Raw genomic sequence first — 57,671 nt, 5'->3', positions numbered from 1 at the left:
TACAACTATCCGACGGCGATCGTGCACCGGTCGTTCAAGCCGCCGTTCTCCGACAACCCGATCGGCACCGGGCCGTTCACGCTGAGCGAACTGCGGGTCGGCGAACGCTGCATTCTCAAGCGGGTGAAGGAGGCCGGCGGCAAGCCGTTCACCTACTGGGGCGGCAAGGTCTATCTCGACGAGATCCACTACTACAATTTCGACGAGGACAACCAGCTCACCGAGTTCGCCTCCGGCAATCTCGACACGATCTACGAGTTCGGCATCGAGCAGTATCCGCTTGCCGAGGCGCTGGACGGCAACATCATCGAGGCCCGCACGGCGCAGACGGTCTGCGCCCGGATGCGGGTCACCGAGAAGCCTTTCGACGACATCCGGGTCCGCAAGGCCGTGGTGATGGCCTGCGACAACTCGGTGTACAAGGACCTGGTGTTCCAGGGCCGCGGCGATATCGGCGAGAACCATCACGTCTCGCCAATCCATCCCGAGTACTACCGCCTTCCCGAGCTGAAGCGGGACGTCGAGGGCGCCAAGGCACTGCTGGCCGAGGCCGGCTATCCTGACGGCATCGAGCTCACCATCGACTGCGGCAACACCGACGGGCCGTGGCATCAGACGGTGTGCGAGATCATGCGCGACCAGCTCAAGGATGCCGGCATCCGGCTGAACATCAACGTGATTCCCGCCTCCCGGTACTGGGAGATCTGGGATACGACGCCGTTCGGGATCACCGCCTGGACCCACCGGCCGCTCGGCACGATGGTGCTGTCGCTCGGCTATCGCTCGAACGTGCCGTGGAACGAGAGCGCGTTCTCCGATCCCGAATTCGACAAGGCGCTCGACGAGGCGGAGGCGACGCTCGACGTCGAGGAACGGCGCGAGAAGATGGCAAAGGTGGAGAAGATCCTGCAGGATGCCGCCGTCATGATCCAGCCGATCTGGCGGCCGGTCTTCACCATCACCACCAAGCGCGTGCACGGTTTTCCGGCACATCCGACCCAGTACCACCAGTTCAACAAGGTGTGGCTGGACAGCTGATCGGTTGCGCGCCTGCGGCCGCGCCCGCCGGGCGCGGCCGGACTGCCGTAGACCTTGCTCGGGCACGGGTGTTCCTCACGGGACATCGGCTGCGGGCAGGCTATTGGAGGGGACGGCAGCGAATGCTGAAACTCCTGGTCCGCCGGCTCGGGCAGATGCTGCTCATCATGGCAGTGGTCTCGCTCGTGCTGTTCGTGGTGTTCGACAGCCCCGAATTCAAGAAGCAGATCGCGGTCAACGAACTGGGCGGCTTCGGCGTGCGAGCGCTGACCGAAGAAGCCTACAACAACTGGCTCGAGCAAAAGGGTCTCAACGTCCCTTTCCATGAGCGCTACATCGACTGGCTCGGCAACATACTCCGCGGCGACTTCGGCTTCTCCTTCGAGAAGAACACCGCTGTCGGCCCGCTGCTCGCCGAGCGGCTGATCAACACCGGCATCCTCGCCTTCTGGGTGTTCGCGCTGATGATCCCGCTCGCGCTGGGCACCGGCGTGCTGGCGGGCATGAAGGAAGGTTCGCTTCAGGATCGCGCCTTCTCGTTCATCTCGGTGTTCACGACCTCGATCCCCGAGATCGCCACCGCCATCTTCCTGACCGTCATCTTCGCGCTGGGGCTCGGCTGGCTTCCCACCAAGTCGGCGATGACGCAGGGCTTCGACTGGCGCCAGCTGGTGCTGCCGGTGGCGACCCTGGTCATCTACGACTTCGGCTACGTCGCCAGGATGACGCGCGCCTCGATGGCCGAGGTGATGACCTCGCAATACATCCGCACCGCGATCCTGAAGGGCATCCCCTATTCGCGGGTGATCCTCCGGCACGCCTTGCGCAACGCGCTGATCGCGCCGTTCACCGTGATCGTGCTGCAGCTCAACTGGCTCTTGTCCGGCGTGGTCGTCGTCGAGGTGTTCTTCCAGTACAACGGTTTCGGCAAGCTGTTGCTCGATGCGGCGCTGTTCGGCGACATCTACGTGATCCAGGCAGCGACGCTCGCCGCCGTGTTCGTCGCGGTCGCCTCGCAGATCATCTCGGACGTCGGCTACACGCTGCTCAATCCGCGCATCCGCTTCGGCTAGGCAGACGCACCATGACCCTGTCCGCCTCCGCCTCACCCGAATCGCCCTCCCTGCTCGGCCGACTGTCGCGGCCGCGCCCGCTGATCGCGCTGGCGCTGGTGATGTGGGTGCCGCTGATGACCTACGTCCTGTTCGACCGGTACATGGGCGATCTCGGCGAAGTGCTGCTGATGCCGGCAATCCCGGCGACGCTGTTGCTCTATGTTCTCGCGGTCAGGGCCTGGTCAGAGTCGCGGATCGCGGTGATCGGCGCGTCGCTGGTGTTCTTCTGGCTGCTCATGGCAGTCTCGGCACCCTTCCTGCCGCTGCTCGATCCGAACCAGCCGGTCGCGCCGTTCACCCTGCCCTTCACCGAGCGCAACGGCGTCTTCTACTGGCTCGGCACCGACTTCAAGGGGCGCGACATGCTGTCCCGGGCGATCTGGGGCTGCCAGCGGGTCCTCGTATGGGGCATCACCGCCACCTTCGTGGCCTATGTCATCGGGACTGCCTTCGGGCTGATCGCCGGCTATCTCGGCGGCTGGTGGGACGAGGTGATCTCGTTCATCTCCAACATCATCCTGTCGTTCCCGGTGATGGTCCTGTTCATCCTGATCCTGAACTATCTGGGCCAGTCGGGCTTCAACATCGTCATCGCCGTCACCTTCGCCTCGGCGCCGGCGATCATGCGCATCGTCAGGGGGCTCGCCCTCGACATCAAGTCGCGCGACTACGTCTACGCCGCCCAGACCCGCGGCGAACATCCGATCTGGATCATGGTCGTGGAGATGCTGCCCAACGTGCGCGGGCCGATCATCGTCGATGCCTGCCTGAGGCTCGGCTACACGACGGTGGCGATCACCACGCTGACCTTCCTCGGGCTCGGCCTGCAGCCACCCGATCCCGACTGGGGTCTGATGATCCGCGAGGCCGCCAACACGGCACTGATCTTCAAGTTTTCCTACATGCTGGTCATTCCGGCGGCGTCGGTCTCAACGCTGATCCTCGGCTTCAACCTGATGGCCGACGGACTGCGCGAGATGAGCCTGCAGGATTGAGGGGAGGCATGGATCGCTCGACGCGCCACGCACCGGCAGTCGCCCCCCCGTCATCCCGGACGGCCGCCGGCCGATCCGGGTTCCGACGGGCACCATGCGTGCCGCGTCCTGATCGAGGCTCTCGACTTCGCCGCGGTCGGGATGACGCAGACGCGCTTGCACCATCCGTGCAATGCCCCCGCACGACAGGCAGGCGGAGACACCTGACATGCCCGACCAGACCCCCGTTCTCGAATGCCGCAACCTCTCGATCTCGTACTTCACCCGGGCGGGCGAGATTCCGGCCGTCATCGACTTCAACCTGAAACTGATGCCGGGCGAGGCGCACGGCATCGTCGGCGAGTCCGGCTGCGGCAAGTCGACCGTGGCGCTCGCGATCATGCAGTATCTCGGTCGCAACGGCCGCATCGTCGGCGGCGAGCTCATGTTCGAGGGCCGCGACATGCGGACCATGAGCGCGGAGGAACTGCGCGCCCTGCGCGGCGCGAAGATCGCGATGGTCTATCAGGAGCCGATGGCCTCGCTGAACCCGTCGATGCGCATCCGCGACCAGCTCGCCGAGGTGCCGATCTACCATGACGGGGCGAGCCGGGAGGAAGCCTATGCGCGCGCCGAGGCGATGCTGGCGAGCGTCAATCTGCCGGATCCCGGACGGATCATGGAGTCCTACCCCCACCAGATCTCCGGCGGCCAGCAACAGCGCGTCGTCATCGCCATGGCGCTGTTGTCCAATCCGAGGCTGCTGCTGCTCGACGAGCCGACGACGGCCCTGGACGTGACGGTCGAAGCCGGCATCGTCGAGCTGATCAAGGAGATCGCGGCGCGGTTCGGCACCTCGATGATCTACATCTCGCACAATCTCGGGCTGATCCTCGAGACCTGCGACCGGATCACGGTGATGTATTCCGGCGAGGCGGTCGAGGTGGGCGACATCCGCACCGTCTTCGACGACATGCGCCACCCCTACACGCGCGGTCTGTTCTCCTCCATCCCGCTGCCGGGAGCCGACAAGAACGCCCATCCGCTGGTTGCCATCCCTGGCCAGCTGCCGCTGCCGAACCAGCGTCCGCCAGGCTGCAACTTCGGTCCGCGCTGCTTCGCCTTCAAGGCCGGCGTCTGCGACAGCGGCGCGATCGCAATGCAGCCCGTCGACATCGGCGCGGAGCATTTCGTGCGCTGCGTGCGCTGGAACGAGGTCGACTGGCGGGCGGCCCGGCCGAAGGCCGACACCCGGCCGCCGGTCGAGCCCGGCGACGTGGTGCTCAAGGTCGAGGATCTGACCAAGCACTACGAGATCGAGCAGTCCGCCCTGTTCGTGCTGGGCGGCAAGACGAGGACGATCAAGGCCAACGAGGAACTGACCTTCGAGGCCCGCGAGGCCGAGACGGTGGCCATTGTCGGCGAATCCGGCTGCGGCAAGTCGACCTTCGCCAAGGTGCTGATGGGACTCGAGGAGGCGACCGAGGGCGGCATCTATCTGGGCGATCTCGATCTCGCCAAGCTGCCGGTCGAGAAGCGCGACTCGAAGACGATCGCCCGCCTGCAGATGGTCTTCCAGAACCCGTTCGACACGCTCAACCCGAGCCACACCGTCGGCAGCCAGATCGCCCGCGTGATCCGCAAGTTCGGCGTCGAGACCGAGAGGGAAAGGATCGAGGAGCGGGTCTACCAGTTGCTCGACATCGTCAAGCTGCCGCGCGACTTCGCCAGGCGCCGGCCGCGCCAGCTGTCCGGTGGCCAGAAGCAGCGCGTCGGCATCGCCCGCGCCTTTGCCGGCAATCCCGATGTGGTGATCGCCGACGAGCCGGTTTCGGCACTCGACGTGTCGGTGCAGGCAGCTGTCACCGAACTGCTGATGGACATCCAGCGCGACCATCGCACGACGCTGCTGTTCATCAGCCACGATCTGTCGGTGGTGCGCTACCTCGCCGACCGGGTGGTGGTGATGTATCTCGGTCAGATCATGGAACAGGGCTCGACCGAACAGATCTTCTCGCCGCCCTACCATCCCTACACCGAGGCGCTGCTGTCGGCCGTACCGATCGCCGACACCAGCGTCGAGAAGCGCAAGGTGCTGCTGACCGGCGATCTGCCGTCGCCGGCCAACCCGCCGAAGGGCTGTCCGTTCTGCACGCGCTGCCCCTATGTGATCGAGGGGCTGTGCGAGACCCGGGTGCCACCGAACCGCCGCATGGCCGACGGCCACTACATCTTCTGCCATCTCGACGAGACGACGCTGAACGACATGAAGCCGGTCATCGCGGTGAAGCCTGAGCGCGATCAAACCCTCGCCTAAGGCGGCATGGTTCTCGCTGCTGCCGGTGTACGAGGCCGGACGCAGTCCGTTGGACAGTCAAGTCCGTGGGGCAAGTCCGTGGGGCAAGTCCGTGGGCCAAGTCCGTCGGGCAGTTGGGCGGCAGGCCAGGCGCGCCCGACGCGCCCCTATACCCTCTCGATCACCATGGCGATGCCCTGGCCGACGCCGATGCACATGGTGCACAGAGCGCGCCGGGCGCCGCGTTCCTTCAGCTCCAGCGCCGCGGTGAGCGCCAGCCGGGCGCCCGACATGCCGAGCGGGTGGCCGAGCGCGATGGCGCCGCCATTGGGGTTCACATGGGCGGCGTCGTCCGGCAGGCCGAGTTCGCGCAGCACGGCCAGGGCCTGCGCGGCAAAGGCCTCGTTCAGCTCGATCACGTCGATGTCGGCGATCCTCAGACCCAACCGGTCGAGCAGCTTCCGGGACGCCGGGGCCGGTCCGATGCCCATGATGCGCGGCGGGACGCCGGCAGTTGCCATGCCCAGCACCCGGGCAAGCGGCGTCAGGCCGTTCGCCTCCGCGGCGGCGGGGGATGCGACGAACAGTGCCGCGGCGCCGTCGTTGACGCCGGAGGCGTTGCCGGCCGTCACCGTGCCGCCCTTGCGGAACGGGGCGGCCAGCCCGGAAAGCTTCTCCAGCGTCGTCTCGCGCGGATGCTCGTCCTGCGACACCACGACCGGATCGCCCCGCCGTTGCGGTATCGACAGCGGCGCGATCTCCTTCGCGAACCTGCCATGCGCCTGCGCCGCGAGCGCCCGCTGCTGGCTCCTGAGCGCGAAGGCATCCTGATCGGCGCGGGAAATCGCGAACTCCTCGGCAACGTTCTCCGCCGTCTCGGGCATGGAGTCGATGCCGTACTGCGCCTTCATCAGCGGATTGACGAAGCGCCAGCCGATGGTCGTGTCGAAGATCTCGGCGGTTCGGGAAAACGCCTGATCCGCCTTGGCCATGACGAAGGGCGCGCGGGTCATCGACTCGACCCCGCCTGCGATCATCAGCGCGGCCTCGCCGGCCTTGATGGCGCGGGCCGCGGTGCCGACCGCATCCAGCCCTGAGCCGCACAGCCGGTTGATCGTCGCTCCCGGCACGCTGTCGGGGAGGCCCGCCAGCAGGGCAGCCATGCGCGCGACATTGCGATTGTCCTCGCCCGCCTGGTTGGCGCAGCCCAGGACGATGTCGTCGATCGCCCTTGGATCGAGATCCGGCGCGCGGGCGAGCAGCTCGCGGACCGCGTGGGCGGCGAGATCGTCGGTGCGCACCTGCGCCAGCGCGCCGCCATAGCGGCCGATCGGCGTCCTGACGCCCTCGCAGATCAGTGCCTCGGTCATCAGACAGTCTCCGCGTTGCCGACGATGCGCGGGGCCCGGTCGGGCGGCAGCCCGCGGGACCAGCCGCGCAGCTCGGCGACGATCCGTCCGCCGGCGGTCCTGACGGTAACGTCATATATTCCGTTGCGGCCCTCGCGATAGCGCTCTTCGGCCGTGGCGAACAGTTGTTCGCCTACCGAACCGGGCGACAGGAAGCTGACGTGACAGTGATTGGCGACCGTCTCTTCGCCGCGCGACACCGAGGCGCAGCCGAAGGCGCTGTCGGCAAGCGTGAAGATCGCGCCGCCATGCACGATGCCGTACCAGTTCGCGGTCTGCGGCGTCGGTGTCATCGACAGAACGACACGGCCGGGCTCCGCCTCCTCGACCACGATGCCGAGGCTGCGCATCATCGGGTCGCCGTACACGGTGTCCTCGACGCGGCGGCGCGCCTTTGCCGCTTCGTCCTCGCCGCCGCCCGTCGTCGCCATCGTCCGCCTTTCCCTGTCGCCGTCGTCTGCTAGTTTCTCCGGCAGGCCCGGTCAAGACGGAGGCGGCCATGACGCTCACCACCACGCCCGCCGGCGCGCTCGGCAGCACCGCCGCCGATTTCCGGCTGCGCGGCATTGACGGCCGCGACTGGTCGCTCGCCGACGTGCGCGGCGAGCGGGGCACGGTCGTCGCATTCATCTGCAACCACTGCCCCTACGTCAAGGCGGTGATCGACCGGCTGGTCGAGGATGCGGCCGCCCTCGAGGCGCACGGTGTCCGGACGGTGGCGATCATGCCCAACGACTGGACCGCCTATCCGGAAGACGCCCCCGACCGGATGCAGGCCTTCGCCATGGCGCATGGCTTCCGCTTTCCCTATCTGATCGACGGGAGCCAGGACGTCGCACGGGCCTATGGCGCAGTCTGCACCCCGGACATCTTCGGCTTCGATGCGGCACTGGTGCTGCGGTACCGCGGCCGTGTCGATTCCGCCGGCAACCGGCCGGCGGGCCCGGACACGCGGCGCGAACTGCGCGAGGCGATGATCGCGGTGGCGGAGGGACGCGAGCCAGCAGGCCCGCAGCACCCCTCGATCGGCTGCTCGATCAAGTGGCGATGAGCCGCGCCGGGTCGTTCTGCCGACAGACGATGTCGCGACCGCGCCATATGACGCCGATCGACGCGTCGCGTCGCCGGGCAGCTGCCGGGCTGCTCCGCTAACATACTGCTACTCATTATCTTTCTTCGAGCACGCGGGATTCCGCAGGCAGGTCGCAAAACAGACGGATGCTGTCGTGCGAAAGCCAGCTTCGGGCACGCGGCGCGGACAGTATGCTCGGCAAGACGCTGTTGGCCGCGACCCGCTGGGACCGCAACGTCCGGATACCACGGCGCCCAGCATCGACTTCCCGAACTGGTCGAAGCAACGAACGTCGCGGCCGTGCGCCGCGCGAGGGTGTGAGCATGTCGCATAATTCCGTCCTGCCGAAAGCCCGGTGCCGGATGGCCGCGTCGATCGAGGCAACGCCAAGGCAGGTGCTCGAGACCGATCATCTCGAGGGACTGTTTCCGCCGCAGACCCGTGTCTACCTGACGGATGTCGGCACGACGACGCCGGCCGACCTCATCGCGGCGGCGCGCCGGCTGCGGCTGGCCGGCTATACGCCGGTGCCGCATGTGGCCGCCCGCCGGATCATGAGCCACGCCGAACTCGCCGACCGACTGTCGCGGCTGACCGGCGAGGCCGGTGTCGATGACCTCCTGGTGATCGCCGGCAGCGTCGAGACGCCGGCCGGTCCGTTCGCCTCGTCGATGGACCTGCTGCGCACCGGCATCCTCGCCCGGCATGGCATCACGCGGATCGGCGTCGCCGGGCACCCCGAGGGCAGTCCCGACATTCCGACCGATGAGGTTGCGGCAGCGCTAGCCTGGAAGGCCGCCCATGCCGCGCAGCATGGCATCGAGATGCGGATCGTCACCCAGTTCGGCTTCGACGCCGAGCGCTATGTCGCCTGGGCAGACGGACTGCGCGCCGCCGGGATCACGCTGCCGGTTCATGTCGGCGTTTCGGGGCCGGCCAGGATCACCACGCTCCTGAAATATGCCGCGCTGTGCGGCGTCGGCCCCTCGCTCGACTTCCTCAAGAAGCGGGCCGGCTCGGTGATGGCGCTGGCGGCCGGCTACAGCCCGGAGGGCCTGGTTCAGTCGATAGAGGCGCATGTTTCCGCGCATCCCGACTGCGCAATCACGCAGATCCACGTCTTTCCGTTCGGCGGCCTGCGCAAGAGCGCGGAGTGGCTGGCCGAGCGCGGCTCGTGGTTTTCGGAAGCGGTAGCCATCGACGATACCGGCCACTGGCTGGAGGCCTGAGATGACTCGGACCATTGTCGCCTCCGCCACCCGTACCGTCGTCATCGGCTTCGACCAGCCGTTCTGCGTGATCGGCGAGCGGATCAACCCGACTGGCCGGAAGAAGCTTGCCGCCGAGATGATCGAGGGCAATTTCGACACCGTGCGCGCCGATGCGCTCGCCCAGGTCGCGGCCGGTGCAACGATGCTCGACGTCAATGCCGGCGTCACAGCCGTCAACCCCAACGAGACCGAGCCGCCGTTGCTGGTGAAGACGCTGCAGATCGTCCAGGAGCTGGTGGACGTGCCGCTGTCGATCGATTCCTCGGTGACGGCCGCGATCGAGGCGGGGCTGAAGGTCACGAAGGGCCGGCCGCTGGTCAATTCGGTCACCGGCGAGGAGGAGAAGCTGGAAGCGATCCTGCCGCTGGTGAAGAAGTACGATGTACCGGTGGTGGCGATCTCCAACGACGAGAGCGGCATTTCCGAGGATCCGGACGTGCGCTTCGAGGTCGCCCGCAAGATCGTCCAGCGCGCCGCCGACCACGGCATTCCGGCGCACGACGTCGTGGTCGATCCGCTGGTGATGCCGATCGGTGCGATGGGCACTGCCGGCCAGCAGGTGTTCCGCCTGGTGCGGCGGCTGCGCGAGGAGCTCAAGGTCAACACCACCTGCGGACTGTCGAACATCTCGTTCGGTCTGCCGCACCGGCACGGGATCAACGCCGCGTTCATCCCGATGGTGATCGCCGCGGGCATGACCTCCGCGATCATGAACCCGTGCCGTCCGCAGGAGATGGAGGCGGTGCGCGCGGCGAACGTGCTGACCGGCACCGACCCCAATTGTGGAACCTGGATCAGGACCTACCGCGACCACGCCCCGGCGCAGGCCACAACCGGCGCGCCAGGCGGCCCCGCCGCGGGTCCGTCCGCCGGAGGCGAGGGACGCCGGCGCGGCGGCCGCGAGGCTCGCCGGGCGAGCATGGGGTAGCGTCGGTACATGAGGTGGCGAACAGGCACTGCCCCTTCGTCCTCCCGGCATGCGAGCCATGCGCGCGCGCCCCGGGATGATGTGGCCGGGGCGACGAGGGGCGCAACGGCGCGCACGGTCGGGCATGGCGGGGCTGGGGCCGCGACCGGGCAGCTGGTATAAGGCGGCAGACAGCGAGATCAGCGTGCGCAACAGCCCGACGAAGCCCAGAATTCCCCGCAGCCCGATGGCATTCGCCGCGATGGCGGGCGTCGCACCGTTCGTGATCGGCGCGCGGATGGCCGCACTGATGCTCGACGCCGAGTCGGTCCGCACCCGCGCGGAGGCGCGGCGGATGGTCGGCGAGAAGATCGCCGCGAGCAGCCAGGCCGCGACGGAGGCCGCCTTCCAGATGGCGCGCGAGGGCCTCAGCATGTGGCGGGCATTCGCGCTCGGTCGGATGCCCGACATGGTCGGCGCCGCCGACCGCACGGCCAGCAGGGTCACCGCGCCCCATGCCAGGCGCGTGCACGCCAACGCAAGGCGGCTGTCCTCCCGCAGAACCGGCTAGCCGTCCATGGACACAAAAGCCGACGCCCTCGTGCTGTTCATGCCCTCGGGCCGGCGCGGCCGCTTTCCGATCGGCACGCCGGTGCTGGACGCCGCCCGCCAGCTCGGCGTCTATGTCGAGTCGGTCTGCGGCGGACGCGGCATCTGCGGCCGCTGCCAGGTCTCGGTCGCCGAAGGCGTGTTCGCCAAGCACCAGATCACCAGCTCGGCCGACCATCTGACCGCGCGGTCGCAGACCGAAGAGCGCTACGCCCGGCTGCGCGGGCTGGCCGCCGACCGGCGGCTGTCCTGCTCGGCGCTGATCACCGGCGATCTCGTCATCGACGTTCCCGTCGAGGCGCAGACCAACCGGGCGCTGGTCCGCAAGCGCGCCGAGGCCCGCCCCATCGAGCGCGATCCGGCGATGCGGCTGTGCTATGTAGAAGTGGACGAGCCCGACATGGAGCAGCCTCTCGGCGATGCCGACCGGCTCGTCCGGGCGCTCGAGGCGCAATGGGGGTTTGCCGGGGCGAGCATCGACTTCCCGCTGCTGGCCAGGGTGCAGGACTGTCTGCGCAGGGGCGGATGGAAGGTGACGGTCGCGGTCCACACGCACACCCGCCCGACAGTGGTGGCGATCTGGCCGGGTTTCCGCGACACCATGTACGGGATCGCCGTCGATATCGGCTCGACCACCATCGCTTGCCATCTGTGCGACATGCTGACCGGCCGTACCGTCGCCTCGGCCGGCACCGCCAATCCGCAGATCCGCTTCGGCGAGGATCTGATGTCGCGGGTCTCCTACCTTATGATGAACCCGGACGGGCTGCCCGCGCTGACGGCTGCGGTGCGCGGCGCGATCGAAGGGCTGATCGACAAGGTCACCGGCGATGTCGGGGCCGACCGTGCCGACGTTCTGGAGGCGGTGTTCGTCGGCAATCCGATCATGCATCACCTGTTCCTCGGCATAGACCCGCGCGAACTGGGCGGCGCGCCCTTCGCGCTTGCGGTGTCGGGGGCGCTGACCTTTCCTGCCCGCGACATCGGCCTCGGCATCAACCCGGGCGGGCGGGTCTACACGCTGCCCTGCATCGCCGGCCATGTCGGCGCCGACGCGGCGGGCGCGACGCTCGCCGAGGGACCGCATCGCGGCGAGGAGATCACGCTCCTGGTCGATGTCGGCACCAACGCCGAGATCGTGCTCGGCAACCGCGACCGTATCCTGGCAGCCAGCTCGCCCACGGGTCCCGCCTTCGAGGGGGCCGAAATTTCCTGCGGCCAGCGCGCCGCGCCGGGCGCCATCGAGCGGGTGCGGATCGACCCGCAGACGCTCGAACCGCGGATCCGGGTGATTGGTATCGACGCATGGTCCGACGAAGCCGAGTTCGCCGAAAGGATCGACCAGGTCGGCGTCACCGGCATCTGCGGCTCCGGGATCATCGAGGCGATCGCCGAGATGTATCTGTCCGGCATCATCACATCGGAGGGGGTGATCGACGGAGCGCTCGCCGCGCGCAGCGAGCGGATCGTGGCCACCGGACGCACCTTCGCCTATGTATTGTGGCGGGGGACGCACGAACTCAAGGTCACCCAGAACGACGTGCGCGCCATCCAGCTCGCCAAGGCGGCGCTCTATGCCGGCGTCAAGCTGCTGATGGACAAGCTCGGCATCGCGGCCGTGGATCGCATCAAGCTTGCCGGCGCCTTCGGCTCGTTCATCGACCCGAAATACGCGATGGTGCTCGGTCTGATCCCCGACTGCGATCTTGCCAGGGTGGTGGCCGTGGGCAATGCGGCGGGGACCGGCGCACGGATGTGCCTCATCAACAAGGGTTACCGGGCCGAGGTCGAGAAGCTGGTGGCCCGCATCGAGAAGATCGAGACGGCGCTCGAACCGCGCTTCCAGGAGCATTTCGTCAATGCCATGGCACTGCCCAACAAGGTGGATGCCTTCCCGCGCCTGTCGGAAGCGGTCAGCCTGCCCGCGCCAAGGCTCGTTACCGACGGCGAGGCCGCCGGTCGCCGGCGCGAGCGGCGGCGCGAGAGAGGGGGTGGGCGCGGGAGCGAGCAAGGGGGCGAACGGAACGACAGTGCGAGCGCGGACTGAAGCCGGATCAGGCCGGATCGAACACGTCCGCCGTATCATCCGCTGATCCCTGCCATGGAGCCCTTCCCGCAGACGTGGAAACCGATTTTCCGGCTGGGATGGCAATGGCACGATACGGGACAGCGAATCGTCGTTGCACCTGCCCGTCGATCCGCAGAGGCGCACGCCGGCCGGGCCGCAGCAAGACCGATCATGCCGATCCTCCGCCGACATCCGCTTCACGGCAGACCTGCGCCGGCCGGCACACGAAGCCGCTCTCGATGTGTCGCTCTCGGTTCCCGACTTTGCCCGTTTCGCCGAGGCCGCGGCGCTTCCCGTCGCAGCAGCAGGTCGGTTTGCCTATACCGGTGCGCTGACGCTCGGTCCGGACAGCGGCGCCATCGACGGACGGCTGACCATCGGCCCGCACGAGATCCTAGCCGACCTGTCGATCGCGGCTGAGGCGCGGCGGCCGGTGATCGGTGGACGGGTCTCCGCACAGGCGCTGGCGCTCGGCGACGTGCGCAGGCTCGCCGGCGTCGCGCGAAGCCTGGCGACGCTGCGCACCCGCATGGCGCCGCACGACGCGCAAGGCGCACCGGCGCCGCACCGGGGCGCGGACGATGTGGCCCGCCATCCGATGCGCCATCCCCGCATCGACGTCGAGGTCGGCGCCGGCCGCATCGACGTCGCCCGGGGCGAGGGTGTCAGCAACGTGTCGGGCCGGCTGACCTATGACGCGGGGATGCTCGGCGCCCAGTCGATGCGGCTCGCGTTCCGGCAGGGTCGGTTCGATTTCAACGGGCAAATGAATCTCGCCGAGGACCGCCGGCCGTTCCGCGTCGACGGCCGGCTCCGCAGCTGGCCGATCCAGGATGCGCTGGAGCAGCTCGCCGTCGATCTGCCGGTCAGCGGGATCCTGAACGCGACCTTCGATGTCACCTCGAGCGGCAGCAGCGTCCAGGCGGCGTTGAGCGAGGCGGACGGCACGGCGACGCTGAGACTCGTCGACGGGGTGATCGGCACCCGGCTGATCGACCTTGCGGGGCTGGTGCTGCCGTCGTGGCTGACCGCCCCATCGGCGGGAACCGGGATGGCGAGGATCGCCTGCATGGATGCCGACCTCGCCTTCGCAGCAGGCGCGACGCAGATCCGGAAGCTCGTGGTGGAGACCGACGACGTCATCGTCACCGCGGCGGGGCGAATCGACTTCCGCTCCGACAGGATCGACATGGTGGCGCATCCCCGGGCCCTGAGACCGAACCTGATCCCGATCGTCTCCCCGTTCGAGATCACCGGCGAGCTGTCCAGTCCCCGCATCGTCCTGGAGGGTGGCGTCGCCGGCCGTGTGGTCGCCGAGGCGCCGCCGTCGGCCTGCTGAGCCCGGAGCACCGATCTGGCGGTCGGCGACCCGGTCTTTCGTTCCCGAACCGGGCCGTGCCGTCCTGACGTTGCCCCCGGCCGACGTGGCCTATCGCTCCAGTTGCCAGGTCTCGCCGGCGAGCGGCGCCTGACGCGGCATCCCCCATTCGCGGCCGGCCTCGGCCAACAGGCACCAGAGATAGTCGGCCGTCGAGCGACGCACGAACAGGCGGAACAGTGGGCCGCCTTCAGCCTCGTCCGCCTCGACCTGCCAGAGCACCGCCTGGGTGCGGCCGAACATCGAGCCGGCGACCTGACCTGCCCCGAACGCGCGCGGATGCAGATCAAGTGTCGTAAGCTTCATCAGCATGTCCCGGGCGCGCGGTCCGGCAAGCTCGATCGCGGTGTAGTAGGAGGAGACGTCGACGAGCTGATGGCGGAGGCCCGCCATCGCCTCGGCAAGCCCGGCGAGGAGCGATGTCTGCGCGTCCGGCGCGGTGATGATCCAGAACTCGTCTGGACCGATCCACAGGATCGCGGTCTCGCCCTGCCGGGTCGAGGTGCAGGCCCTGGTCGGCAGCGACACGCCGATGATCCCGGTCACCGCCGCATCGCCGGCAGCCGGATCGACACGCAGCACCAGCTTGCCAAGGAAGGCCCGTTCGGCCATTGAGGCGGCGCCCTCCATCGCCTTGATCGCGGTACGGTGCGCAAGCGGCGCGCGGCGCCGGGAATCGGAGGTGACGGCAGACAGGGCCTCAGACAAGGCCGTCCTCCCTCAGCTTCAGGAAGTCCGTCTCGGTCACCTTGACCGGGATCGGACGGGCCCCCTTGCGGGCGACCCAGAGCCGCTCGCCGATCCGAGCGCCGCCACCCTTGACCACGGCGAGCGCGATCGAGCGCTGGAGCGTCGGACTCATATAGCTGGAGGTGACATGGCCGAGCATCGGCACCGGCGGCTGCGGCTCGGTGTCGGTGCCGATCACGTGGGCGCCCTCCTCCAGCATCAGCGCCGGGTCTTCGGTGAGAAGCCCGACCAGCTGCTTGCGGTCGGGGCGCACCATATCGGCGCGGCTCAGCGAGCGCTTGCCGATGAAGTCTCCCTTCGTCCTGGAGACGATCCAGTCCATTCTCAGATCCATCGGCGTCATGGTGCCGTCGGTCTCCTGGCCGACGATGATGAAGCCCTTCTCGGCGCGCAACAGATGCATCGCCTCGGTGCCATAGGGCTGGATGCCGTACGCGGCGCCGGCCTCCATGACCCGGTTCCACAGCCACAGGCCATAGTCGGCAGCGATGTTGATCTCATAGGCGAGCGCGCCGGTGAAGGAGATGCGGAAGACCCGCACCGGGATGCCGTCGATGGTGGCGTCCCGGAAGCTCATGAACTCGAAGCGATCCGGATCCGCATCGAGGCCGTCGCAGAGATCGGCGATCACGCCGGCGCTTGCCGGTCCCGACAGGCTCGCCACCGCCCACTGTTCGGTGACGCTGGTCAGATAGACGTCGAGGTCGCGCCATTCGGTCTGGAGATAGTCCTCGAGCCAGTTCAGCACGCGCGCCGCGCCGCCGGTGGTCGTGGTCATGTGGAAATGGTCGTCGGCGATGCAGGCGGTCACGCCGTCGTCCATCACCATGCCGTCCTCGCCGAGCATGAGCCCGTAACGGGCGCGGCCGGGCGCGAGCTTCGACCAGGCATTGGTGTAGACCCGGTTGAGGAAGGTACGCGCATCCTTGCCGCGGATGTCGATCTTGCCCAAGGTCGAAGCGTCGAGCACGGCGACCGCCTCGCGGGCCGCGCGCGATTCCCGGGCGACCGCCTGGGCGAAGCTCTCGCCCGGCTTCGGATAGGCGCGCGCCCGCAGCCAGTCGCCGACCGGTTCGAACACGGCGCCGTTGGCCTTGTGCCAGGCGTGCATGGGTGTCACCCGGCGCGGGTGGAAATGACCGCCGACATGCTGGCCGGCGAGCGCGCCGAAAGTGACCGGCTTGTAGGGCTGGCGGAAGGTCGTGGTGCCGACCTGCCAGACCGGCTTGCCGAGCGTGTCGGCGACGAAGGCGACGGCGTTCATGCCGGCGACCTTGCCCTGATCCGTTCCCATGCCGGTCGTGGTGTAGCGCTTGGCGTGCTCGATCGAGTCGTATCCCTCATCAAGTGCAAGGCGCAGATCCTTGGTCGTCACATCGTCCTGCAGGTCGACGAAGGCACGCACCTTGTGCTTCGGCAGGCCGCTCGGCACCTCCGACAGGATCCGCGGTGATCCCTGCGGCCGCTCGTCGCCCTCGACCCTCGGGAGACGCGGCATGCGGGCGGTGAAGCCCGCCTTCGCAGCCGCCTGGGAACCGGCCTTCGCCCCGTCCCTGAGGCAGCCTTCGATGTCGAAGGTGCCGGCGGCGCTGCCGGCCGATCGCTCCGCCTGCCAGGACTGGCCGGGCCGGAAGGCGCCCATCGCCTCGTCAAAGGCGAGCTTGCCGCGCGACTGGGAGAACAGCGCGACATTGGGCATCCAGCCGCCGGAGACGGCGATCAGGTCGCATTCGACGGCGGTGACCGGCCCCTCGACACCGCCCGACCCGTCGAGCTTGCGGACGGTTGCTCCGGAGACCCGGAACCGGCCCGAAGTGCCGGTGATCGCCGAGCCAGGATGGATCGAGATGCCGCGTTCCGCCGCCATGGCGAGCAGGTCCGGCGCGATGTCGCGGCGGATGTCGATGATCCCGGCAATGCGGGCGCCCACCCTCTGCAGATCGAAAGCGGCCTCCCAGGCGCTGTCATTGTTGGCGAAGACGAGTACACGTCGCCCCGGCAGCACGCCGTAACGATGGACATAGGTGCGCACCGCGCCGGCGAGCATGATGCCCGGCCGGTCGTTCTCGTGGAACACAAGGGGCCGCTCGATGCCGCCGGTGGCGAGCACAACCTCCCTGGCGCGCACACGCCAGACCCTCTGGCGCGGAAGGTTCTCCGGCCGGTCGTTGGGGGCGAGATGATCGCAGACGCGCTCCCACAGGCCGACGAAATTCTGCGCGTAGTAGCCGAACGCCACCGTGCGGGTGAGGATGCGCACCTCAGCCATGCCGGCGAGTTCGGCCGCAACGCCGTGCACCCACTCGGCAGGCGCCTTGCCGCCCAGCCGGGTCGTGTCCGGATCGAGCGCCAGCAGGCGGCCGCCCAGGCGGTCGGTCTCCTCGGCGAGGATGACTCGGGCGCCGGATCGCGCTGCCGACAGCGCCGCCATCAGCCCCGCCGGTCCGCCGCCGACGACCAGCACATCGCAATGGCGGTTGATCGACTCGTAGCGATCGGGGTCGGGTGCGGTCGGCGCGCGGCCCATGCCGGCGGCACGTCGGATGAATGGCTCGAACGTCATCCAGTTGCCGGGCGGTCCCATGAAGGTCTTGTAGTAGAACCCCGCCGGCAGGAACGGCCACAGGAGGTCGTTGAGGGCGCCGATGTCGAAGCCGAGCGAGGGCCACACATTCTGCGCCCGCACCTCGAGGCCGTCATAGACCTCCTGCTCGGTGACGCGGACATTCGGCTCGGTGCGCGCCGGATCGCGACCGATCTGGACGAGTGCCGCCGGATCCTCGGAGCCGGCGCCGAAAATGCCGCGCGGGCGGTGATACTTGAAGCTGCGCGCCACCATGTGCTGGCCCGCCGCGATCAGCGCCGAGGCGAGGGTATCGCCGGGATGGGCGGCGAAGTCGCGCCCCTCGAAGCGGAATCGCACCAACCGCGAGCGGTCGATCAGCCCGCCGGAGGGGCGCCGGTACGGTTGCGCGGTCATGGCCGGGACCTGCGAGCCGGGCGAGCGGTCGTCGCATGCAGCCATCCGGCCGCCGCGACGCCGAGAGACGGGATCCAGGCGCAACGACGGGATCGCCGCATCCTCCCGATCCCGGATCGGCCTGCGGCCGTCCGGGACGAAGGCGTTGCCTCGGCAAGCCGGATCGCCCTCATTCCGTTCCCTCCCCCGGCCGCATCACCTTCACCGCATCGTTGCCCGAGCCGATCGGCGCCTCGCCGGAGGGCGTGACGGGTCCTGCGGTCGTCACCTGCGGCCGCGGCTCGCCGATGCGGTAGACGGCGAGGATCTCGTCGGTGGCCGTGTTGCGCAGCATGTTGAAGAAGCGCCGGCAGCCGGCGGTGTGCACCCAGCGCTCGGCGAACAGCCCCTTCGGGTTGGTGCGCAGGAAGACGAAATCCGCCCACTGCTCGTCGCTCAGTTCCTCGCCGTTGGTCGGCCGGGCGATATGCGCCTCGCCGGCGTTGGAGAACTCCGACTGATCGCGCGGGCCACAATACGGACAGGTGATCAGGAACATGGGGCGACCTTCCGGCAGAGCGGACCGCAGTGGCGCGCGAACCTTCCCCGAACGGGACGGTGGGCGCGGAGCCTGATTGATCCAGCGGCGTTCATTGCCTCCCCCTCAGTGCGCGACCGCTGCGGCACCGTGCTCGGCGACCAGCGCCCCGGTGTAGAAGCGCTCCAGCGCAAAGGGTGCGGCGATGGGATGCGGCTCGTCCTTTGCAACCGTCCAGGCGAAGACGTGACCCGAGCCCGGTGTCGCCTTCCAGCCGCCGGTGCCCCAGCCGCCGTTGATGTAGAAGCCCTTCACCGGCGTCTTGGAGATGATCGGGCTCGCATCCGGGCAGGTATCGACGATGCCGCCCCACTGGCGCATCATCTTCAGGCGCGAGACCACCGGCAACAATTCGCATAGCGACGCCATCTGGTGCTCGATGATGTCGATCGAGCCGCGCTGGGTATAGGAATTGTGGGCGTCGATACCTGCGCCGATCACCAGTTCGCCCTTGTCGGACTGACTGACATAGACGTGCACCGCATTCGACATGATCACGCAGGGCACCAGCGGCTTGATCGGCTCCGACACCAGCGCCTGCAACGGGTGGCTCTGGATCGGCAGCTTGAGCCCGACCATCGCGGCGATCACCGAGGTGTGGCCGGCCGTGACGCAGGCGACCTTCGGGGTCCTGATGAAGCCGCGGGTCGTCTCGACGCCGGTGACGGCACCGGCCTCGACGCGGATGCCGGTGACCTCGCACTGCTGGACGATGTCGACGCCCATCGCATCCGCCGCCCGCGCATAGCCCCAGACCACGGCGTCATGGCGGTTGACGCCGCCGGACCGCTGCAGCGTCGCACCCATCACCGGATAGCGGATCTGCTGGGAGATGTTGATGACCGGGCAGAATTCCTTGACCTGCCGGGCATCCAGCCATTCGGCATCGACGCCGTTCAGCCGGTTGGCCTCGACGCGGCGCTTGAGCTGCCGGCCCTCGTGTTCGTCATGGGCGAGGTTGAGCACGCCGCGGTGGCTCATCATGATGTTGAAGTTGAGCTCACGGCCGAGCCCCTTCCACAGGTTGAGCGCATGGTTGTAGATCGCCGCGCTCTCATCGAAGAGGTAGTTGGAGCGGATGATGGTGGTGTTGCGCCCGGAATTGCCGCCGCCGATCCAGCCCTTTTCGAGCACGGCGATCCGCGTCATGCCGTGCTCCTTGGCCAGATAGTAGGCGGTCGCCAGGCCGTGGCCGCCGCCGCCGATGACCACGGCATCGTAGGCGGGCTTGGGGTCCGGATTGCGCCAGGCACGCGGCCAGCCGGCATGTCCCGTCAGGCCTTCGCGGATCAACGAAAAGACGGAGTAGCGCACCTTACCCCCGCTCCCGGGCGGATTCCATCCGCCCCTTGCTTCCCTCGTCATCCCGCAGGCCGTACGGGCGGCGATCCGGGATCGGGCCTGTTTCAGCGCCGGCGTGAAACCGATCCCGGCTCTCCGCTGCGCTCCGGCCGGGATGACGAGGGAGAGTAGCGAGCGACGCTGCCCGATCCAAGCCTCCCCGCCGGCCGCCAATCCCTGAATGCGGCCGTACAGGAACCGCCGACACCATGGCGCGCTTGCGCCCGGCCCGATTGTCCTCTAGGAGCGAAGACTGGTCTGATTGCGACATCCGACGGCCGGACGCCCGGCCGCACCGTCGCGGTCCCGGAGAGGCCTCACATGGACGCAAGCGTCGCGCGGTCGCGTCGTATCGTGTTCTTCCTCGTACCGAATTTCTCGATGATCGCGTTCGCCACGGCGATCGAACCGCTGCGGCTCGCCAACCGGCAGATCGGTCAATCCTTCTACAAGTGGCGGCTGGTGACGCTCGACGGCGGGCCGGGCCTCGCCTCGAATGGCGTGCAGGTCGCCGTCGACGGCTCGCTTGAGGATGAGAAGCGGCGCTTCCCGACCGACGAGAAGCCGGACATGTTCTTCGTCTGCTCCGGCGTCCACGTCGAGAAATTCGACTCCAAGGCGCTCTATTCCTGGCTCCGGCAGCTCAACCGCAGCGGCGTGACGGTCGGGGCGATGTGCACGGGTGCCTGGGTGCTGGCCAAGGCGGGCCTGCTCGACGGCAAGCGCTGCGCCATCCACTGGGAGAATCTGCCGGGCTTCGCCGAGGCGTTCCCGGAGGCCGACATCTATGCCGACCTCTTCGAGGTCGACAAGAACATCTACACCTGCGCCGGTGGCACCGCCTCGCTCGACATGATGCTCCATCTGATCGACCAGGATCTCGGCGAGACGGTGGTCAACCGGGTGTGCGAACAGGCGCTGACCGACCGGGTCCGCAATCCGCACGACCGCCAGCGGCTGCCGCTCAGGGCCCGGCTCGGCATCCACAATACCAAGGTGCTGACCATCATCGAGCTGATGGAGGCGAACATCGCCGAGCCGCTGACGCTGGTCGAGCTGGCACGGTTCGCGGGGCTGTCGCGGCGCCAGATCGAGCGGCTGTTCCGCCGCACCATGGGGCGCTCGCCGGCCCGCTATTACCTCGAACTTCGGCTGGACCGCGCCCGGCACCTGCTGCTGCAGTCGAACCTGCCGGTGGTCGAGGTGGCGGTCGCCTGCGGCTTCGTCTCGGCCTCGCATTTCTCGAAGTGCTACCGTGAATTCTATGGCCGCTCGCCGCTGATGGAGCGGCGCGAGCGGGAGCTGGCCGAGTGAGACGGGGCGCCGCGACCGGACCGGCAGCAACCGGGGCGGATGGCCGGTGGACGGCCCTGCTGCCATGCTGATGCCGCGCTGGTTCCTCTGGCTGGTGGCCGCGGCCATCGTCATGGCGGCGCTGCATGTCGGGCGATCGTTCCTGATCCCGGTCGCCATCGCACTGCTGATGTTCACGCTGCTGTCGGCGCTGATCGGCCGGATCACCCGGATCAGCATCGCCGGATGGTCGGTGCCCCGACCGGTGGCGACCGTGGTGGGGCTGGCCGTCGTCGCCTACGGGCTGTTCCTCATCGCCTCGATCCTGACCTCCCAGATCGAGGCGGTGGTGGCGGCGAGCCCGCGCTACATCAGCCGTTTCCAGGAGATGCTCAACCAGACCGCGGAGCTGTTCGGCCGCGACGTGGTGGCCGATCTGCAGCGGATGGTCGCCGAAATCAACATCACCGCCCGGCTCGCCGGCCTCGTCGGTTCGGCCGGCGCGATCCTCGCCATCATCTCGCTGATCGTGCTCTACATGGGCTTCATGCTGGTCGAGCGGCCGCGTTTCCACGTCAAGCTCGCCCGGCTGTTCCCCGATCCCGGCCGGGCCGAACGCATCGAGACGGTGATCCTGTCGATCTCCGACAGCATCCAGCGCTACTTCTCGGTGAAGCTGTTCACCAGCGCGCTGACGGCCGGCACCGCCTACCTGGTGATGAGGCCGATGGGGCTCGATTTCGCCGAGACCTGGGCGCTGCTCGCATTCTTCCTCAATTTCATCCCGAACATCGGCTCGGTGATCGCCACCATCCTGCCGGCGCTGGTGGCGCTGGTTCAGTTCGACTCGTTCGGACCGTTCCTGGTGATCGCGCTCGGCGTCAGCGCCTTGCAGTTCACCATCGGCAGCTTCATCGAGCCGGCGCTGATGGGCCGCTCGCTCAACCTCAGCCCACTGGTGATCCTGCTGTCGTTGACCTTCTGGGCCTCGGTCTGGGGCATCGTCGGCATGTTCCTGTCGGTGCCGATCATGGTCATCGTGATGATCGTCTGCTCGCACATTCCGGCCTGGCGCCCCTTGGCGGTGCTCCTGTCGAAGGACGGCAACATCCCGGACAGCGCGCGCCAATAGCCTGGTCCGTCAGCTCCGCAGCCGCTGGTTCGCCGGGTCGAAGGGCGAGTCCTCGATCACGGTCGCGCGGTAGTCCTCGCCGAGGATGCGGATTCGAAGCTCCGTCCCGATCTCGCCGAGATCCGGGCGAACCATGCCGAGCGCCAGCGACTTGCCCAGCCGCCAGCCGTAGCCGCCCGACGTGGCGCGGCCGACCAGCTCGCCATCCTTCAGGATCGGTTCCGAGCCGCGCGCATCGGCATCGGTGATGCCGTGCACCTCCATCGTCACGAAGCGGTTGGAGAATCCCCGCTGCCGCCACGCCAGCAGTGCGTCGCGGCCGATGAAGTCGCCCTTGTCGGGATGAACGAAGCGGTCGAGCCCGGATTCGAAGGCCGAATACTCGATCGACAGTTCGCGCGGGATCAGCCGGTAGGACTTCTCCAGCCTGAGCGAATCCATTGCGCGGATGCCGAACGGGCGGATGCCGTAGTCCTTGCCCGCCTCCATGACGAGATCGAAGATCGTGTTCTGCATCTCGATCGGATGATGCAGCTCCCAGCCGAGCTCGCCGACGAAATTGACCCGGAGCGCATGCGCCGAGGCGCGCCCGACCGACAGCGGCTTGCCGGTCAGCCACGGGAAGGCAGCAGTCGACAGGTCGGTGTCGGTGAGCTTCTGCAGGACGTCCCGGGCGCGCGGACCGGCGATCACCAGCACGCCCAGCGCGGTCGTCGCCGGCGTCATCGTGACGCTGCCGTCGGCGGGCAGCAGCTTGCGCAGGCAGTCGTGGTCATGGCGCTCGAAGGCGCCGGCCGACACCAGATAGAAGCTCTCGGGACCGGTCCGGTAGACGGTGAACTCCGCCCGGACGCCACCATTCGCCGACAGCATGTGGCAGAGGCTGATGCGACCGATGGTCCGCGGGATGCGGTTCGCCAGCAGCCGGTCGAGCCAGGCTTCGGCGCCGGGGCCGGTGATCCAGCACTTGGCGAAGGCCGACATGTCCTGGATGCCGACAGCCTCATGGACGGTGCGACATTCCTCCCCGACGAAGGGGAAGTAGTTGGAGCGGCGGAACGACCACTTCTCGCGGATGCGCCCGGTGTGATCGGGCGGGGGATGGTTGTGCTTGGTCAGCACGTCGTCGACGTCGAGCTCGTCGGCCGGGACCTCGTAGTCCAGGGGGGCGAACCAGTTCGGCCGTTCCCAGCCGTAGACCGAGCCGAAGACTGCGCCCAGCGCGGCCATGCGGCCATAGCACGGCGACGTCTTCAGCGGGCGGCCGGCGGGGCGCTCCTCGTCGGGGAAGTGCGGGGTGAAGACGTTGGCGTAGGCTTCCTCGTTCTTCTCCTTCAGATAGCCGCGGGTGGCGTAGGGGCCGAAGCGGCGCGGATCGACGCCCATCATGTCGATCGAGGGCTCGCCCTCGACGATCCATTCGGCAAGCTGCCAGCCTGCGCCGCCGGCTGCCGTGACGCCGAAGGAATGGCCTTCGTTCAGCCAGAAGTTCTTCAGATCCCAGGCCGGCCCGACGATGGGCGAGCCGTCCGGCGTGTAGGCGATGGCGCCGTTGTAGACCTTCTTGATGCCGACCTCGCCGAACCACGGCACGCGCGCGATCGCCGTCTCGATATGCGGCTCGAGCCGTTCCAGATCCTCCTGGAACAGCTCGTACTCGGACTGATCGTCCGGCCCGTCCAGATAGCAACAGGGCGCGCCCTTCTCGTAGGGACCGAGCAGGAGGCCGCCCGCCTCCTCCCGCATGTACCAGGAGGAATCCGACTCCCGCAGCACGCACAGCTCGAGTCCGCCGTTCCTGCGATGCTCCAGGATGCCCGGATGCGGTTCGGTGACGATATACTGGTGCTCGACGGGAATGACGGGGATGTCGAGGCCGACCATCGCACCGGTCCTGCGCGCGAAGTTCCCGGTCGCCGAGACGACGTGTTCGGCACGGATCTCGCCCCTGTCGGTCGTCACGACCCAGCCGCCGCCCGGATGCGGCGCGATCGCCGTGACGGTGGTGTTGCGGTAGATCTCGGCGCCGCGGTTGCGGGCGCCGCGCGCCAGCGCCTGCGTCAGGTCGGCGGGCTGGATGTAGCCGTCCTCGGGATGCTGGATCGCTCCCAGCAGTCCGTCGACATTGACATACGGCCACAGCCGCCGGATGTCCTCGGGGGTGAGTATGTTCACCTCGACGCCGATCGTGCGGGCGACCCCCGCATAGTACATGTATTCGTCCCAGCGGGTCTTCGTGCGGGCGAGACGGACATTGGTCACCTTGCGGAAGCCGGTGTCCATGCCGGTCTCTTCGGCGAGTTCCTGGTAGAACCGCACCGAGTACTTGTGGATCTGCCCCACCGAGTAGGACAGATTGAACAGTGGCAGGAGGCCGGCCGCATGCCAGGTCGAGCCGGAGGTCAGTTCCCTGCGCTCGACCAGCACCACGTCCGACCAGCCCTTGCGCGCCAGGTGGTAGAGCGTCGAGACACCCACCACGCCGCCGCCGATCACCACCACCCGGGCTTCCGTCCTCATGTCGATCCCCCTCCGGCAGACTGCCTGCCACGCTGCAGGGCGAGTAAATCCGCCACGCGCGCCCGACACTGCCCGCGCGGCGACATCGGCTGTCGCGGAACCGCCACCTGCCCGATCGCGCCGCATGCACGACGCGCAGGACCGCAGACCGTGCCGCCCGGGGCATTGCCGCTGATTGGTTTTTTTGGAATGGTCTGAGGAGCCGTCACGGCAACAGCCGGGCGGCATCCGACCAGAGGGGGGTCATGACGGTACGCGGGACGGATCGGCGCGGACGGGACGATCCGCACGTCCGCTTCAGGGATGTCCAGAAGAGCTACGACGGGCAGAGCCTCGTCGTGAAGAATCTCAATCTCGATATCGAGCGCGGCGAGTTCCTGACCATGCTGGGGCCGTCCGGCTCGGGCAAGACCACCTGCCTGATGATGCTGGCCGGCTTCGAGACGGCGACGCACGGCGAGATCCTGCTCGACGGACGGCCGATCAACAATGTCCCGCCGCACCGGCGCGGCATCGGCATGGTGTTCCAGAACTACGCGCTGTTTCCGCACATGACGGTGGCGGAGAACCTGGCCTTCCCGCTGCAGGTCCGCAAGCTCGGCCGCGCCGAGATCGAGGCCAGGGTGAAGCGGGCCCTGGAGATGGTGGAATTGCCGCAGATGGGCGGCCGCATGCCTGGGCAGCTGTCCGGCGGCCAGCAGCAGCGCGTCGCTGTCGCCCGCGCGCTGGTGTTCGAACCGCAACTGGTGCTGATGGACGAGCCGCTTGGCGCTCTCGACAAGCAGCTGCGCGAGCAGATGCAGTACGAAATCAAGCACATCCACCAGAACATCGGCGTCACGGTCGTCTATGTGACGCATGACCAGTCCGAGGCGCTGACCATGTCGGACCGGATCGCGGTGTTCAACGACGGGGTGATCCAGCAGCTGTCGCGTCCGGATGTGCTCTACGAAGCGCCGGAGAATTCGTTCGTCGCGCAGTTCATCGGCGAGAACAACCGCCTGACCGGCCGGATCGTGCGGCTGGCCGATGGACTGTGCGAGGTCGAGGTCAGCGGTGCCTTCGTCAAGGCGCTTGCGGTGCGGGCCGGGGCGGTCGGCGACGCGGCAATGCTGTCGATCCGGCCCGAGCGGGTCGCCATCGGCGAGGCCGCAGCCGGCCTCGACAATCGCTTCGAGGGCCGCGTCGAAGAGCTGATCTATCTCGGCGACCACATCCGCGCCCGACTTTGCGTGTGCGGCCGCGACGACTTCTTCGTCAAGGTTCCCAACGCGCCGTCGCGGCTGCAGCTGACCGAACAGGCCATCGTGCCGGTCGGCTGGGCGGCGACCGACTGTCGCGCGCTCGATGCTCCGGCGACGGCTTGACGCGGGCCAGGACCGGGATTTCGATGACGGTCGAGGGAACTGCATGCACCGTTGCGGGACGGATGGTCCGTCCCGGCTCACCCTGAGGGAGGATGTCATGAAGTGGATTCAGCCCGTCGTGGCCGCGGCGGCGGTGAGCATCGGCCTGGCCGGCGCCGCCGAGGCCCGCGACCTGACCGTGGTCTCCTGGGGCGGCGCCTATCAGGACGCGCAGAAGAAGATCTACTTCGAGCCGTTCAAGGCGGCGACCGGCAAGCCCCTGCTGGACGAATCCTGGGATGGCGGCATCGGCGTGCTGCGCGCGCAGGTCGAGGGGGGCAACGCCACCTGGGACGTGGTGCAGGTCGAATCCGAGGAACTGGAGCTTGGCTGCGACGAAGGCATCCTCGAGGAGATCGACTGGTCGCGCATCGGCGGCAAGGAACGCTATCTCGACCAGGCCGTGCACGACTGCGGCGTCGGCGCGATCGTGTGGAGCTTCGTCATGGCATACGATCGCGACAGGCTGGCCGAGGCACCGACCGGCTGGGCCGACTTCTTCGACACGGCCAAGATTCCCGGCAAGCGCGGTCTGCGTCAGGGTCCGAAGGGCAATCTCGAATTCGCGCTGATGGCCGACGGCGTGCCGATCGAGCAGGTCTACGACGTGCTGGCCACCGAGGAGGGCATCGACCGCGCCTTCGCCAAGCTCGACACCATCAAGGGCGATATCGTCTGGTGGACGGCCGGTGCCCAGCCGCCGCAGCTGCTCGCTTCCGGCGAGGTGGTGCTGACGTCGGTCTACAACGGCCGCATCGATGCAGCCAATCGCAATGACGGCCGCAATTTCGGCATTGTCTGGCCGGGCAGCCTCTACACCCTCGATTCCTGGGTGATCCTGAAGGATTCCCCGAACATCGACGCCGCCTACGAGCTGATCGAGTTCATGGGCCGACCGGAGAACCAGGCGAAGCTGCCCGAGGCGATCGCCTACGGCGTCACCGCCAGGGACGCGAGCGCGCAGATCCCCGCCGACCGGCTGAAGGATCTGCCGACGGCGCCGGAAAACCTCGCGGTCTCGCTGCAGATCTCAGATGCCTTCTGGCTGGAGAACATCGACCGGCTGACCGAGCGGTTCAACGTCTGGGCCGGCAACTGAAGCCGACGGTCACCATCCTCCCCCGTCATCCCGGGCGCCGTTTCGGTGGGCGTCCGGGATCGGGACGGCACAGCGCATCGGGCTTGCGCGCCCCGATCCCGGCCTGCGCAGGCGTTGCACACCTGGCCGATGCCGGCTTGCCCGATGCCAGTTTGGCGCGAAGGCCATCGGACGGGGCGGCGAGGGTGGTCGCAACCATGCATGGTCGGCACCTCAGGCATCACCGATGAACGGCGCCCCGCCTCAGGACGATCCCCGGATCATCGCCCGCCGGCTGGCGCGCACGCTCAGACGCAGGCGGCTCGGCGCCTTCCTGCTCGTTGCGCCGCTGCTCGCCTTCACGCTCGTCGTCTTCGTGACGCCGATCGCCGACATGCTGCGGCGCAGCGTCGCCGACGACGAGCTGGCGCGGGCCTGGCCGCGGGTTGCGGCTGCGCTGAAGGAACACGGCACCGACGAGAGCGGCGTTCCGGGCGAAGCGGTGTTCGCGGCGCTCGCGGAGGACCTGCGCACCTCATGGGAAAACCGCACGACGGCGGCGGCCGCGCGTCGGCTGAACTACGAGGTGCCGAACGGCCGCTCGCTCGCCATGAACACGGCGCGCTGGGTCGAGGGTCTCGATGAGGCGCCGGAATCCTGGCGTGCGGCCCTGATCGCCCGCGATCCGGCCTGGGGCGAGAAGGCCACCTGGTCGGCGATCCATCACGCCAGCGGCCCGATCTCAGACTACTTCCTGCTCGCCTCGATCGACCGCAGGCGCGACGTGGACGGCACCATCGTCCAGGTTCCCGAAGCCGAACGGCTCTATGTGCAGGTCTATCTGAGGACCTTCGGCATAGCGCTGTCGGTGACGCTGCTCTGCCTGGCACTCGGCTTTCCGGCCGCCTATCTGCTGGCGAGCCTGCCGTCGCGCATCGGCAACGTGATGCTGATCCTGGTGCTGCTGCCGTTCTGGACGCCGCTCCTGGTGCGCACCGGCGCCTGGGTGGTGGTGCTGCAGGAGAACGGCTTCGTCAACCAGGCGATCCTGTGGCTCGGGCTCTCGGATACCCCCCTCCGCCTGATCTACAACCGAACCGGCGTGCTGATTGCCATGACGCATGTGCTGCTGCCGTTCATGATCCTACCCGCCTACAGCGTCATGCGCAGCATCCCGCCCGACTACATGCGCGCCGCCAAGTCGCTCGGCGCGCCGCCAACGACCGCCTTCCTGCGGGTTTACCTGCCACAGGCGCTGCCCGGCATCGCCGCGGGCGCGCTGCTCGTGTTCATCATCGCGCTCGGCTACTACATCACGCCGGCGCTGGTCGGCGGTGCCTCGGACCGCATGATCTCGTCGTTCATCGCCCTCTACACCACCGGCACCGCCAACTGGGGGCTGGCAGCCGCGCTCGGCTCCGGCCTGCTGGTTGCCACGCTGCTGCTCTATCTGGTCTATGCGCGGCTGGTCGGCGGCGTCCGGGCCGGCGCGATCTGAGGGCAGGCGATGGGCGGCTCCCTCACCCTGTCGGAACGGCTCTGGCGGATCGCGCTGTGGGTCGGCGCGATCCTCTGCTTCGCCTTCCTGATCGTGCCGATCGCGGCGATGCTGCCGCTGTCGGTCAATGACGGGCAGTATCTGACCTATCCGCTGCGCGGCTTCACGACGCGCTGGTTCGAGGAGTTCTTCACCAGCGAGCGCTGGGCGATGTCGATCCGCAACAGCCTGGTGATCGGGCTGGCATCGGCGCTGCTCGCCACCGCGCTCGGCACGCTGGCCGCGCTCGGCCTGTCGCGCGGCTACTGTCCCGGCAGCCGGGCAATCATGGCGATATTGCTGTCGCCGCTGATCGTCCCGGTGGTGATCTACGCGGTCGGACTCTACTTCTTCTTTGCTCCGCTCGGGTTGACGGCCTCCTACACCGGCATCATCCTCGCCCATGCCGCGCTCGGCGCGCCGTTCGTCGTCATCACCGTGCTCGCCTCACTCACCGGATTCGACTGGAACCTCGCGCGGGCGGGCGCGAGCCTCGGTGCCGGGCCGGTGCGGGTGGCGTTTCGGGTGATCTTCCCGCTCATCCTGCCGGGCATGATCACCGGCGCGCTGTTCGCCTTCGCCACTTCCTTCGAGGAGGTGGTGGTGATCCTGTTCATCGCCGGTCCCGAACAGCGCACGATCCCGCGCGAGATGTTTTCCGGCCTGCGTGAGAACATCAGCCCGACGATCGCCGCCGCCGCCGCCGTTCTCGTGGCGGTCTCGGTCATCCTGCTCACCGCCGTCGAACTGCTGCGCCGCCGCACCGAGCGGTTGCGCGGCATGACCGCGAGGTAGAGCGTCCGTTCCCGCCGCCCTCGCGCCCTGCCCCTCACCGGCCCGGCCTTCCCTCCCCGCCGCCAAGCCTCTAAATCAGCGCGTGTCGTCCCGCAGGAGAGCTTCACCGTCATGGCCAAGGACCAGGCCCCCGTCATCCGTCTCGAGGACTACCGGCCGCCGGCCTGGCTGGTGGATACGGTCGAGATGGATGTACGTCTCGATCCCGCACGCACCGAGATCCTGACCAGGCTGGCAATCCGGCCCAATCCGGCCGGCGGCGGCGGACCGCTGCGGCTCGACGGGGAGGATCTCGAACTCGTCTGGCTGAAGCTCGACGGGAGGAGGCTGGCGGCGGGCGACTACCGGCTCGACGAGAGCGGACTGTCGATCGCGTCGATGCCCGACACCGCCGCGGTTCTGGAGATCGCCACCGCGGTCGACCCGTCGGCCAACACCCGGCTGATGGGGCTCTATCGCTCGAACGGCATCTACTGCACCCAGTGCGAGGCGGAGGGGTTCCGGCGCATCACCTTCTATCCCGACCGGCCGGACGTGCTGGCGGTGTTCACCGTCCGGCTCGAGGCGGACAAGGTCGCAGCGCCGGTGCTTCTGGCCAACGGCAACCCGGTCGAGTCCGGGGACATCGCCGGCACCGGCCGACACTATGCGGTCTGGCACGACCCGCATCCGAAGCCCTGCTACCTGTTCGCGATGGTGGCGGGCGACCTCGGACGGGTCGGCGACACCTTCGTCACCGCATCGGGCCGCACGGTCGATCTCGGCATCTATGTCGAACGCGGCAAGGAGGACCGCTGCGGCTACGCGATGGACGCGCTGAAGCGCTCGATGCGCTGGGACGAAACGGCGTTCGGCCGCGAATACGACCTCGACGTGTTCAACATCGTCGCTGTGTCCGACTTCAACATGGGGGCGATGGAGAACAAGGGCCTCAACATCTTCAACGACAAGTACGTGCTGGCAAGCCCCGAGACCGCGACGGACGCCGACTATGCCAATATCGAGGCGATCATCGCCCACGAGTACTTCCACAACTGGACGGGCAACCGCATCACTTGCCGCGACTGGTTCCAGCTCTGTCTGAAGGAGGGGCTGACCGTGTTCCGCGACCAGGAGTTCTCGGCCGACATGCGCTCGCGACCGGTCGAGCGCATAGCGGACGTCAGGACGTTGAAGGCGCACCAGTTCGTCGAGGACGCCGGGCCGCTCGCCCATCCGGTGCGGCCGGAGAGCTATCGCGAGATCAACAACTTCTACACGGCGACCGTCTACGAGAAAGGCGCCGAGGTGATCCGCATGCTGAAGGTGCTGATCGGAGACGCGGCGTTCCGGGCAGGCATGGACCTCTACTTCGCCCGCCATGACGGCGAGGCGGCGACGATCGAGGACTTCCTCGCCTGCTTCGCCGAGACGAGCGGCCGCGACCTGACGCAGTTCAAGCTGTGGTACAGCCAGTCCGGCACCCCGGAGGTTACCGCCACCGGCCGCTGGGATGCCAGCACGTCGAGCTACGAACTGACGCTCGAGCAGAGCTGCCCGCCGACGCCGGGCCAGCCGGTCAAGCAGCCGATGGTGATCCCGATCCGCTTCGGTCTGATCGGCAGCGGCGGGGACATGCAGCCGGCCGTTGTCGAAGGCGACGGCGTCACCGGCGATCTGATCGAACTGCGCGCGGCGCGCCAGCGAATCGTGTTCCGCGGTCTCGCCGAGCGGCCGGTGCCCTCACTGCTGCGCGGCTTCTCGGCGCCGGTGAAGCTCACCACCAATCTCGACGACGACGACCTCCTGTTCGCGGCGGCCCGCGACAGCGACCCGTTCAACCGCTGGCAGGCGCTGCAGAGCGTCGCGACACGACTGCTGACGGATGCGCAGGCGGCGATCCGGGCGGGCGGCGCGCCGGCAGCGGACGCGCGGTTCCTCGCCTCGCTGCGGCGGACGGCGGAGTCTGCCGACCTCGATCCGGCGTTCCGGGCCCAGGCGCTGCATCTGCCCACGCAGGCCGACATAGCCCGCGACATCGGCCGCGAGGTCGATCCGGCCGCGATCCACGCGGCCGAGGACTGGCTGCGCGGCCTGATCGGGGCAAGTCTCGCCGATACGCTTCGCGCCCTCTATGGCGGGCTCGCGCTGAACGCCCCCTACACGCCCGACGCCGCAGCGGCCGGACGGCGGGCGCTGCGCAACGCCGCCCTCTCGCTGCTCAGCGCCACCGGCGATGCCGCCGACATCGAGATGGCGGAGCGCCATTTCCGCAATGCCGACAACATGACCGACCGGCTCGCCGGGTTGCAGATCCTGGTGCGGGCCGGTGCCGAGGCGGCCGAAGCGGCGCTCGCGGCCTTCCACGACCGCTACCGCGACGACCCGCTGGTCCTCGACAAGTGGTTCACCATCCAGGCAACGGCGCCCGGCGAGGCAACGCTCGGCCGGGTCATCGAGCTGATGCGCCACCCCGCCTTCGCGCTGTCCAATCCGAACCGGGTGCGGGCGCTGATCGGCGCCTTCGCGTCGGGCAACCCCGCCCAGTTCAACCGGCCGGACGGGGCCGGCTACCGGCTGCTCGGCGAGGTGGCGACGCAGATCGACCGCTCGAACCCGCAGCTTGCCGCACGCCTGCTGTCGGCCTTCCGGAGCTGGCGGGTGCTGGAGCCTGTACGCCGCGCGGCGGCCAGGGCGGAGCTGGAGCGCATCGCCAGCCTCGACGGGCTGTCGCGCGACACCAGCGACATCGTGCGCCGCAGCCTCGAGTGAGGCCGTCCGGATAGCCGCGGGCCTTCGCGGCAGGCCGGCGCCCGGCGCACGCCCCCCCACATTTCGGGGCCGACCCTGACCGAATCTACCAGATGTCGGGAGATCGACAGATATGCCGATCACATCTTGTGCCGTGCCCCGGCAACACGCCGCCGAGTCGCAAGTTGTCGGAAAGACTCACCGTTAAGAAACCGTAACCGGTGAAGCTGTCGCTGCTGGACAAATCGCCCTGTATTTGATTCGAATAGACCGATTCGGGAAGAAATGCGGCGCTTCCGGTGCGGGCACACCGGTGGCTTTCCGAAGGGGGTCGATATGCAGCGGACGGCGTCCGCAAGGCGCGTTTCGCGCCTCGATGAGGTATTGTCCGGCGTTCGAGAAATACTGGGCGATCTGGTCCGGCCGACCTATGAGCGGCTTCAGCGATCCGAGCCGGTGATACGCCGGCTGGTGGCGCCGCTGCTGGTGATCATGGTGCTGGTGACGGTCGCTGCGGCGGTGGTCGTCAACATCCGCGCGCTCGACGACGCCGACACGCAGGTGCGTGGCGAGATGAGCCTGATCGCGGACCTGATCGCCGCGCGAATGGCCAACGCCTATGCCGGCGAGCCCGTCGACACCACCATCGCCTATGCGCAGACCGCGCTCGACGAGGCGGTATCCGGCATCGCCCTGTCGAACGGCCTGCAGGTCCTGCTGGCCGATCCGTCCGGCCAGATCGTCGCCGGCTTGCCGCTCGAATCGGCGAGCCAGCCCGCCGGCCTCGCCGAGCTGCTCGGCGCCGCCCAGCCGCTCAGCACCTTCGGTGCGCGGGCCGGGGTGTTCCGGGTGCAGTCTCAGGCCGGCGACAGCTTTCTGGTGACCGTCCGCCATCTCGCCGCGCCGCTCGGTTCGATCGCAGTGGTTGCGCCGATCGGCACCATTACCGCCGTCTGGCGCAACGCGGCGGCTCTGCCGACCACCGTCTTCGTCACCACCGCCCTGGCACTGCTGCTGGTCGGCCTCGGCTTCCACTGGCAGACGAGCCAGATCCGGCGGCTCGAGCAGACCCACAAGGGCGCTCAGGAGCGGCTGGAGCGGGCGCTTCGCCAGGGCCGCTGCGGACTGTGGGATTGGGACGTGGCGCGCGGGCGGATCTTCTGGTCGGGGTCGATGCTCGAGATGCTCGGACATGAGGGCGGCGACCGGGCGCTGTCGATCGGCGACATGTCGGCGCTGCTGCATCCCGACGACATCGATCTGTACGGGCTGGCCAGAACGCTCGCCGAACAGCCGGCCGGGCATGTCGATCTCACCTTCCGCGCCCGCCACGTCGACGGATCGTGGATCTGGATGCGCGCACGCGCCGAGATCTCGGTCGACCCGCGCACCGGCGAACGCCATCTGGTCGGCATCGCCGTCGATGTCACCGAGCAGAAGGAGCTGGCCGAGCGCAGCGCTACCGCCGACCTCAGGCTGCGCGATGCGATCGAGACGACCTCGGAGGCCTTCGTCCTGTGGGACGCCGACAACCGCCTTGTGATGTGCAATTCCAAGTACCAGGAGCTGCACCGGCTGCCGGATTCGGTGGTGCGTACGGGAACGCCGTACGAGACGGTGATGCAGCACAGCCGCCAGCCGATCGTGCGGATCGACGAGAAGAGCTCCGGCGGCGCCAACGGCGTCGGCCGGCTCTACGAGGCGCAGATCGAGGACGGTCGCTGGCTGCAGATCAGCGAGCGACGCACCAAGGATGGCGGCTTCGTGAGCGTCGGCACCGACATCACCGCCCTGAAGCAGCACGAGGAGAAGCTGCTCGAAAGCGAGCGGGCACTGCTCGGCACCGTCGCCGACCTGCGCCGCTCCCGCCAGACACTGGAACTGCAGGCCCAGCAGCTCGTCGATCTCGCCGAACGCTACGCCAAGGAAAAGACCCGGGCGGAAATGGCCAACAAGGCGAAGTCCGAGTTCCTCGCCAACATGAGCCACGAACTCAGGACGCCGCTCAACGCCGTGATCGGTTTCTCCGAACTGATGGAGACCGGTACCTGCGGCCCGCTCGGTTCGGAGAAATATGTCGAATACTGCCGCGACATCCGGATGAGCGGCCAGTTCCTGCTCGACGTCATCAACGACATCCTCGACATGTCCAAGATCGAGGCCGGCCGCTACAAGCTCGAGGTCGAGGACGTCGATCTTGGCGAGATCGCCAACGACTGCCTCAGGCTGATGTCGCTCAGGGCGCAGGAGAAGAACATCACCACCTCGATCGACATCGGCGAGAATCTCGGCCTGCGCGGCGACAGGCGGGCGCTGAAGCAGATCCTCCTGAACCTGCTTGCCAATGCAGTGAAGTTCACCGAGGCCGATGGCGCCATCAAGGTCCGGGCGCGGGCCGTGTCGGGCGGGATCACCATCTCGATCGAGGACACCGGCATCGGCATTCCCAAGCACGAGCTGCGCAAGCTCGGCCAGCCCTTCGTGCAGGTCGAGAACCTGCTGACCAAATCCCACAAGGGCTCGGGCCTCGGCCTGGCGATCGCCCGCTCGCTGGTCGAGCTGCACGGCGGCGCCCTGCGCATCCGCTCCACCGAAGGCAAGGGCACGATCGTCACGGTGCGGCTGCCGAAGGAGCCGCAGCCCGCACGGATCGCCGCCGCCGACGTCGGAGCCTTCATCGAGGGCCAGCTCGACCCGGCCGCCGACGCAGCGGCGTGAGTCGAAGGCAGGCGGCCGCCAAAGGCGGCTGCCCCTTCCGGGCCGCTGCGACGAGCGCTCGGGCGAACCTACCCCAGCAGCCGCCGGAACACATCCACCACGCGGGACTGCGTGTCCCTGAGATGGGCCTCGACGCGGGCAAGGTCGGGGAGGTCGGCGACCCGGCAGAGCAGATGATCGAGGCCGCGCGGGGCCGCCTGCGGATCAAACGGCCCGTCGAGACAGAGCCTGAGCACCTGCGTCAGGGCGTGATAGAGGCCGCAGGCGGGTTCCAGCACCTCGGCATCGGCCGGCGTCAACAGTCCGGCACGGCGGCAGGCGGCGAGCGCGGCGGCGGTGTTCTGCGACAGGATCTCCGGATTGTCCGCCGCGTGGGCGAGTTGCAGGTACTGGGCAATGAACTCGATATCGATGAGGCCACCGCGCACCAGCTTGATCTCCCAGGGATCGTCGCTGCCCTTCTCGCGCTGGATGCGCTCGCGCATCTCGACGATATCGGCCTTCAACCTGACCGGATCGCGCGGCGCCTTCAGGACGCCGGCCATCACGGCCTCGATCCGGCGGGCGAGCGGCTGCGGACCGCTGATGACCCGCGCCCGCGTCAGCGCCATGTGCTCCCAGGTCCAGGCCTCCTCGGCCTGGTAGGCGGCGAAGCCGTCGAGATGGGTGGCGAGCGGACCGGCACGGCCGGATGGCCTGAGCCGCATGTCCACATCATAGAGCTTGCCTTCGGCGGTCGGCGCCGACAGTGCCGCGACCAGCCGCTGGGTCAGCCGGATGTAGTATTGCGAGGCAGGCAGCGGCCGCCGGCCGTCCGACTGCGGCTCGTCGCCGGCATAATCGTAGAGCAGGATCAGGTCGAGATCGGATCCCGCCGTCATCTCGGCGCCGCCGAGCTTGCCCATCGCCACCAGCGCGGCATCGGAGCCTGCGATCCGGCCGTGGCTCTCGGCGAGGTGGCCGGCGGCCAGTTCGTGCAGGCGGTCGACCAGCACCTCGGCGAGGCGGGTGAACGCGCCGCCGGCATCCGCCGCCGAAACCGTACCGGACAGGATGCGCACACCGATCAGGAACACCTGCTCCTGGCCGAAGATGCGGGCGCGGTCCAGCGCATCCTCGTAGCCGGTCGCTTCGGCGAGCGTCTCGTCGAGGCGCCGGCGCAGCGCCGCGCGGCCGGGCAGCTTGTCGAAGAAATCCGGCTCGAGCAGCCCCGCGAAGACCCGCGGGCGGCGCTGCAGCAGGTCGGCAAGCCTGGGCGCGGTGCCGAGAATCACCGTCAGCAGCCGCAGCAGATGCGGGTTCGACCACAGCAGCGAGAACAGCTGCACCCCCGCGGGCAGGCGCCCGACGAACTGATCGAACGCGTTGAAGGCGGCATCGGGGTTCGGCGTCTCCGCCAGCGCCTCGAGCAGGGCCGGCGTCAGTTCGGTGAGGCGCTCCTTGGCGCGGGCGCTGCGGGTGGCGGGGATACGGCCGAAATGCCAGGCGCGGACGGCCGCCGTCACCTCCCTGGGCTGGCGGTAGCCCATGCGCGTCAGCGTCTCCAGCGTCTCGGGATCGTCGTCGTCGCCGGTGAAGACCAGGCTGCCGGCGCTGCCGCTCAGCGTCGGGGCGTCCTCGAACAGGTTGGCGTAATGGCCCTGGACGCTGCGCATGTGCGTCAGCAGCGCCTGCGACAGGGCATCGGCATCGGCAAACCCGGCGAACCTCGCGAAGCGCGTCAGCGTCTCCGAATCGTCGGGCAGGGAGTGGATCTGCTCGTCGGCAACCATCTGCAGCCGGTGCTCGAGCCGGCGCAGGAAGCGGTAGGCCGAAGCCAGATCGTCCCGCGCCCTCGGCTCGATCCAGCCGCCCTCGGCCAGACGATCGAGCGCCTCGAGCGTGCGGCGGGTCCGCAATTCGGGATGGCGACCGCCGGTGATGAGCTGCTGGGTCTGCACGAAGAACTCGATCTCGCGAATGCCGCCGCGGCCGAGCTTCAGGTTGTGGCCGGCCACAGCCAGCTTCGCATGGCCCTTGTGGGCATGAATCTGCCGCTTCATCGCGTGCACGTCGGCGAGCGCGGCAAAGTCCATGTACTTGCGCCAGACGAAGGGCGCGATCTCGTGCAGGAAGCGCTCGCCGGCCTCGATGTCGCCGGCGCAGGGGCGCGCCTTGATCATCGCCGCGCGCTCCCAGTTCTGGCCCAGGCTCTCGTAGTATTGCAGCGCCGCATCGAGCGGCACCGCGACCGCGGTGGCACCCGGATCGGGTCGCAGCCGCAGATCGGTGCGGAATACATAGCCCTCGCCGGTGCGCTCCTGCATCAGCCTGACGAGATCGCGCGTCAGCCGCACGAACAGCTTCTCGGCCTCGTCCGGATCGGCGAGGTGGCAACGGGCGGCATCGTAGAAGACGATCAGGTCGATGTCGGAGGAGAAGTTGAGCTCGCCCGCCCCGTGCTTGCCCATGGCAAGCAGGATCCAGCCGCTGCCCGCGCCGGGATGCGCCGGATCGGCGAGATCGAGATCGCCGCGGGCGGCGGCCGCGCGCAACAGCCAGTCGACCGACGCGGAAACGGTTGCATCGGCTGCCGCGGTCATCGCCTCGACGACGCGGTCGACCGTCCACACACCGCCCAGATCGGCGAGGGCGATGAGCGATGCCGCCTCGGCCTTGTAGAGCCTGAGCAGCCGCATCACCGCGTCGCGGCCCTCCGCCGCGCCGACGGCACCGGCAAGCTCGGCGGTGAGCCGGGCAAGGTGGCTGTCCGGATCGGCCGTCAGCACGCGCTCGGCCATGGCGGGATCGGCAACGAGCAGGCCTCTCAGCCAGGGAGAACCATCGAGCACGCCCTTGAGGAATTCCGCCAGACCGTCGTCCTTCAGCCGCGCGGCGAGCTTGCGGCACTTCGCCGCGCGCGCGGCGGTCCGCAGATCGTCGAGGAAACCCGCCGCCGCGGCCTCGTCGACGACGAGCGGTCGTTCCTTCAGCCGGTCGGCGAGACCGGCGGAGCGGCGGGTCGCAGATGTCGGGCGGTTCATCCGGCGAGATCCGGCCCGCTTCGTCGCAGATTTCCCATGGCGGGGACTTTTACCGCAAATCGCCGCGGCCGCCAGATGGTTGCGCTACCGTGTGTCTGAATTCTCGGAACGTCGTGCGACGACCGCCGCCGGGCAGGCGCTGACACGAATGCCCGGCGGCCAAGCCATCGGCAAGGCCGATCAGGCTGCCTTGACCTGCGAGAGGAAGTCGCCCACCCGCCGGCGCAGACCATCGGCCTGACGGGCCAGTTCCTCGGCCGCGCCGAGCACCTGCTGGGCGGCGGCGCCGGTCTCGGAGGCGGCCTCGCGGACGCCGGAGATGTTGGCGGAGACCTCGGTGGTGCCGGACGCGGCCTGCTGGACGTTGCGGGCGATCTCCTGGGTGGCGGCACCCTGCTCCTCGACTGCGCTGGCAATCGAGGTGGCGATCGCATTGACCTCGCCGATCGTCGCCGAGATCGAGTTGATCGCCGCCACCGCCTCCTGCGTCACGCCCTGCATGCCGGCGATCTGCGCGGCGATCTCCTCGGTCGCGCGCGAGGTCTGGCTGGCGAGGTTCTTCACCTCCGCCGCGACCACCGCGAAGCCCTTGCCGAGTTCGCCGGCGCGTGCCGCCTCGATCGTGGCGTTCAGCGCCAGCAGGTTGGTCTGGCTGGCGATGTCGTTGATCAGGCTGACGACGTCGCCGATCTTCTGGGCGGCATCGGCGAGCGTCCGGACCGTCTCGTTGGTCCGTTCCGCCTCCTCGGCGGCGCGGCCGGCGATGCTGGCCGACTTGGAGACCTGCTGGTTGATCTCCGCGATCGACACCGACAGTTCCTCGGCCGCCGAGGCGACCGTCTGGACATTGGTCGAGGCCTGCTCAGCGGCGGCGGCCACCGTCATCGACTGGCGATTGGTCTCGTCGGCGGTGGACGACATCGCGCCGGCAGTGGCCTGAAGCTCGGTGGTCGCCGCCGTCACCGCATCGAGCACGCCGGCGACCGCCGCCTCGAAGTCCCTGGTGATGCGGTCGAGCATCTCGGCGCGGCGCTGCTTGGCCTCGTTCTCGACGCGGACAAGCTCGTCGGCGCGCCGCTTCTCGATCAGCGCATCCTTGAACACCTGCAGCGCCGCCGCGATGCGGCCGACCTCGGTGTCGAGCCCGCGGAACGGCACCTCGGCGTCGAGATCGCCCTGCGACAGGCGAGTCATCGGCGCGAGGATCCGGTCGATGTCGCGCGAGGTGCGGCGGATCATCATCCAGCCGAAGCCGGCGGCGAGCACGCCCACCGCCACCACCAGCCCGATGACCGTCACGACGGCAAACGCCGCCACGCCGTCGGCCGTTGCCCGCGCCTTCTCGGCCTCGCGCGAATTGAAGGCGGTCAGATCGCGGATCAGCGCGCCGATCCGGTCGCCGATCGGATTGAGCTTCTCCTCGACGACGGTCGCCGCCTCCTCGATGCGCTGCTGGCTCGACAGCTCGAGGGCGGGCCGCGCCTCGCGGACATAGTCGGCGATCGCCGCCTTGAGCTGCTCGAACAACTGCCGCTCCTCGGGCATCACGATCAGCTTCTCGTAGGCCGCCTCGAGGCCGCGAATCGCTTCCAGTCTTAGGGCGATGCGCGAGTCGCGCGTCCGCTTCGCCTCGGCGGTCCGGTCGAGCAGATGGCCTGTGACATGCCCGCGCAGCGACTGGGTCTCGTTGGCGAGACGGCCCATCGTCTCGATGCTGGTCAGCCAGTTGCCGCCGATCTCGTCGATCTGCCCCTTCATCGCGCGAATGTTGATGAGGCCGACAACGCCTACGAGGGCGATGGCGAGGACCATCGCCGTGATGAGAAACCCGAGCTTCTTCGCGATGGACATCCTGTCCATCAGTCCATACTGCATCTTTCCTTCCTCCGATGCGCCGACGAGCTCCCGTCCCGCCGCCTCGCGGACGAACTGCGGCATGACAGCCAAGGATCTGCCCCTGTCCGGAAGGTGGACGCGGAAGTTGAGCCCCTGCAGAAACGACAACATAGGTTGCTGACGGAATCGTTAATGCCGTCCTGCCGCAAGCCGGAGATCAGATATTCCGCATCGTCGACAGTTGCGGCGGCCGCGAACACGTTCGCAAGCCGATCTTCCTCTACGTAATACTGCCGTAAGGCAATCAGCCACGAACGGGCGGGCTGCCCTGCCCCGACGCCGCCTCGCCGGCCGGCGCCAGCGGCAGCGCCAGCGTTGCCACGAGACCCGGATTGCCGTCCGAAAAGGCGAGTTCGCCGGAATGCAGACGGGCGACGGCGGCGACCAGCGCGAGGCCGAGCCCGGCGCCGGGCGCCGACCTCGACGCCTCGAGCCGCGCGAAGCGTTCGACGACCCGAGACCGGTCGGCCTCGGGGATGCCGGGACCGCTATCGGCCACGGCGATCCTCGCCTTGCCGTCGGCGATGGTCACGGAGACACGGACCGCGCCGCAGCCCCCGCCCGATCCGTCCGGGTCGGTGGCAATACCCGCTCGTCCGGCGCTGCCATGCTTCAGCGCGTTGTCCACGAGATTGGCAATCGCCTGACCGATCAGTTCACGGTTGCCGAGGACCCGGACCGGCTCGCTCCCGGTGATCACGAGACCGATACCGGCCTCCTCGGCGGCGGGCTCGTAGAGCTCGACCACATCGCGGGCCACCGCAGCGACGTCTACCGGCGCGAAGCTCACCCCGGCCGCGCCCGCCTCGGCGCGGGCGATCATCAGCAGCGCGTTGAAGATGGCAATGAGACGGTCGGATTCCTCGATCGTCTGCTCCAGCGCCTCGCGGTAGCCCTGCTCGGAGGGGTCGGCCCGCAGCGCCGCCTCGACCCGGCCGCGCAGCCGTGTCAGCGGTGTCTTGAGATCGTGGGCGATATTGTCGGAGACCTCCTTCAGACCATGCATCAGCCGCTCGATGCGGTCGAGCATGGCATTCAGGCTCTCGGCGAGGCGGTCGAACTCGTCGCCCGATCCCGACAGCGGCACGCGTTGCGACAGGTCTCCGGCCATGATGGTGCGGCTGGTCTCGGCGACCGCGTCGATCCGTGCCAGGATGCGGCGCGAGACGTAGTAGCCGCCGCCGACCCCGAGCACGATCATCAGCACCACGGCGAGCAGCGTCGCGCGCCAGACGATCTCCTGCAGGTGGCGGCGCTCCTCGACGTCGCGGCCGACCAGCAGCCGGAAGCCGCCGATCAGGTCGAACACCCGCACCACCGCCTCGTAGGTCTTGCCGGAGCTCTCCTCGAACGGCGTGTACCTGATGCGGACCAGCCCCTCCGCCTCCCAGGTCGCCGCCGGCACCGAGGCGACATTGCCGGCGATGCGGTTACCTTGCGGATCCTGCACCAGGTAGAGCGAACTGGAGGGATTGCGGGTGCGCCGGTCGATGACCTGGACCAGCCGGAGGACGCCGCCGAGACGATACTGCTCGGCCAGCCCCTGCACCTCGGCCTCGATGGTGGAATCGAGCTGCTGGGTGAAGATCACCCAGGTGTTCCACGACAGATAGGCGATCAGCAGCCCCGCAAAGGCGGCGAACACCGCCAGGTAGACCAGCGACAGCCGGAACGCGGTCGACCTGAGCAGCTTGAGGGCTTCGAGCATGGGACGTGTTGAAGCATGCCGACGGTCAATCGGCAATCAGCCGGTGGAGAAGCGGGCAGACCTCGCGCCGGCGAAGGGGGCGCGCCGGCTAATCCTCGCCGTCCCGGATGACGTAGCCGGCGCCGCGCACGGTGTGCAGCAGCGGACGGTCGAACCCCTTGTCGATTTTCGCACGCAGGCGCGAGATGTGGACGTCGATGACGTTGGTCTGCGGATCGAAGTGATAATCCCAGACGTGCTCGAGCAGCATGGTGCGGGTCACCACCTGGCCGGCATTGCGCATCAGGTATTCGAGCAGGCGGAATTCCCGCGGCTGCACGGGAATGTTGACGCCGGCGCGCTGGACGCGATGGGCCAGGCGATCGAGTTCGAGATCGCCGACCCTGAGCACGGTGCCGGCATCGGAGGGGCCGCGGCGGCGGCCGAGCGCCTCGACGCGGGCAGCCAGTTCGGAAAAGGCATACGGCTTGGCGAGATAGTCGTCGCCGCCGGCGCGCAGGCCCTTGACCCGGTCGTCCACCTCGCCGAGCGCCGAGAGGATCAGCGCGGGGGTGGACACGTGCTCGGCGCGCAGCTGGGTGATGATCGACAGGCCGTCGCGCCTGGGCAGCATGCGATCGACGATCAGCACGTCGTAGTTGCCCGTGGCGGCGAGGTCGTAGCCCTCGTCCCCGTCGGCGGCCAGATCGACCGTATGCCCGGATTCGCGCAGGCCCTTGGCCAGATACTGGGCGGCCTCGCGATCGTCCTCGATCAGGAGAATCTTCATGGGCCGGGAGCTTACCCGAACCCGCGGCGAAGCGGCAGGCTGGGCGTGCCAGCCTGCCGCACGGGACAGTTGAGCGGCGGGGGCGAGAGGAGACCGCACCGTCCCGTTACCGTGTTCCATGTTCCTGCTCATGCCTTCGGCAAGGCGAGCGCGACGAAGCGCTCGCTGTCGCCGGAGCGGACACGGAACAGTACCGCCTTGCGACCCTTCTCCTCGGCGGTACGGACCGCCTCGGCCAGGTCGGAGGGGGCGTCGATCTCGGCCCCGCCGGCCGCGACGATCACGTCGCCGGCCTGCAGGCCCTTGCGGGCGGCCTCGCTGTCGGGATCGACCTCGACGATGCGCACGCCGACGCCGTTGTCGTCATCGGCCGGCGCAACCGCGAGGCCGAACTTCGCCAGCGCATCGCGCTCGAGCGCCGGGGCGGCCGCGACCCGCTGCGGATCGCCTGGCTGGGCGCCGAGATCGACCGAGATCGTCCGCAGGTCGCCGTCGCGCCAGATGCCGAGCTCGGCCTTGGCGTTGGGCTTCAGGTTGCCGATCTTGCGGGCGAGGTCGCGGGCATCGGCCACCGGCTGACCATTGACCGACAGGATCACGTCACCGGACTTGATACCGGCCGCGCGGGCAGGCCCGGAGTCGAGCGTCGAGGCGACGATCGCCCCGCTGGCCGTGTCGAGACCGAGGCTGTCGGCGATGTCCTCGGTCACCGGCTGAATCTGCACGCCGAGCCAGCCGCGGCTGACCATGCCGTGCTCCTTGAGCTGCTCGATCACCGGCACCGCGACCGAGGCCGGAATGGCGAAGGCGATGCCGACATTGCCGCCCGACGGCGAGAAGATCGCCGTGTTCACACCGATGACCTCGCCATTGATGTTGAAGGTCGGGCCTCCGGAATTGCCACGGTTCACCGGCGCGTCGATCTGCAGGTAATCATCGTAGGGGCCGGAGCCGATGTCGCGGCCGTCGGCCGAGACGATGCCGGCCGTCACCGTGCCGCCGAGACCGAACGGATTGCCGACCGCAACGACCCACTGGCCGACGCGCGGACGTTCCTTGGCGAAGGAGACGTAGGGCAGCGGCCCGTCCGCCTCGATCTTCAGCAGGGCGAGGTCGGTGCGGGCGTCGGAGCCGACGAGCGTCGCCTCATACGACTTGCCGTCAATCGACTTGACGGTGATCTTGCCGGCGCCGCTGGTGACATGGTTGTTGGTCACCACGTAGCCGTCCTCGGAGATGATGAAGCCGGAACCCTGACCCATCATGCCGGGACCGCGGCGCGGCTGGCCGTGCTGCTCGCCGCCGCGATCGCCGCGGTTCTCGCCGAAGCGCTGCTCGAACTCATGGAAGAAGCGCCGCAGCGGGTGGTCCTCAGGCAGGTCGTCGAAACCCGGCATCTGCGGCATGTCCGGCGCGCCGCCGGCGACCGCGGCCGGCGTGGCCGGGCGCTCGATCTCGACGCTGACGACGGCCGGCCGGACCGCCTCGACAAGATCGGCGAAGTCGAACGGCGCGGTCGACTGGACCCGCGCGGTGATGTCCTTGGCTGTGGCGACTGGCGGATTGAGAATCGTCGTACCGGCCGCGGCACCGACGATCGCCAGCGCCGCCGCGCCGCCGAGCAGGGCCGAGCGGAGCCGGCGGACAGAAGTTGGGGTGCTGTGACCCGACATAGGCATATGCTCCTCAGTTCCTCTCGCAGGGCGGGGTCCGCCCGTTTCGTCGCCGAATATGGGTCGGGGCTCATTACCGCCGCCTGTCCGGGGCATTAAATGTCGGTAAGGTCGGGAAATGTCGGTAAGGTCGGCGCCGCCGCGACCCCGCCTGGTGCGGCGCCGAGGCGACTCCGGCGGCCCGGCGGCGGATGACCGAACTCCGGTCAATCTTCCAAATTGCCAAGTCCGGGGACGCGTTGTAGATTCCCGCGCAGTTCGAATACTTAGCCTGGCTTGCCGGCTGCCCTTCGTCGGGGCGGATCCCAAGACAACGCTGACTTCGGATGGTTGGGTTGCGCGATGGGCGTGCACCCGTGATCTTGCGTTTTCGAAGGAGATCGCAATGCCGACAGGAACCGTGAAATTCTACAACACCCAGAAGGGCTACGGCTTCATCCAGCCTGATGGCGGCGGCAAGGACGTGTTCGTGCACGCCACCGCGCTGGAGGCGGCCGGCATGCAGCCGCTGGTCGAGGGCCAGAAGGTGTCGTTCGAGGTCGCCATCGACCGCCGCAGCGGCAAGTCTGCCGCCGCGAACCTGCGCGCCCTGTGACACCGCCGCCCGGCATCGGTCGGGCAGCCTGACGTCCAGGGACCCGGTAGCGCCGCCCGGACGGGCGGCGGACCGGGTCCTTGTCGTTTGCCGACGATGGTGACCCGGCGTGCCCAAGCCTGGCTTCGAAGCGCGCCCGCTGAGGCATCGGCCGAGACCGGCGCGGCGATGCCGACAAGGGCGACCCCGACGGCCATGACGCTGCCGCGGCACGCCCTGCCGCCCCGCCCAGTCCGTAACCGCCGCAGGCGGTGACCAGCCGCCTGTCGGCCGACATCGCGCAGCAGTTCCGGGCCACGGGTTCCGACTGGCAGTCCCGGACCGACCCGGCGCTGGCAGAGCGGCGCCAGGCGAGCGGCCTTCACTCCTTGGCGTCGAGCAGTTCCTCGATGCGGCGGCGTTCGGCCTCGGTGAGCGCGGCAGGATCGTGGCGGCGTCGGGTGCGGGCGGCAAGCCAGACGGCAGCGACGCCGCCGGCGAGCAGCAAGACCGGCGCCGCCCACAGGATCAGCGTGTGCGGCGCGACGCGCGGCCTGAGCAGCACGAACTCGCCGTAGCGATCGACCAGAAAGGCGACGACCTCCTCGTCGCTGTCGCCCGCCTGGAGCCGCTCGCGCACCAGGATCCTGAGATCGCGGGCGAGCGGGGCGTCGGAATCGTCGATCGACTGGTTCTGGCAGACGAGGCAGCGCAGGTTGGTGGAGATCGACCGGGCGCGCGCCTCGAGCGCCGGATCGTCCAGCACCTCGTCCGGCTGGACGGCCGGCGCGGGCGACGCGGCAAGGCAGATCGCGATCAGCGCCATCGCGCGGAGAAGGCCTCGCATCCCGTCTACTCCGCAGGCGCCGGCGCAAGCCGGCCGCGGGCGCGGCGCGGCGCGCCGACCCTAAGGCGGCGGTCGCAGAGCGAGACGACGCCGCCCAGCGCGCTGATCAGCGCACCGATCCACACCAGCGTCACCCACGGCTTGTAGAAGGCACGCACCGCGACCGTCCCGTCGGTGCCGCTCTCGCCCAGCGAGACGTAGACCTGGCTGAAGCCGAAGGTGCGGATCGCGGCCTCCGTTGTCGGCATGCCTGAGCCCTCGTAGACGCGGCGCTGCGGATCGAGTGTGCCGACCTCGACACCGCCCCGGCGGATGACGAAGTGACCCGTCTCCGCCCGCCAGTTCGGCCCCCGCAGCGGCGCCACGCCCGCGAAGGTCAGCTGGTAGCTGTCCAGGTCGATGGTCTCACCGGGGCGCAGCGCAACGATCCGCTCGACCGGCCAGACGGTGACGGCGGTGATGCCGACCACGAGCACGCCGACACCGAAATGGGCAAGCATGGTGCCCCAGGCCGAGCCCGGCAGGCCGATGGCGCGGTGCCAGCTTTCGCTGAGCGTCGCCTGGAACAGCTTGATGCGAAAGACGATCTCGGACAGCGCCCCGAGCATCAGCCAGACGCCGAGACCGACGGCCAGCGCCGCCAGCACGGCACCGCCCTCGGACAGCGCCAGGACGATGACGACGGCGAGGATCGACAGGCCGGCGGCGGCGAACAGCCGCTGGCTCGCCGCATAGAGGTCGCCGCGCTTCCAGGCGAGCATCGGTCCGAACGGCACCGCCAGGAGCAGCGGCACCATCAGCGGGGCGAAGGTCGCATCGAAGAACGGCGCGCCGACCGAGATCTTGTCGCCGGTCAGGGCCTCGAGCGCCAGAGGATAGAGCGTGCCGACGAAGACCACGCCGCACCCCGCGGTCAGGAACAGGTTGTTGAGGACCAGCGCGCCCTCGCGGCTGATCGGCGCGAATACGCCGCCCTGGGTCAGCGTGCCGGCCCGCCAGGCGAACAGCGCCAGCGCGCCGCCGACCGCCGTCGCGAGGATGATCAGGATGACGACGCCACGGGCGGGATCGGTGGCGAAGGAATGCACCGAGGTCAGCACGCCCGAGCGCACCAGGAAGGTGCCGAGCAGCGACAGCGAGAAGGTCAGGATGGCGAGCAGCACCGTCCAGATCTTCAGCGCGTTGCGCTTCTCCATGACGATCGCCGAATGCAAGAGCGCGGTGCCCGACAGCCACGGCATGAAGGAGGCGTTCTCGACCGGGTCCCAGAACCACCAGCCGCCCCAGCCGAGCTCGTAATAGGCCCAGTAGGAGCCGAGCGCGATGCCGAGCGTCAGGAATATCCAGGCAGCCAGCGTCCAGGGCCTCACCCAGCGTGCCCAGGCCGCGTCGATGCGCCCCTCGATCAGCGCGGCAACGGCAAACGAGAAGGCGATCGAGAAGCCGACATAGCCGCCATAGAGCAGCGGCGGGTGGATGGCGAGGCCGGGATCCTGCAGGATCGGGTTCAGTCCCCTTCCCTCGGCCGGCGGCTCGAGGATCCGGACGAACGGGTTCGAGGTCAGCAGCACGAACAGCAGGAATGCCGTGGCGATCCAGGCCTGTACCGACAGGACGGTCGCCTTCAGCGACGCCGGCAGGTTCGCGCCGAAGGCGGCGACGAGCGCACCGAACAGGGCGAGGATCAGGATCCACAGGACCATCGAGCCCTCGTGGTTTCCCCACACGCCGGTGATCTTGTAGATCAGCGGCTTCATCGAGTGCGAATTCTCGTAGACGTTGAGCACCGAGAAGTCGGACTGGACGTAGGCGAGGGTCAGCGCCGCAAAGGCGAGCGCGACCAGGGCGAACTGGGCGCCGGCAACGCTGGGCGCCACCGCCATCATCCGCTGGTCGCCGCGGCGCGCGCCCCAGATCGGCACGACGGACTGCACCAGCGCCAGCGCCAGCGCAAGAACCAGCGCGAAGTGACCGGTCTCGGCAATCATCGGGCGAAGCGCCGGGTGGCGCGCCGATATCCTGCAGGGGCCCTCGGTCGCACGGTGCGCGGAGCCGTCACCGTTCCGCCTCCTCACCCATCCAGTGGCCCTGCTTCTTCAGGGCGTCGGCAACCTCGCGCGGCATGTAGGTCTCGTCGTGCTTGGCCAGCACCGTGTCGGCGAGGAATGTCCCGTCCGGCGCCATCGCCCCTTCCGTCACCACGCCCTGTCCTTCGCGGAAGAGGTCCGGCAGCAGGCCGGTATACACCACCCGGATGGCATTGGCGGTGTCGGTGACGGTGAACTCGACCGTCATCCCCTCCTTGCGCACGAAGCTGCCGTCCTCGACCAGACCGCCGAGACGGATGCGCTTGCCGGGCTCGAGGTTGCCGGCGATCACGTCGGAAGGGCTGTTGAAGAACACGATCGTGTCGCGGAATGCGGCCAGCACCAGGCCGACCGCGGCGAACAGGACCAGCCCGGCCATGCCGATCAGCATCAGGCGGCGCTGCTTGCGGGTCATTGTTCCAGCCTCCTCACGAACCCAGTCCGAGCTCGCGCTCGGCGGCCTCGATGCGCGCGCCGGCCTCGGCATCGTCCGGATAGTTGCGCCGGGCCGAGGCGAGCGCGTCGCGCGCCTTGTCCGGCGTTCCCAGCACCACATAGGCCCGGGCGAGCCGCAGCCAACCGTCGAGATCGCGACCGTCCTCCGCAAGGCGGGCGGCAAGCCCGGCCACCATATCCGAAATCATGCGGGCGCGCTCCTCCGCAGTCATCGCGCCGGCAGCGGCGACATCTGCGGCCGACGGGCCGGGCGCGGCCGCTGTCGCGTCGGCTCCGGCCTCCAGTGCGGCAAGCCGGTGCGCCACCGCGCCGCGCCAGGGCGCATCGGGCGGGCTGTCGGCAAGCAGCGCCCGCCACTGCGCCGCCGCGCCGGCCGTGTCGCCGTCCTGCTCGGCGGCAACCGCCAGGAAGAACCGCGCCTTGGCATTGCCCGGCTCGCTGGCGAGGGCCCGCTCGAAGGCCGCACGTGCGGTCTCGGAGACCATGCCGTCGTCGAGCGCCACCAGCGCCTCGCCGAAATTCGCCTCGCGCGCCGCCGTCGCGCCGCTGAACTGGATCGCATTGTGCCAGGCGCGGGCGGCATCCTCGAAGCGGCCGAGCCGCATGTAGACGGGCGCAAGCACCTCCCAGCCCTGACCGTCGCGCGGATTGGCTGCAAGATGCTCCTCCACCCGGGCGATCAGGATCGCATAGTCCTGATCCTCCACCGGCTTCTGCAGGCGCGCCGACAGCGGCTGGTCCGGATAGCCGGGTGCGCCGCCGGCGAGGTAGAGCCCGACACTGAGCAGCGGCACCGCGACGATGACCGCCGCGACCAGCCCCCGCGGCAGCGGTCGCACCGCGGCGGAGTGCGCCTGCGCGGCGCGGTCGGCGGCCAGCAGGCGGCGACCGATCTCGAGCCGGGCGGCCTCGGCCTCGCGCGGGTCGAGGAGTCCGCGCGCAAGTTCCGCGTCGATCTCGCGCAGCTGGCTCCGGTAGACCGCGACATCGGATGCCTCCGCCCCGGCCGCGGCCGCGCGGCTGCGGGTGAGCGGCACGAGCACCGACAGGACCGCGAGCGCGGTAAGGATGGCGAGGACGACCCAGAGACCCATGGCAGCCACTAGATATAACGCCGATCGGCGGCGGCAAACGCAAAAGCGTCGCAGCCACGGTCACTACCACGTCAGACGCTGGCGGCGCGATGAGGCAGGTCAAGCAGAAGCCGGAGCGGATCGCGTCGCGCTCGGCCGGATCGAGCGCAGGAGGGCCGAGGACGTCGCCGCCAGTACCGGCGGGGGCAGGGTCGCGCATCCTCGTCGGCGGGATCGACGACCCCGCCCGCGCGATTGCGCCGCTCGCCCCGTCTATGCCGCCGGCGCGGCCAGGTCGTCGGTGTCGTCCTCGTCGAACTGGGCGAGCCGCGTGCTGGCAACTTCGCCGCTGCGCCGCAGCAGGGCGGCGTAGTTCTCGCCGAAGACGATGGCGTTGATGCGGATGGCGGCCTCGAGCTCGGCGCGAGCAATGTCGCGGTCGGGGCCGGTGGCGGTGCGCAGGTCCTGCAGGATCGCGCCGTTGACCACCTCGATGTAGTTCTCGACCTGGGAGATGACGTTGCCGAGCAGTTCGTTCATGGCGAGTTCGCTGCGGTAGGGCTTCAGCGCCATCATCGTCCGCACCGCATACTCGGCCTCCTGGATCGCGGTCTCCGAGGGTGGCGTGCGGCGCTCGCCCTCGCGGCGGCGGGGGCGCAGCGCCCGGCGCACGGCGCCCGGAATGCCCTGCACGTCGGAGGACAGGATCTCGGAGGCACGCCGCCGCTGCGCGGCCAGCAGGTTGCGCCATTCCGGCACGCCGTCGAGATCGACCGCGACACCGAGTCCGTTGGCCAGCTCGTAGAAGCGGCGGATGGCCTGGACGTGGGCCTCGTACGCGTTCGGCCGGCCGACCGTGCGCGACAGCCGCGCCAGCACGATCTCCATCTCGGCGGTGACGATATCGACACAGGGCGCGAGCCGGCTCTTGACCAGACGCTTGCCGTCGTCAGTACGTTCGTAGAGCGTCAGCAGCCGCAACAGCCCCGCCGGCTGGTAGAGGCGGCGGAACACGACGATCAGCGGGTAGACGATATCCTTCGACTCGTCGCGCAGTCGGCGCAGGATCGAGGCGGCAAGCTCGTCGTCGAGCACCGCGATCTCGTCGGGCAGACGGGCGGCGAACTTCGCCAGCTTGTCCTCCTGGCGGAGAATGGCCAGCATGTCCTCGAGATCCTCGACCACCCGGCCGCCGCCGAGCTGGACGGAGAACTTCATCCGGCTGCGGCTGTCGCCGGCAGTCTCGGCCAGCGCCGCCTCGATCACCGGCACCGCTTCGGCACGCATCGTCCGCGACATCTCGGCCGCCTTGTGCTCGTCGCCGTCAAGAAGCGCCTCGGTCGCCTCGCGCTCGCGCGCGCGCAGATCTGCGGCAATGTCGCTGTCGCGCACCAGCCACCGCCAGATGTGATCGAGCGAGCCGCGATGGATGAAGCCGCGCCGCTTGGACTCGCCGACCTCGTCGACCAGGAACGGTTCCAGCGGCTCGCAGAACAGGCGCTGCGGCGATCCGGTGCGTTCGGCCGCCTCGGCCTCCTCGCGCATGACGTCGCGGACCGCCTGAAGGATGAAGGCATGGGCGGGCTCGGACTGGCCCTTCAGACGCGCCATCTCGATCTCGCGCACCAGCCGCGCGCGCGTCTTCGGCGGCAGCGTTACGAGGTACGACCTCAGTTGTTCAACGAGTGCGGAGGATTCGCTCATACGCCGACTGTCCAACGCGGGACCCGCGGCCCGTAGTCCAGGTCGCGCAGTCGCAAACAGTTTCGGCGCGGGGCCTTAAGAAATGGCAAAGCGGGGCGAGGAACGCCCGGCGAGAGGGGGGCGGGCGGCGGGGCGCGTCGCCCCACCGCGATGCCCCTGCCCGACCGCGCGCGGCCGTCAGCTGATCGTGCGCCAGCTGCCGTCCGGGTTCTGGCAGGCGGTGCCGCGTCCGACCTCGGGCCGGCCGTCGATGTAGATCGTGTGGGTGTAGTCGCGGCAATAGCCGTAGCCGGCCCGCTGATAAGGTGCTCCGGGCACGACCTCGCCATAGATGTTGGCGTTCGGATCGCGCCAGACGACCGGGCTGTTGGGCGGGCCGTACTGAAGGGCGCGGTATTCGGCCTCCATGGCCCGGCGACGGGCATCCTCGTCGGCAGCGGCGCCGATCCGGTTGCCGATCAGGCCGCCGATGACGATGCCCGCCGCCGTCGCGACGGTGCGGCCGCTGCCCGAACCGATGGTGGACCCGATGAGGCCGCCCGCGGTCGCGCCGACCGCGGTTCCGAGCACCTCGCCCGTGCGATCCTGCTGACAGGCCGCGAGCAGAAGGCCGAGCCCGGCCACGGCGGCGAATTTCACGAAGCGCATACGTCCAATCCTCCTCTGCGGAACCCCCGGTAGGATGCCGGCGGCAGCCGGCAACAGGCAGCACGCGGTAGGGTGACCGCGCCGCCTTGCCGAACATCGGGCGAAATGGGGCCATATCAAGGCCTTCGACGCGCCGAAGGCGCCGCCGCTTGGGCGACGAGGCCCCGCGCGGCAGCGGAAATGGCCTCGGTACCCTCTCACGCGGCCGGCAGGTGCAGCGTCGCCCTGAGACCGCCGAGATCCGACCGGGCGAGCGCGAACGCGCCGCCGTAGAGATCGGCGAGGTCGCGGACGATGGACAGGCCGAGGCCGGACCCGGGCTGCGTCTCGTCGAGCCGCCGGCCACGGCGCACGGCTTGTGCGCATTCCTCCTCTGTCAGGCCGGGCCCGTCGTCCTCCACGGTGATCCCCAGCATCGGCCGGCCGTCGGGGTCCGATCCCGGCAGCAGCCGACAGGTCAGCACCACCCGCGATCTGGCCCACTTGAAGGCATTGTCGACGAGGTTGCCGATCAGTTCCTCGAGATCCTGCCGCTCGCCCTGGAAGCGCAAACCTGCCGGCACATCGACGTCGAGCGTGGTGCCGCGGTCGGCGTAAATGCGGCGCATGGCGCGGGCGAAGCTCTCGGCGACCGGCCCGACCTCGGTGACCGACACCGCGACGCCGGCGGTCGCCGCGACCCGGGCACGGTCAAGATAATAATCGATCTGGTGGCGCATCAGCCCGGCCTGTTCGGCAACCTTGGCGCCGAGCGGGCTGCTGGCGGCGCGCGCCTCGTTGGTGATGACCGCCAGCGGGGTCTTCAGCGCATGGGCGAGATTACCGACCTGGGTGCGCGCGCGCTCGATGATCTTGGCGTTCGATTCGATCAGCGCATTGATCTCGCGGGTGAGCGGCGCAATCTCGGCCGGATAGTCGCCCTCGAGCCGCGTCGCCCGCCCCTGGCGGATGGCGCCGAGCGCGGCGCGCACATCGCGCAGCGGCTTCAGGCCGATGTGCACCTGCAGCAGCGTCGCCGCCACCAGCCCGACTCCGAGCAGGCCGAACACCGCCAGCACCAGGTTGCGGAAGGTGGCGATCTCCTGCTCGACCTCGCCGAGATCGCCGGTGACGGTGAAGGACAGCCGGTCACCGGTGTCGCCGAACACGACGAGCTGCTCGATGGCGCGCAAGCGGCGGCCGCCAGGCCCGTCGATGTCCATGACACGCTGGAAGTCGGCGCCGAACGGCACGTCCTCGATGCGCGGCAGCAGCAGCCGCGCGCCGGACAGCGACGGCGAGACCAACAGCTCGTCGCGTCCCTCGCCGAGCCGAATCACCTGCCAGTACCAGCCCGACTGGAACGCCGAGAAGCGCGGATCGCCGAGCTGCGGCGCGCCGACCGGGTGGCCAGCCTCGTCCTGCTGGATCGCCGCGACGACGTTGAACAGATGCAGGTCAAGCAGGCTGTCGAATCCCCGCTCGACGCTTGCCCGGTAATAGGCGATCAGCACGTACAGCGCCGTCGCCAGCGCGATCGCCGTCCAGGTCGCGGCAAGCACGAACAGCCGGAACGACAGCGACAGCGGCGGGCGGCGGCGGTGCTGCGGCGGTGCGGCAGCGGGATCGTGGCTGGTCATCGCGCGACGCGGCAGATCGGCTGGACAGATGGCCGCACGACGCCTCGCGCCGCCGTCAGTCGGCCGCCCGGGCAGCGCCGGGGACGTCGAGCGCGTAGCCCAGCCCGCGCACGGTCTGGATGCAGTCGATGCCGAGCTTCCGGCGCAGGCGGCCGATGAACACCTCGATCGTGTTGGAATCGCGGTCGAAATCCTGGTCGTAGAGATGCTCGACCAGTTCGGTGCGGGAGACGACGCGGCCCTGGTGATGCATCAGGTAGGCAAGCAGCCGGTATTCGTGCGAGGTGAGCTTGACCGGATTGCCGTCCACGGTGACGCGGGAGGCACGCGTGTCGAGCCGCACGGGTCCGCATTCGAGTTCGCTCGAGGCATGCCCGGCGGCGCGTCGCAAGAGCGCACGGATGCGGGCGAGCACCTCCTCCATGTGGAATGGCTTGGCGACGTAGTCGTCGGCGCCGGCGTCGATACCGGCCACCTTGTCCGACCAGCGGTCGCGGGCGGTGAGCAGCAGCACCGGCATCTTGCGGCCATCCTTGCGCCACTGCTCGAGCACGCGGATGCCGTCCATCGACGGCAGGCCGATGTCGAGCACCACCGCGTCGTAAGGCTCGGTATCACCGAGGAAATGGCCGTCCTCGCCGTCGCTCGCCGAATCGACGACATAGCCGGCATCGGTCAGCGCGGTGACCAGCTGGCGGTTCAGATCCACGTCGTCCTCGACAACCAGTATGCGCATGATCGGCCTCGAAACCCGGTGTCCCGCCCGGCTGCCGCTCCGCTAGCGCGCCGGGATCGTGATCTGGCGCCGCTCCGGCGGCCGCTGGCCGCTGGGATCTCGCACCAGGATCGTCACGACGCACAGGGTCTGGCCGCCGCTCTGGACCACCAGCGGTGCGCCGATCACCTGCCCGCCCTGCGCGGCGGCCGCCTGGGCGGCGGCTGCCGCGCAGTTGCCGGAAGCGAGCCGGACCGGCGCGCAATTGTCGCCGACCCCGTCACCACAGGCAAGCGCGGGCGCGGCGACGGCCGACGGGGCGTCGGCGACCGGCATAATGGCAAGTGCCGAGACAGGCGCGGCCGCGGCCGGGAGCAGAAGGGCGACGAGCGCCACCAGGAGAGCTGTACGTGTCATGGCCGCAACACTAGCGTCGGCTGGCTGAACGGGACATGAATGCGCCGTTCGGGGGCGGGGCAACCGAGTGTGGACCGTCGGGCACGCAGCTCTATCCTCCGAAACCCCGGAACGTCGCAAAGCCGTCCACCGGCTCGCGCACGGTCCGCCAGCGGTTGACCGGCGCGTCCATGTCGGGAAAGCCCAGCGCGATGCCGCAGAACACCATCCGGTCGTCGGGAAGCGCCAGATGACGGCGCACGGTCAGGTGCCAGGCGGCCCAGAACTCCTGCGCGCAGGTCTGCAGGCCGTGAGCGCGCGCGGCCAGCATCAGCGTCTGCACGAACATGCCGAGGTCGGACCATTGCGGCGGGCCCATCAGCCGGGCGACCGAGACGAAGATGCCGACCGGCGCATCGAAGAAGCGGTAGTTGCGGGCAAACTGGCGAAGGCGGGCCGGTCGGTCCTCGCGCGGAATGCCGAGCGCGGCATAGAGATCGGCGCCGGTCCGGTGGCGGCGGCCGTGCCAGGGCTCGGGCAGCGGATCGGGATAGACCGCGTATTCGGCCCCCTCCCCCTGCGGCACGAGATGGCCGCGCGCGTCGATGTCGGCGATCAGCGCGGCGAGCGGTTCGCCGGTCAGCACATCGACATGCCAGGGCTGCAGGTTGCCGCCCGACGGCGCCCAGCGCGCCGCCTCCAGGATGTCGCGCACGGTCTGTTCCGGCACCGGATCGGGCAGGAAGGCGCGGCAGGAAAAGCGCGAGCGGATGGCCTCGATGACGTCCAACGGCAAGGGCTCCGGCGGGTGGGTGGCGGGGGATGCGGGGCGTCGGAGCCGGAAGGTTAGCGCGGGTCGGGGGGAGGCGCCAAGCGGAGGAAATTCCTGCAAACGTCGGTGGAACGGGCGGTGGCGGCGGCGAACCGTCTTTTACTTGGACAAGTCTTGAATGGTCTGTTGTCGCTCGGGATGCAGCAACCTCGTCTGAGTGCGCATCTGTCGCGGATTGTCGTCGCTGCAGCGCACAAGATGTTCCTATACGCGCCAATGGAAATCCTATGCGACTCGTGGTTCCTCTCTATGCGGTCGTCCCGGGACACGACCACGCTCTCTCTGTGTGTGCTGACTGGCCGCCGCGCCTGAGGGCGCGTTCAAGCATGCGCCGACTACGGAGGGACGGTTGGGCTTCGAACTTTCCGTGTGGTGCCCCCCTACCCCCTGCCCGCGAACACCTACTCCATGCTCCGTCCGCCGATATAGCCGCCCATGCCGACCACCAGCAGGGTCCACAGCCCGTCGGGGACGGCTCTCAGGCCCACCACCTCGTCGAGGGGAACGGCGAGCGCCGCGGCGAGGATCGGCACGGCGACGGCGTGCCAGACGAGGAGGCCCATGCAGACGACCATGAAGGCCGGCCGCCAGTTGCGCTGCAGGGGCGAGCCCTGCGCCTCGGCGACGATGATCGCGGACTGCGCCTCGGCCAGGCGAGCCTCGGCGTCGGAGGCGGCGCGGGTGAGGTCCGCCTCGAGGCGGGCGCGCTCGGCCGGGTCGGGGATGACGCGGCGGACGATCTCGAGGATCGGGCCGAGGAAGGGGGCAAGCGCGCCGATCATGCCCGCCTCCCGGTCAGCAGCGCCCGCAACAGCCGGGCGATGAAGGCGAGGATGCCGCCGGCGCGCCGCTGTCCGGCTGCCTCGCCCGGCCGAGACGGCAGGCCGGGCGGCGCGTCCGGCGGAGCGGCGGGCGCCATCGCCGCGCGCCGGGCCATGGCGAGGGACTCGGCCTTCACCTCGTCCACCCGGCGGCTCCAGCCCCTGCCGAACGCCGGCCAGGTGGACAGGGCGCGCAGGAAGGCGAGCCGGATGGCGCAGATGTCGGCGATCGTGCGGACCGGATCGGCCGCGGCCGCAGCCGCGAGCGTCACCGGGCCGACGATCCCGTCCTGCGGCACGCGAACCGCCGCCTGGAGCCATTTCGCCGCGCGCACCGGACCCGAGTTCACCGCTGCATCGAACACCGCGTAGTCGATCCCGGCAGGCAGGTCGTCGGCCTTCACCGCATCCCAGTAGCGCGCCCGGTAGATCGCCGCCGCCTCGGCCCGGGTCAGGGCGCGGACATCGGATTTCGCGACGGCGCCGCCGCGCCAGGCGGCGAGTGTCGTGCGGCTGATGCCGTATTTGGTCGCCCCGCCCGGATCGGAGGGATGGTCGGCATAGCCGCCCTCGTGGCGGAACAGATGCGGCAGGACATGGGCAAGGCTTTCGGCGGCCATGGGGTTGCTCCCGGATGGTTGGACTGGGCGCTGGATCGCCATTCGCGAGAATCGCGGGCGGGCCGGATGCACGGCGGCCGTCCCTGTCGCCAGGAACGGCCGCCGTTGGCTTGATGAGGACCGGCGCGATGCCGGAGGGTGAGATCCGTCAGCAAACGGAACTCTGATACGGCCTCAGGGCCGGCGGTAGCCGAGCACCCGCGAGGTCGGATAGGTGCCAATGGCAACCTTCCTGCCGTGGTTGCCGGACAGCAGCACGATCTTGCCGTCGTCCCAGCCGACGAAATAGCCGACATGGCCGCCGCCGCGCCGGGTCAGCACGACGATGTCGCCGGGCTGCGGCTTCGACACCTTGGTGCCGTAGTCGAGATAGGCGGTCGCCAGCCGCGAGCCGACACCTTCACGGCCGGCCTTGCGCTCGACGAGGTTGATGAAATCGGCGCACCACAGCGACGACCTGCCGGTCGGATTGCTGCCGAGATAGCGTCGGGCGATCGACAGGCTGTCGCCGCCGCCGGACTTTCGCGCCGACGCCGAGGCCTGCCCGCCGCCGGCCAGGGCATCGGGCCCGGGTCCGTCCGGCCGGACAATCGACGGATCGTTCTGCATGATGCGCGCCGAGACCGGCGTGGCCGATGCGATGGTTGCGAGGGCGAGCATCGCCGCCGCCGCACGTATTCCCCCCCAACGTCCAAGACAAAGGTCGGTCATTCGACTTCCTGCTGGCTGTTGGTCTGCCGTCCGCACGGGCCGGCGGCGCGCCGTTCTAGGGCCGAATGTGACGAAGATAGGGCAGCAGTATTGTCCTTTTTTTCGCCCGCCTTCCGCCAGAAACATGAACTGCCGGAACAGGTTGTGACCTGCCCTTACGGCTCCTGCGGCTGCGGATGCGCCGTCAGCAGGATTTCAGACGCGCCGCGACAGGCGATGGCCGTAATAGAGAGTTCGGCCGACGCGGCTCAGGCCCGCGACTGCCGTTGCGGCAGGGTCGACGCCTTCGACGTCACCCGTCCGGTCGATGAGATATGGGACAGACACGGAAGCCGTCCGAAACGCGGATGTGGCTGCACCGGCCAGATCCCCCCTCACCCCAGCACCGCCATGGCGCTGACGAAGCGGCCGGTTGCGGTGGTGGCGATGGATTCGCGGATGAAGACGAGGTTGGAGTTCGACACCGGCGAGGGTTCGGTGCAGGAGATGACGGTGGTGGCATTCT

44 protein-coding genes and 1 pseudogene (1 of these 45 running past the window's edge) are annotated in these 57,671 nt (G+C 69.0%); 20 read left to right on the top strand and 25 right to left on the bottom strand.

All coding sequences use genetic code 11. The features are described 5' to 3' along the window. The 4 genes from EDC22_RS13195 to EDC22_RS13180 all read left to right on the top strand — a co-directional run. Positions 1 to 1,038, top strand: the 3' portion of a protein-coding gene (locus EDC22_RS13195; protein WP_132807144.1) for an ABC transporter substrate-binding protein. The gene continues 651 nt to the left of window position 1, outside the view; the window shows 1,038 of its 1,689 coding nt (coding positions 652-1,689); its start codon lies off the left edge, out of view; the stop codon is at positions 1,036 to 1,038. 122 nt (positions 1,039 to 1,160) lie between these two features. Next, positions 1,161 to 2,111 (top strand): ABC transporter permease, encoded by a 951-nt coding sequence (locus tag EDC22_RS13190; RefSeq protein WP_132807143.1) that lies wholly within the window; start codon positions 1,161 to 1,163, stop codon positions 2,109 to 2,111. An 11-nt stretch (positions 2,112 to 2,122) separates the two neighbouring features. Next, positions 2,123 to 3,148: an ABC transporter permease gene (locus EDC22_RS13185; protein WP_245499757.1), complete on the top strand. Its 1,026-nt coding sequence runs from the start codon at positions 2,123 to 2,125 to the stop codon at positions 3,146 to 3,148. 208 nt (positions 3,149 to 3,356) lie between these two features. After that, positions 3,357 to 5,444, top strand: coding sequence for an ABC transporter ATP-binding protein (locus EDC22_RS13180; protein WP_132807142.1), 2,088 nt, complete (start codon positions 3,357 to 3,359; stop codon positions 5,442 to 5,444). A gap of 146 nt (positions 5,445 to 5,590) precedes the next feature. On the opposite strand, the gene pcaF is transcribed toward EDC22_RS13180, so the two are convergent. Further along, on the bottom strand, positions 5,591 to 6,793 hold the full coding sequence (gene pcaF, locus EDC22_RS13175; RefSeq protein ID WP_132807141.1) for a 3-oxoadipyl-CoA thiolase: 1,203 nt from the start codon (positions 6,791 to 6,793) through the stop codon (positions 5,591 to 5,593). Beyond that, on the bottom strand, positions 6,793 to 7,263 hold the full coding sequence (locus EDC22_RS13170; RefSeq protein WP_207903780.1) for a hotdog fold thioesterase: 471 nt from the start codon (positions 7,261 to 7,263) through the stop codon (positions 6,793 to 6,795). Before EDC22_RS13170 ends, pcaF begins: the two co-directional genes overlap by 1 nt. Positions 7,264 to 7,331: 68 nt before the next feature. Here EDC22_RS13170 and EDC22_RS13165 point away from each other — a divergent pair, with 68 nt between their 5' ends. From EDC22_RS13165 to EDC22_RS13140, 6 genes are all read left to right on the top strand, one after another. Then, positions 7,332 to 7,883, top strand: coding sequence for a thioredoxin family protein (locus EDC22_RS13165; RefSeq protein WP_132807140.1), 552 nt, complete (start codon positions 7,332 to 7,334; stop codon positions 7,881 to 7,883). Between the two features lie 383 nt (positions 7,884 to 8,266). Then, complete coding sequence (locus EDC22_RS13160) at positions 8,267 to 9,133, top strand: methylenetetrahydrofolate reductase (RefSeq protein WP_245499756.1); 867 nt, start codon at positions 8,267 to 8,269, stop codon at positions 9,131 to 9,133. A 1-nt stretch (position 9,134) separates the two neighbouring features. Beyond that, on the top strand, positions 9,135 to 10,103 hold the full coding sequence (locus EDC22_RS13155) for a methyltetrahydrofolate cobalamin methyltransferase (RefSeq protein ID WP_132807138.1): 969 nt from the start codon (positions 9,135 to 9,137) through the stop codon (positions 10,101 to 10,103). A gap of 241 nt (positions 10,104 to 10,344) precedes the next feature. Beyond that, on the top strand, positions 10,345 to 10,653 hold the full coding sequence (locus EDC22_RS13150; RefSeq protein WP_207903779.1) for a hypothetical protein: 309 nt from the start codon (positions 10,345 to 10,347) through the stop codon (positions 10,651 to 10,653). 6 nt (positions 10,654 to 10,659) lie between these two features. Then, complete coding sequence (locus EDC22_RS13145) at positions 10,660 to 12,738, top strand: ASKHA domain-containing protein (protein ID WP_132807136.1); 2,079 nt, start codon at positions 10,660 to 10,662, stop codon at positions 12,736 to 12,738. Positions 12,739 to 13,000: 262 nt separating this feature from the next. After that, positions 13,001 to 14,098, top strand: coding sequence for an AsmA family protein (locus EDC22_RS13140; RefSeq protein ID WP_132807135.1), 1,098 nt, complete (start codon positions 13,001 to 13,003; stop codon positions 14,096 to 14,098). A gap of 90 nt (positions 14,099 to 14,188) precedes the next feature. On the opposite strand, the gene EDC22_RS13135 is transcribed toward EDC22_RS13140, so the two are convergent. The 4 genes from EDC22_RS13135 to EDC22_RS13120 all read right to left on the bottom strand — a co-directional run bounded on the left by EDC22_RS13135 (position 14,189) and on the right by EDC22_RS13120 (position 19,758). Then, the gene (locus tag EDC22_RS13135; protein WP_132807134.1) at positions 14,189 to 14,845 is read right to left on the bottom strand and encodes a sarcosine oxidase subunit gamma; all 657 of its coding nucleotides are present in this window, start codon (positions 14,843 to 14,845) and stop codon (positions 14,189 to 14,191) included. Continuing rightward, entirely contained in the window at positions 14,838 to 17,867 is a 3,030-nt protein-coding gene (locus EDC22_RS13130; RefSeq protein WP_132807133.1) for a sarcosine oxidase subunit alpha family protein, read from the bottom strand. Before EDC22_RS13130 ends, EDC22_RS13135 begins: the two co-directional genes overlap by 8 nt. A 169-nt stretch (positions 17,868 to 18,036) precedes the next feature. After that, positions 18,037 to 18,405 carry a sarcosine oxidase subunit delta gene (locus tag EDC22_RS13125; RefSeq protein ID WP_132807132.1) on the bottom strand — a complete coding sequence of 123 codons (369 nt, stop codon included), beginning with the start codon at positions 18,403 to 18,405 and terminating at the stop codon, positions 18,037 to 18,039. A gap of 105 nt (positions 18,406 to 18,510) precedes the next feature. Next, complete coding sequence (locus EDC22_RS13120; RefSeq protein ID WP_245499755.1) at positions 18,511 to 19,758, bottom strand: sarcosine oxidase subunit beta family protein; 1,248 nt, start codon at positions 19,756 to 19,758, stop codon at positions 18,511 to 18,513. A 348-nt stretch (positions 19,759 to 20,106) separates the two neighbouring features. On the opposite strand from EDC22_RS13120, the gene EDC22_RS13115 reads away from it, so the two are divergent. After that, complete coding sequence (locus tag EDC22_RS13115) at positions 20,107 to 21,099, top strand: GlxA family transcriptional regulator (protein WP_132807130.1); 993 nt, start codon at positions 20,107 to 20,109, stop codon at positions 21,097 to 21,099. A gap of 46 nt (positions 21,100 to 21,145) precedes the next feature. Continuing rightward, complete coding sequence (locus tag EDC22_RS13110) at positions 21,146 to 22,210, top strand: AI-2E family transporter (protein WP_132807129.1); 1,065 nt, start codon at positions 21,146 to 21,148, stop codon at positions 22,208 to 22,210. A 9-nt stretch (positions 22,211 to 22,219) separates the two neighbouring features. Here the strand turns inward: EDC22_RS13110 and EDC22_RS13105 are convergent, their stop codons facing one another. Further along, complete coding sequence (locus EDC22_RS13105; RefSeq protein WP_132807128.1) at positions 22,220 to 24,730, bottom strand: GcvT family protein; 2,511 nt, start codon at positions 24,728 to 24,730, stop codon at positions 22,220 to 22,222. Positions 24,731 to 24,975: 245 nt separating this feature from the next. Here EDC22_RS13105 and EDC22_RS13100 point away from each other — a divergent pair, with 245 nt between their 5' ends. The 6 genes from EDC22_RS13100 (at position 24,976) to EDC22_RS13075 (ending at position 34,994) form a co-directional block, all read left to right on the top strand. Next, a complete protein-coding gene (locus EDC22_RS13100; RefSeq protein WP_132807127.1) occupies positions 24,976 to 26,097 on the top strand; it encodes an ABC transporter ATP-binding protein in 1,122 nt (373 codons plus the stop codon). A gap of 97 nt (positions 26,098 to 26,194) precedes the next feature. Then, positions 26,195 to 27,235 (top strand): ABC transporter substrate-binding protein, encoded by a 1,041-nt coding sequence (locus tag EDC22_RS13095; RefSeq protein WP_132807126.1) that lies wholly within the window; start codon positions 26,195 to 26,197, stop codon positions 27,233 to 27,235. A 226-nt stretch (positions 27,236 to 27,461) separates the two neighbouring features. Continuing rightward, the gene (locus EDC22_RS13090) at positions 27,462 to 28,712 is read left to right on the top strand and encodes an ABC transporter permease (protein ID WP_132807125.1); all 1,251 of its coding nucleotides are present in this window, start codon (positions 27,462 to 27,464) and stop codon (positions 28,710 to 28,712) included. A 9-nt stretch (positions 28,713 to 28,721) separates the two neighbouring features. Then, a complete protein-coding gene (locus EDC22_RS13085; RefSeq protein WP_132807124.1) occupies positions 28,722 to 29,546 on the top strand; it encodes an ABC transporter permease in 825 nt (274 codons plus the stop codon). Positions 29,547 to 29,657: 111 nt separating this feature from the next. Next, positions 29,658 to 32,297, top strand: coding sequence for an aminopeptidase N (pepN, locus tag EDC22_RS13080; RefSeq protein ID WP_132807123.1), 2,640 nt, complete (start codon positions 29,658 to 29,660; stop codon positions 32,295 to 32,297). Between the two features lie 363 nt (positions 32,298 to 32,660). Next, positions 32,661 to 34,994, top strand: a complete 2,334-nt coding sequence (locus tag EDC22_RS13075; RefSeq protein WP_132807122.1) for a PAS domain-containing sensor histidine kinase — start codon at positions 32,661 to 32,663, stop codon at positions 34,992 to 34,994. A gap of 68 nt (positions 34,995 to 35,062) precedes the next feature. Here EDC22_RS13075 and EDC22_RS13070 read toward each other — a convergent pair whose 3' ends face one another. The 5 genes from EDC22_RS13070 to EDC22_RS13050 form a co-directional block, all read right to left on the bottom strand. Next, positions 35,063 to 38,017, bottom strand: coding sequence for a bifunctional [glutamine synthetase] adenylyltransferase/[glutamine synthetase]-adenylyl-L-tyrosine phosphorylase (locus tag EDC22_RS13070; RefSeq protein ID WP_132807121.1), 2,955 nt, complete (start codon positions 38,015 to 38,017; stop codon positions 35,063 to 35,065). A 180-nt stretch (positions 38,018 to 38,197) separates the two neighbouring features. Continuing rightward, positions 38,198 to 39,955 carry a methyl-accepting chemotaxis protein gene (locus tag EDC22_RS13065; RefSeq protein WP_165926902.1) on the bottom strand — a complete coding sequence of 586 codons (1,758 nt, stop codon included), beginning with the start codon at positions 39,953 to 39,955 and terminating at the stop codon, positions 38,198 to 38,200. Positions 39,956 to 40,157: 202 nt separating this feature from the next. Continuing rightward, the gene (locus tag EDC22_RS13060; protein ID WP_132807119.1) at positions 40,158 to 41,621 is read right to left on the bottom strand and encodes an ATP-binding protein; all 1,464 of its coding nucleotides are present in this window, start codon (positions 41,619 to 41,621) and stop codon (positions 40,158 to 40,160) included. 88 nt (positions 41,622 to 41,709) lie between these two features. Next, positions 41,710 to 42,390, bottom strand: coding sequence for a response regulator transcription factor (locus EDC22_RS13055; RefSeq protein WP_132807118.1), 681 nt, complete (start codon positions 42,388 to 42,390; stop codon positions 41,710 to 41,712). A 128-nt stretch (positions 42,391 to 42,518) separates the two neighbouring features. Continuing rightward, positions 42,519 to 44,063, bottom strand: a complete 1,545-nt coding sequence (locus EDC22_RS13050; RefSeq protein ID WP_207903777.1) for a Do family serine endopeptidase — start codon at positions 44,061 to 44,063, stop codon at positions 42,519 to 42,521. A gap of 385 nt (positions 44,064 to 44,448) precedes the next feature. On the opposite strand from EDC22_RS13050, the gene EDC22_RS13045 reads away from it, so the two are divergent. Both EDC22_RS13045 and EDC22_RS18250 read left to right on the top strand, forming a co-directional pair. Then, positions 44,449 to 44,658, top strand: a complete 210-nt coding sequence (locus EDC22_RS13045; protein WP_132807116.1) for a cold-shock protein — start codon at positions 44,449 to 44,451, stop codon at positions 44,656 to 44,658. Positions 44,659 to 44,909: 251 nt separating this feature from the next. After that, positions 44,910 to 44,987 (top strand): annotated as a pseudogene (locus tag EDC22_RS18250) (BrnA antitoxin family protein); the annotation flags it as partial. A 32-nt stretch (positions 44,988 to 45,019) separates the two neighbouring features. On the opposite strand, the gene EDC22_RS13035 reads toward EDC22_RS18250, so the two are convergent. The 13 genes from EDC22_RS13035 to EDC22_RS12975 form a co-directional block, all read right to left on the bottom strand. Next, positions 45,020 to 45,484: a cytochrome c-type biogenesis protein gene (locus tag EDC22_RS13035; RefSeq protein ID WP_132807114.1), complete on the bottom strand. Its 465-nt coding sequence runs from the start codon at positions 45,482 to 45,484 to the stop codon at positions 45,020 to 45,022. Between the two features lie 5 nt (positions 45,485 to 45,489). Next, positions 45,490 to 47,472, bottom strand: coding sequence for a heme lyase CcmF/NrfE family subunit (locus EDC22_RS13030; protein WP_132807113.1), 1,983 nt, complete (start codon positions 47,470 to 47,472; stop codon positions 45,490 to 45,492). Positions 47,473 to 47,539: 67 nt separating this feature from the next. Continuing rightward, entirely contained in the window at positions 47,540 to 47,986 is a 447-nt protein-coding gene (gene ccmE, locus EDC22_RS13025; protein WP_132807112.1) for a cytochrome c maturation protein CcmE, read from the bottom strand. 13 nt (positions 47,987 to 47,999) lie between these two features. After that, a complete protein-coding gene (gene ccmI, locus EDC22_RS13020) occupies positions 48,000 to 49,121 on the bottom strand; it encodes a c-type cytochrome biogenesis protein CcmI (RefSeq protein ID WP_132807111.1) in 1,122 nt (373 codons plus the stop codon). 252 nt (positions 49,122 to 49,373) lie between these two features. Continuing rightward, a complete protein-coding gene (locus tag EDC22_RS13015; protein ID WP_132807110.1) occupies positions 49,374 to 50,804 on the bottom strand; it encodes a hypothetical protein in 1,431 nt (476 codons plus the stop codon). Between the two features lie 177 nt (positions 50,805 to 50,981). After that, the gene (locus EDC22_RS13010) at positions 50,982 to 51,452 is read right to left on the bottom strand and encodes a glycine zipper 2TM domain-containing protein (RefSeq protein WP_132807109.1); all 471 of its coding nucleotides are present in this window, start codon (positions 51,450 to 51,452) and stop codon (positions 50,982 to 50,984) included. 197 nt (positions 51,453 to 51,649) lie between these two features. Next, complete coding sequence (locus EDC22_RS13005) at positions 51,650 to 53,071, bottom strand: sensor histidine kinase (protein ID WP_132807108.1); 1,422 nt, start codon at positions 53,069 to 53,071, stop codon at positions 51,650 to 51,652. 55 nt (positions 53,072 to 53,126) lie between these two features. After that, positions 53,127 to 53,807, bottom strand: coding sequence for a response regulator transcription factor (locus EDC22_RS13000; RefSeq protein WP_132807107.1), 681 nt, complete (start codon positions 53,805 to 53,807; stop codon positions 53,127 to 53,129). 42 nt (positions 53,808 to 53,849) lie between these two features. Further along, positions 53,850 to 54,203, bottom strand: coding sequence for a hypothetical protein (locus EDC22_RS12995; protein WP_132807106.1), 354 nt, complete (start codon positions 54,201 to 54,203; stop codon positions 53,850 to 53,852). A gap of 91 nt (positions 54,204 to 54,294) precedes the next feature. Further along, complete coding sequence (locus tag EDC22_RS12990) at positions 54,295 to 54,972, bottom strand: nitroreductase (RefSeq protein ID WP_132807105.1); 678 nt, start codon at positions 54,970 to 54,972, stop codon at positions 54,295 to 54,297. 443 nt (positions 54,973 to 55,415) lie between these two features. After that, positions 55,416 to 55,796, bottom strand: coding sequence for a 3TM-type holin (locus tag EDC22_RS12985; protein ID WP_132807104.1), 381 nt, complete (start codon positions 55,794 to 55,796; stop codon positions 55,416 to 55,418). Then, positions 55,793 to 56,455, bottom strand: coding sequence for a glycoside hydrolase family 108 protein (locus EDC22_RS12980; RefSeq protein WP_132807103.1), 663 nt, complete (start codon positions 56,453 to 56,455; stop codon positions 55,793 to 55,795). The genes EDC22_RS12985 and EDC22_RS12980 overlap by 4 nt, the downstream gene beginning before the upstream one ends. A gap of 174 nt (positions 56,456 to 56,629) precedes the next feature. Further along, positions 56,630 to 57,115 carry a TIGR02594 family protein gene (locus EDC22_RS12975; protein WP_165926901.1) on the bottom strand — a complete coding sequence of 162 codons (486 nt, stop codon included), beginning with the start codon at positions 57,113 to 57,115 and terminating at the stop codon, positions 56,630 to 56,632. Positions 57,116 to 57,671 lie beyond the last annotated feature (556 nt).

This window comes from Tepidamorphus gemmatus (assembly GCF_004346195.1).
Classification (GTDB): Bacteria; Pseudomonadota; Alphaproteobacteria; order Rhizobiales; family Tepidamorphaceae; genus Tepidamorphus; species Tepidamorphus gemmatus.
Note: the sequence above shows the minus strand (reverse complement) of the source record. Positions and strands in the feature narration are given on the sequence as shown.

What these genes read in the sequence shown, in the direction of transcription:
- EDC22_RS13190 (WP_132807143.1), top strand. Translation starts at nt 1,161, where the DNA reads ATGCTGAAACTCCTGGTCCGCCGGCTCGGGCAGATGCTGCTCATCATG.
- EDC22_RS13185 (WP_245499757.1), top strand. Translation starts at nt 2,123, where the DNA reads ATGACCCTGTCCGCCTCCGCCTCACCCGAATCGCCCTCCCTGCTCGGC.
- EDC22_RS13180 (WP_132807142.1), top strand. Translation starts at nt 3,357, where the DNA reads ATGCCCGACCAGACCCCCGTTCTCGAATGCCGCAACCTCTCGATCTCG.
- pcaF (WP_132807141.1), bottom strand. Translation starts at nt 6,793, where the DNA reads ATGACCGAGGCACTGATCTGCGAGGGCGTCAGGACGCCGATCGGCCGC.
- EDC22_RS13170 (WP_207903780.1), bottom strand. Translation starts at nt 7,263, where the DNA reads ATGGCGACGACGGGCGGCGGCGAGGACGAAGCGGCAAAGGCGCGCCGC.
- EDC22_RS13165 (WP_132807140.1), top strand. Translation starts at nt 7,332, where the DNA reads ATGACGCTCACCACCACGCCCGCCGGCGCGCTCGGCAGCACCGCCGCC.
- EDC22_RS13160 (WP_245499756.1), top strand. Translation starts at nt 8,267, where the DNA reads ATGGCCGCGTCGATCGAGGCAACGCCAAGGCAGGTGCTCGAGACCGAT.
- EDC22_RS13155 (WP_132807138.1), top strand. Translation starts at nt 9,135, where the DNA reads ATGACTCGGACCATTGTCGCCTCCGCCACCCGTACCGTCGTCATCGGC.
- EDC22_RS13150 (WP_207903779.1), top strand. Translation starts at nt 10,345, where the DNA reads ATGGCGGGCGTCGCACCGTTCGTGATCGGCGCGCGGATGGCCGCACTG.
- EDC22_RS13145 (WP_132807136.1), top strand. Translation starts at nt 10,660, where the DNA reads ATGGACACAAAAGCCGACGCCCTCGTGCTGTTCATGCCCTCGGGCCGG.
- EDC22_RS13130 (WP_132807133.1), bottom strand. Translation starts at nt 17,867, where the DNA reads ATGACCGCGCAACCGTACCGGCGCCCCTCCGGCGGGCTGATCGACCGC.
- EDC22_RS13125 (WP_132807132.1), bottom strand. Translation starts at nt 18,405, where the DNA reads ATGTTCCTGATCACCTGTCCGTATTGTGGCCCGCGCGATCAGTCGGAG.
- EDC22_RS13115 (WP_132807130.1), top strand. Translation starts at nt 20,107, where the DNA reads ATGGACGCAAGCGTCGCGCGGTCGCGTCGTATCGTGTTCTTCCTCGTA.
- EDC22_RS13105 (WP_132807128.1), bottom strand. Translation starts at nt 24,730, where the DNA reads ATGAGGACGGAAGCCCGGGTGGTGGTGATCGGCGGCGGCGTGGTGGGT.
- EDC22_RS13100 (WP_132807127.1), top strand. Translation starts at nt 24,976, where the DNA reads ATGACGGTACGCGGGACGGATCGGCGCGGACGGGACGATCCGCACGTC.
- EDC22_RS13095 (WP_132807126.1), top strand. Translation starts at nt 26,195, where the DNA reads ATGAAGTGGATTCAGCCCGTCGTGGCCGCGGCGGCGGTGAGCATCGGC.
- EDC22_RS13090 (WP_132807125.1), top strand. Translation starts at nt 27,462, where the DNA reads ATGAACGGCGCCCCGCCTCAGGACGATCCCCGGATCATCGCCCGCCGG.
- EDC22_RS13085 (WP_132807124.1), top strand. Translation starts at nt 28,722, where the DNA reads ATGGGCGGCTCCCTCACCCTGTCGGAACGGCTCTGGCGGATCGCGCTG.
- pepN (WP_132807123.1), top strand. Translation starts at nt 29,658, where the DNA reads ATGGCCAAGGACCAGGCCCCCGTCATCCGTCTCGAGGACTACCGGCCG.
- EDC22_RS13070 (WP_132807121.1), bottom strand. Translation starts at nt 38,017, where the DNA reads ATGAACCGCCCGACATCTGCGACCCGCCGCTCCGCCGGTCTCGCCGAC.
- EDC22_RS13065 (WP_165926902.1), bottom strand. Translation starts at nt 39,955, where the DNA reads ATGCCGCAGTTCGTCCGCGAGGCGGCGGGACGGGAGCTCGTCGGCGCA.
- EDC22_RS13060 (WP_132807119.1), bottom strand. Translation starts at nt 41,621, where the DNA reads ATGCTCGAAGCCCTCAAGCTGCTCAGGTCGACCGCGTTCCGGCTGTCG.
- EDC22_RS13055 (WP_132807118.1), bottom strand. Translation starts at nt 42,390, where the DNA reads ATGAAGATTCTCCTGATCGAGGACGATCGCGAGGCCGCCCAGTATCTG.
- EDC22_RS13050 (WP_207903777.1), bottom strand. Translation starts at nt 44,063, where the DNA reads ATGTCGGGTCACAGCACCCCAACTTCTGTCCGCCGGCTCCGCTCGGCC.
- EDC22_RS13045 (WP_132807116.1), top strand. Translation starts at nt 44,449, where the DNA reads ATGCCGACAGGAACCGTGAAATTCTACAACACCCAGAAGGGCTACGGC.
- EDC22_RS13035 (WP_132807114.1), bottom strand. Translation starts at nt 45,484, where the DNA reads ATGCGAGGCCTTCTCCGCGCGATGGCGCTGATCGCGATCTGCCTTGCC.
- EDC22_RS13030 (WP_132807113.1), bottom strand. Translation starts at nt 47,472, where the DNA reads ATGATTGCCGAGACCGGTCACTTCGCGCTGGTTCTTGCGCTGGCGCTG.
- ccmE (WP_132807112.1), bottom strand. Translation starts at nt 47,986, where the DNA reads ATGACCCGCAAGCAGCGCCGCCTGATGCTGATCGGCATGGCCGGGCTG.
- ccmI (WP_132807111.1), bottom strand. Translation starts at nt 49,121, where the DNA reads ATGGGTCTCTGGGTCGTCCTCGCCATCCTTACCGCGCTCGCGGTCCTG.
- EDC22_RS13015 (WP_132807110.1), bottom strand. Translation starts at nt 50,804, where the DNA reads ATGAGCGAATCCTCCGCACTCGTTGAACAACTGAGGTCGTACCTCGTA.
- EDC22_RS13010 (WP_132807109.1), bottom strand. Translation starts at nt 51,452, where the DNA reads ATGCGCTTCGTGAAATTCGCCGCCGTGGCCGGGCTCGGCCTTCTGCTC.
- EDC22_RS13005 (WP_132807108.1), bottom strand. Translation starts at nt 53,071, where the DNA reads ATGACCAGCCACGATCCCGCTGCCGCACCGCCGCAGCACCGCCGCCGC.
- EDC22_RS13000 (WP_132807107.1), bottom strand. Translation starts at nt 53,807, where the DNA reads ATGCGCATACTGGTTGTCGAGGACGACGTGGATCTGAACCGCCAGCTG.
- EDC22_RS12995 (WP_132807106.1), bottom strand. Translation starts at nt 54,203, where the DNA reads ATGACACGTACAGCTCTCCTGGTGGCGCTCGTCGCCCTTCTGCTCCCG.
- EDC22_RS12985 (WP_132807104.1), bottom strand. Translation starts at nt 55,796, where the DNA reads ATGATCGGCGCGCTTGCCCCCTTCCTCGGCCCGATCCTCGAGATCGTC.
- EDC22_RS12980 (WP_132807103.1), bottom strand. Translation starts at nt 56,455, where the DNA reads ATGGCCGCCGAAAGCCTTGCCCATGTCCTGCCGCATCTGTTCCGCCAC.
- EDC22_RS12975 (WP_165926901.1), bottom strand. Translation starts at nt 57,115, where the DNA reads ATGCTCGCCCTCGCAACCATCGCATCGGCCACGCCGGTCTCGGCGCGC.